We start from the raw sequence: 56,909 nt of genomic DNA, 5'->3' as shown, positions 1-56,909 counted from the left end.
AAGTCGCTGTGGCTGATGCGGACACCGGTGTCGATGATGTAGGCCGTCACGCCGGTCCCGGCCGAATCCGGGTAGGTGTAGCTGCTGTTGAGCGGGAGCGTCTTCTGGTCGATGCGGTCCAGGCCCCAGGAGGGCGGGTTGGGCTGGGTCGCCTCGATGTGGAAGGTGCGGTTCTGGACGACGGAGGCGACGGCCGGGTCGGCGGCGAGACGTTTCGCCTCGGTCTCGGAGGCCTCGATCGCGTAGCCGTTCAGGGCCTTGGTATAGGTGCGCTCGATGTCGGCGCCGTACTCCTGGGCGAGAGCCTTGCCCTGGGCGGAGCCTGCCTTGGTGTCCGCCTTCAGCGTCACGATGAAGCTGTCGGCGACGGCGTTCGCGGCGCCTTCGTACTGGATACGGCCTTCGGGAGCGGCCGTGGCGGGGAGGGCGGAGACGAGGCCGGCGGCGAGTGCCGCGGTGGCTGCCACGCTGATCGCGGCAAGTCTTCGCCGGGTCTGACGCATCACTGCCATCTGAGGGATCCTCCTCAATCGGTGGTGCGTTGGTGGGGGGTGGTGCGGGTGTGCACGACGCCGGGGCGGCGACTCCCTGCGGGCATGATCATGTCAATTCCCTGTGCCGCACCTGTGCGTCAGCCGAAAGATTGAGGCTTCCACAGGAATTGCACAAGCCCCCGTGCACGGACGTAACAGACGTGCCATGCACGAAGCGTGACTTTCCTCGCCACCCGCGTCCCGCCCACCGGCACCGGCTACGCAGCCTCCGGCGAGAAAACCGGCTGGCCCCTGTACACCCCGTGCTACCACGGCACCTTCGTCTCCCGGCCTCTGGTCGCGCCCACGCGGCGGTAGCCGCATGTCGATGACAGCCCCGCGCCCCTCCAGGGCGCTGCCGAACCGCAGCCGACCTCACTCGACCTGCGTAGCGCCCCGACGGCCCGGCCATGACGGACTCCGTGCACGCGATCGGCGCCGCCACGATCGGTGAGCCGGGCTGTGCGGCGTACACCTTCCTGCGGCGGGCCTACCAGCCCTTCGCCCGCGGCCCGTTCGCGCTCTTCTCTGAGTCCCGCGGCGAGAAGGCCGGCGCCTCCGACCCCCTCGCCGGCTCCCCCGCGCAGGACTTCCTCACCGGCAAGGGCGGCTTCCTACAGATCTTCACGCACGGCATGACGGGCCTGCGGCTCCGCGAGGACCCGGGTGCGGTTCGTGCGGGTTGCGGTGCGGGGCGCCGTCGGGCTCGGGGTGCGCTCCTGAGGGTCTGCTGGTCCGTCAGTCGTCGAACGCCGTCGCCCGGGTCTGCTTCTCCCAGGCCGCGATGTCGCCGCGGACCTGGTCGAGATGGCCGAGGACCGCGCTGACGCCGTCGTCGCCGAGGGGCAGCCGCAGCGGGGTGTCGTCGGCGTCCAGGGCGGCCCGGATGAGGGCCGCCGCCTTCGCCGGGTCGCCGGCCTGGGTGCCGTCGCCGCCGGAGACGAAGCCGCGGGTCTCGTCCACCTTGGAGTAGACACCGGTGTTCGAGCTGACCCCGGCCCGGCTCGGGTCGAACAGCGCGGTGCGGAAGGAGCCCGGCTCGACGATCAGCACCTTGATGCCGTACTCCGCGACCTCGTCCGCGAGCCCCTCGGACAGCCCTTCCAGCGCGAACTTCGTGCCGCTGTACGCCGAGAAGCCCGCGAAGGACATCTGCCCGCCCATGCTGCTCAGCTGCACGATCGCCCCGGAACGCCGCTCGCGCATGCCCGGCAGCACCGCACGCGTCAGAGCGGCGGGCCCGAAGACATGCACCTCGAACAGGGCACGCAGCTCGTCCTCGGTGGTCTCCTCGAAGGCACCGACATGCGTCCGGCCCGCGCTGTTCACCAGGACGTCGATCCGGCCGTGCCGCGCCAGCACGTCCTGTACGGCGGCTTCGGCGGCCCCCGTGTCGGCGACATCGAGCCGCAGCGCCTCCACCTGATCGGGATGCGCGGCGACCAGGTCGTCCAGCCCCTCCGGCCGCCGGGCCGCGCCCACCACCACGTCCCCCGCGGCCACCGCCGCCTCGGCGAGCGCCCGCCCGAAACCGCTGGTAGCGCCGGTCACAAGCCAAACCCTGTTCATGACCACTCCTGAATTCGTTGTCGTGACTCCAGCCTGTGCGCTCCCCCGGTGGCGCGTCCAAGACCCTTCGTGATAACCGATGGTTATGGCGACTTCCGATGTCCATGGACGCGATCTGCGCTACTTCGTGACGGTGGCCGAGGAACTGCACTTCACCCGCGCCGCCGAGCGGCTGTACGTCTCCCAGCCCGCGCTCAGCAAGCAGATCCGGGCGCTGGAACGGCAGTTGGGGGTGGAGCTGTTCGCCCGGGACCGGCAGGGCGTGACGCTGACCGAGGCGGGCGAGGCGCTGCTGGCGCCCGCCCGGCGGGTGCTCGCCGCCTGGGAGGAGGCCGCGGCGGCGGTCGAGGAGGCCAGGGCGGCCCAGCGCAGCACGCTGACCGTCGGGATGAGCACCAGCCCGGGCCGCGGCGGCCTGCTGCCCGCGATCCGCTCCCGCTTCACGGCCGCCCACCCGGAGACGGCCCTGAGGGTGCGGCAGGTCAGCTGGGAGGACCCGACGGCGGGCCTCGCGGACGGCTCCGTGGACGTGGCCTTCGTCTGGCTCCCGCTGCCCGGCCAGGACCGCTACGCCTGGACGGTGCTCGCCGAGGAACCCCGTCTGGTCGCCCTCCCCGACACCCACCCGCTCGCCGCCCGCACCGACCTCGCCTTCACCGACCTCCTCGACGAGCCCTTCCTCGCCCTCCCGCGCAGCGCCGGCGTCCTCCGCGACCACTGGCTCGCCCTCGACGCCCGCACCGGCCGCCCGCCCCGCATCGGCGCGGAGATCGCCGGTACGGAGGAGACGTACGAGGCCCTGGTCGCGGGCCTCGGCATCTGCCTGGTCGCGGAGGGCAACGCCCCGCTGATCACCCTGGGCGGCGTGACGACCCGGCCGGTGCGGGGCCTGTCCCCCAGCCGCTACGCGCTGGCCTGGCGCCGGGAGGACGCGGAGCGGCCGCTGGTGCGGGGGTATGCGCGGGCCTGCCGGGAGGTGGCGGGGTGACGGCCGCTCACGAGGACTCGGCGGGCTCCTCGTGACCGCCGGTTCCCAGTCGCGCCTGCTCCTCCTCCACGATGCGGCGGGCCAGCGCGACATCCGAGACGTCGACAGCGTCGGGCGTCGACTCGGCGACCGCGCTGCGGCGTGCGTAGGCGTCGAAGAGACGTGACTTGTTCTCCAGCATCCGCACCATGCGCTCGTCCACCCCACCGGCGGCGAGCAGCCGGTGCACGCGCACCGGACGGACCTGGCCCATACGGTGCGTTCGGGCCACCGCCTGATGCTCGATGGTCGGCTTGATCTGCGGTTCGCACAGGACCACGACGGAGGCGGCCTGCATGTTGAGTCCCACCCCGCCGGCCTCGATCTGCGCCAGCAGCACCCCATGGCCGGGTGCGGCGGCGAACTCGTCGACGAGCTGCTGGCGGCGTACGGGCGGCACACTTCCCGAGAGCGGGCCGAACACCGATCCGTCCGCCATGCTGTCGTCGAGGGCGTCCTTCACCACCCCGAGAACATCCCGGAACTGGGAGAACACCACCATCTTGAGTCCGTTCTCGGCGGCCTCCGCGACGATCTCGCGCAGCCGGTTCAGCTTCGCCGAGTTGTCCGGGCGCGCGTACGCCGCCCTGCGCATCGCCATGAAGTTGCCGGCCCGTACGGCCTCGCGGTAGGCGTCCTCGTCCGACGGGCTGAGCTCCTCCCACTCGTCCGTGTGCTGAAGCGCGGGCAGTTCGGTCAGGACATCCTGCTGGTTCCGGCGCAGATAGGCCGGGGCGACCGCCTTCCGGAACGCCTTGGAGCCGGCCACGCCGTCACGGTCGCCGACGGCGTCCGCAAGACCGGGCTGGAGCACGGCCACCAGGTTGCGGAACTCCGAGACGCGGTTCTCCATCGGCGTACCGGTCAGGAAGACGACGCGGTCGCAGTGGACCGCCCATTCGGTCACCGTCATGGAGCGGCGGGCCTGCGGATTCTTGACGTAGTGGGCCTCGTCGACGACGAGCATGCCCAACTCCCCGCCTCCGGGCACCGGGAAGCCGCGCAGCGCGTCGAAGGTGGTGACGCCGACGCCGCCCCGGCCCTTCCAGTCGGCGAACGCCTCGTGCCGGTCGGGCCCGTGCAGCGGCATCGCACGCAGGGTGCTGCGCTTGTCGATCTCGCGGGTCCAGTTGATGAGCACGCTGGCCGGACACACCACCATGAAGTGGCTCTGCCCTTCGGCCGCCAGGTGAGCCAGCGCGGCAATGGCCTGGATGGTCTTGCCGAGACCCATCTCGTCGCCGAGGATCACCCGGCGCTGCGCGAGGGTGAAGCGGGCGCCGAACGCCTGGTAGCCGCGCAGGGAGACCCTGCGGTGGGTGTCGTCGAGCGTCTGGGCCCTGACCCGCTCGGCCACGTCGTCGGGCAGAAAGCCCTCGGCCGCGGCGGGGTCGGGCCGGCGGCCGGAGATCTCGGCCAGCAGGCTGTAGTACTCGGCGGAGCGGAGCTCGAAGTCGACCAGGGCCGCGATCTCGGACGCGGGACCGCGCAGCAGGTCCACCGAGGCCTGGGCGAGGAGTTCCGGCACCCCGTTCTGCTCGGCCTCCGCGGTCAGCCTGCGGATCTCCGCGACGGCCGTCAGCGCGCGCTCCCGTCGGGACTTTCCCGCGACGAGCATGCGCAGCCGCCCGGAGGCGGGCCTGGCCTCGGTGACGAGTGGCCCGAGCCGTTCCACCAGGGCCGCCGCCGCGTCCACGGCCCGCCGCGCGTCCGGGCCCGCCTCGACCAGCACGTGCAGGGCTGCCACGAGTGCCGTGGTCCGCGGTTCCGGCCGGTCGACGTCGATGTGGACGGCGACGGTGTCCCGGACGGCCTCGGCGATCTGCCGGGCCGCGGCAACGGTCTGGGCCGCGGTCTGCTGTCCGACCCCCGGTATCTGGCGCAGCCGGTACGGCCCCGCGTCAAGAACCTCCCGGACCGTCCGGAAGCCGCCCTTCTCGACCTCGCCGAGCCGCAGTCTTCCCTCGGTGACATCCCTCAGCCGCGCCACTGGGATGGCGTCCAGCTCGCGCTGCGCCAGGTCCTCGCAGATCGGCTCCAGCGCCGCCCGTACGGCGTCGACGGCGCGCGCATGATCGGCGACCACCGCTCGCGCTGCCTCGCACAGCCGCCCGCCCCGGACAACCGCCTCCCGTTCAGCCCGCCCCATCCGACCCGGCCCCTCTCCTCCCAGTCCCCGCATCCTGCCATCAGCGGGCCTGCCGGAGTCAGCCGCGCGAGGTGGTTTCCCTGACCCAGGGAAGCGCGAACCGCTCCAGCAACACCAGAGCGAAGTAGAGCAGGATGCTCATCAGCCCGATCAGGATGATCGCCGCCCAGGCGGTGGCGGTGTCGCCGACCCCACCGGCCTGCACGATCAGATAGCCGAGGCCGGACTCACCGGCCTGGAACTCACCGATGACCGCGCCGATCGCGGCGAGCGGCATGGCCACCTTCAGCCCGACGAAGATCTGCGGCAGCGCGGCGGGCAGCCGTACCTTCCGGAACGCCTGCCAGCGCGAGGCGTCCAGCGAGCGCGCCAACTCGGCCAGGTCCGCCGGGGTCGACGTGAGGCCGGTCGCGGTGGACAGCACGATCGGGAAGAAGCAGAGCAGGAAGACCATGGTCAGGACCGGCTTCTGTCCCCAGCCGAGCGCCCCCACCAGCAGCGGCCCGAGCGCGATCTTCGGAACCGCGTTGACGGCGACCAGCAGCGGCGTGAACATGCGCTCCAGTACCCGTGAGCCGGCCAGGGACAGTCCGATCAGAACTCCGCAGGCGCTGGAGAGGACGAACCCGACAACCGTCTCCACCGTGGTGTCGCCGGTGTGCTCCAGGAACCGGGCGGGGGCCGCGGTGAACGCCGAGAGCACGGCACCGGGCGGCGGCAGGATCGCCGGGTGGATCACCTCCAGCACCGACGTGAGCAGCCACCACAGGCCGAGCGCGACCAGCAGCCCGGCCAAGGGAAGCAATACGGCTTCGATGCCCGTCCTGCCGGTGCGATCAGGCTTTCGGTACGAGGTCGAAGTCGATGATCTGCTCAGGGGTCATTCCTTCCGGCAGCGCTCCCGCGTCCTGGAGGAGCGCGATGCTCTTCGCGACCCGTGCGGAGTCCAGCGTCCCGATCGCCGTGCCGGAACCCGCCGGCCTGACGTATGCGGCCATCAACTCCAACTCTGCTGCCGCGGCGGCCGGATTCGTGGCGTCCACGTTCCGCTTGAGGATCTCGGCGGCCTCCTTGGAGTTGGCCAGGCTGTACTCCAGGCCCTTGAGCAGCGCGGTCGAGAACCGCTGCACCATCTCCGGATCCTGCTCGGCGATCTTCGTCGACGTGATGAGCACGTTTCCGTAGAGATCGGGGATCACGTCGCTGTACGGGAGCAGGACGGCCTTCTTCTTGGTCACCGCCTCGATGGTCGGCTTGCCCACCACGAACTGTCCGATGCCGTCCACCGAGCCGCTGGCGAGCGTGCCCATCAGGGTCTGTGCATCGCCGTTGACCCAGGTCACCTTGGACGAGTCGACTCCGGCCAGCCGGGCGTACGTGGGGAAGAGGTTGCGCACGACAGAGCCGGGTGTGTCGGCGAGCCGTTTGCCTTCGAGGTCCTTCGGTTCGGCGATGCCGTTGCCCTCGGTGGTGGCGATCGCGGCCATGGTGCGCTGCTGGATGGCGGCCACCGCGACAAAGTCCTTCGCCTGGCCGCTGCTCATCTGGAGCAGACCGCCCGTCAGGTCGATCGGGCCGAACTGCGCCTGACCACTCACGATGGCCGGAATCACACCGCCGGTGCCCTGGCCCGGCCTGATCTCCACGTCGAAGCCTGCCTCTTCGAAGTACCCCTTGTCCTTCGCGACCCAGGCGTACGCGTCCCGGCCGAAGTTGCCGAACGAGGTCAGATAGGTCACCTTCTTCAGCGCCTTGGCATCCTTACCGGCATCGTTGTCGGAGTCCGACCCGCCACACCCCGACACCAGTGCCAGCGCCGTGGCCAGGGCCACCGCAGCAGCCGTACGCGCGAACCCGTTCATGCGCACAGTGAGGTCCTTTCCGACCGCCGGAGGGCATGACACTTCGTGCGGGCAACAGCGTACGAGAGCACGGCAGTTGGCACGAGAGCCCCGACAGCCCGACAGGTACCGCTGAACACCTGCCCCAGGTAGCCTGACCGGGCGTCACGAACCGGTCGGCAATGTGCGATCGCCAGTGGATGGGGAGACCGCCGGATGATCAGACTCACCGGTGTGTCCCGGAGCTTCAGCAGCCGGTCCGGTTCGACGGTGGCACTCCAGGGCATCGACCTGCACATCGCCGAGGGCGAGTTCGTGGCCGTGGTGGGCCGGTCCGGGTGCGGCAAGTCCACACTGCTCCGGCTGCTCGCCGGGCTGCTGCCGGTCACCGAAGGCGAGATCACCATCGGCGGCGAGCGGGTCTCCGGAGCCCGGCGGGATGTCGCCATGCTGTTCCAGCGGCCGGCCCTGCTGCCCTGGCGGTCCGTCCTCGACAACGTCCTGCTGCCCGTGGAGATCTTCGGCTGGCGCAAGGCCGAGTACCGCGACCGGGCGCACCGGCTGCTGGAGACGGCCGGGCTGGGCGGCTTCGAGAAGCACCGGCCGCACGAGCTCTCCGGCGGGATGCAGCAACGGGTCTCGCTGTGCCGGTCGTTGATGGGCGAGCCGCGGGTACTGCTCATGGACGAGCCGTTCTCCGCACTCGACGCGCTGACCCGCGCGGAACTCGCGGTGGAGCTGCAACGCGTCCACATCGAGAACTCCGCCACCGTCGTCTTTGTCACCCACTCGATAGACGAGGCCGTGCTGCTCGCCGACCGGGTGGTGGTGCTCACCCCGCGCCCGGGCCGGATCCGCAAGGTCGTCGACATCGGCATCCCCCGGCCGAGGACGCTGGGCCGTACCGCGTATCTCGACGAAGCGGCCCGGTGCAGCGCCGATCTGCACGAGCTGCTGATGGAGCAGGACCTGCCGACGTCGGCCGAGACGGAGGGGCGATGACCCTGCGGATCTGCGTCTTCACCGAGCCGCACCGCGGCGCCGACTACGACGACCAGCTGCGCTTCGTACAACGCGTCGAGGCCTGCGGGTTCGAGGGCTTCTTCCGGGCCGACCACTACCAGGCGATGGGCGCCGATCCCGGGCTGCCCGGCCCCACCGACGCATGGCTCACGCTGGGCGCGCTCGCCCGGGAGACCTCCCGCATCCGGCTGGGCACCCTGGTCACGCCGGCCACCTTCCGGCTGCCCGGCCCGCTGGCCCTGATGGTGGCGCAGGCCGACCGGATGAGCGGCGGGCGGATCGAACTCGGCCTCGGCGCCGGGTGGTACGAACGGGAGCACATCTCGTACGGCATCCCGTACCCGGCCGCCCCGGAGCGCTTCGACCGGCTGGAGGAACAGCTGGCCGTGATCACCGGACTGTGGCGGACACCGGTCGGCGAGAGCTTCAGCCACCGCGGGAATCACTACCAACTGGTCGACGCGCCCGCGCTGCCGAAGCCCGTGCAGGTGCCGGCTCCGCCGATCATCGTCGGGGGCCGCGGCCCCAAGCGCACGCCGGAGCTGGCCGCCCGGTACGCCGACGAGTTCAACATGCCCTTCAAGTCGGTGGCCGAGACGGCACGGGCGTACCGGCGGGTGGCGGAGGCCTGCGACCGGACCGGCCGGGCCGGCGCCGGTCGGCCACCGCTGGTGCTCTCGGCCGGTGTCGTGGTCGCGATCGGCCGTACCGACGCCGAGGCGCAGCGGCGGGCCGCCCCGCTGCACGTCAAGAGCGCGCTGCCACCGGAGGATCCGCTGATCGGATCTCCGGCCCAACTCGTGGAGCGGCTCGGCGAATTCGCCGCGATCGGCGCAAGCCGGATCCATCTGCGACTGATCGACTTCACCGACCTCGACCACCTGGAACTCATCGCCGGCGAGGTGCTCCCGCAACTGGGCCACGTGCCCCCTGGGTGAGGCAGTCGGCGTCGGCGGGGCCTCTGGGGCAGCCGGTCAGAGTCTCAGTAGCGCGGCATGGCCGGGATCGCCTTCTCCGCGAGGTCGATGAGCGCCTCCACCTTCGTCACGTCGGCCGAAACCTCCGCCGGCGTCACGGTGGGGGCCTCCGACGACCGGTACTCGACTTCGTTGCGCCGGGCTCGCATGCGATTGAAGGGACGCAGTACGGACCCGAGCGGCGGGTCCAGCTGCGCTCGCACGGCCTCATAGATGACGGTGTGGCCACCACGGCTGGTCGCGCGCAGTCCCTGGTTCTGGAGTACCGCGGCCAGCGCTCTGCGCGCTGCGTCATAGGCAAGGGTGTACGCACCCTCCGCGTCCGTGGCCGCCAACTGCCGCGCGGAGCCCACATGCGTGCGCGCCCGGACCAGTTCCGCTTCGGCGGCCTGCCGAGAAGCGGGCACGCGTTCAAGCCGACCGCCGGCGATGAGCGCGTCAATCGTCGACCGCCCTTGATTCCAGGACGTCATTGCGCCTCCAAGCCAAGGTTCAACCGGACCAGCGGACGTTCGCGAACGCTGGTGAGGAACGGATCGTCCGGCGGAGCCTCCCACGCCTCCGCGGAGACCCGGTGAACGTTGACCTCACGACGCAGACGCCGGGACGCCTCCTCGGCAAGATCGAAGAGCGCGTCGGCATCGGGGTCACCCACAACGAGGACATCCACATCGGCAGGCGGCGACCCCGGCTCACCGTTGTACCGAGCGGCCCAAGAGCCGTAGATATAGGCGCGCTCCACACCTTCGAGTCCCGCCAACGCATCGGTGAGCACTGGCACAGGGCCGAAGGAGACAGACATGAGCTCGCTCAGGGGACGGTACAGCGGAGTATCCGTGCGAGCCCTGACGAGGCGACTGCGCCCCACTCGCCGATCGGTCAGGATGCCACCGTCGGCCAACCGGTCCACCTCCCGCAGGACAGCGGTAGGCGTCACTCCGACGTCGGCGGCCAGCTCGGAGATGCTGTATTCGCGCTCCGGATGCAGGAGCACGAGCGCCAGGAGCTCGCCTTGCATACGGGACCGGAGGATCGGGAGCAGACTCGGCGAAACTTTCATTGGACGCAGAATATCAAGCGCCCAATGAAAGTAACAGTCTGTGTTCACTCCGAGTGTGCTGGGCAACCACGATCATCAACTCGGTGGCGCCGGGATCACAGGAAGCGGCGTATGGGCAGGACAGCGGTCTCTCGGGCCCGTTGCAGTACGGAGCGCCGTTTCCAGCGCCCCTGCCGGATCAAGACGCTGTCTGCGATGTCCTCGTCGAAGTGGGTGTCGAGCGTGGCCGTGACGTCCTGGTCCAGTACGGCCAGCATGATTTCCTCGTCGTGGTCGAGGGAGCGGCGGTTGAAGTTGGTCGACCCGACCAGGGCGGCGACGCGGTCGACTGTGATGACCTTGGCGTGCATCATCGTCGGCCGGTACTCGTGGATCTTTATGCCGCAGGCGGTGAGGTCTTCGTAGTGGTGCCGGCCGGACAGCAGGCTGACCCGCTTGTCGGTGTGGGGTCCGGGCAGCAGGATCTCCAACTCGACGCCCCGCCGGGCGGCGGCGCACAGCAGTTCGATGAAGTAGGCGTCGGGTGAGAAGTAGGCGGTGGCCAGCCGGAAGCGTTCCTCGGCCGACTCCAGCAACACCCGGATCAGAGTCTGCATGTCCTGCCAGCCGACGCTGGCCGAGCCCCGGACCACCTGCACCACCGCGTCACCCTGGGGGCGGTGGCTCATGAACCGGTCGCGGTCGTCGAAGAGTTCGTCGTGGCATTCGGCCCAGTTCTGGGCGAACGCGGCGGCGATGCCGTCCACGGCCGGTCCCCGGACCTGGACATGGGTGTCGCGCCATTCGTGCTGGTCGCGGGCGTCACCGGACCATTCCTCGGCGATGCCCACGCCGCCGGTGAAGGCTGTCTCCTCGTCCACGACGAGGACCTTGCGGTGGCAGCGGTGATTCTGTTTGAAGGGGGAGAGGGCCAACGGCTTGCGAAACCAGACCACTTGCACTCCGGCCTGCTCCATCTCGCCCAGCAGGCTCTTCTCGATCAGCCGGCTGCCGAACCCGTCCAGCAACAGCCGCACCCGTACCCCCGCCCGGGCCCGTCCGGCCAGCGTGTGCGCGAACTGCCGGGCTATGTCTCCTTTCCAGTACACGAAGGTCATCATGTCGACGGTGTGCTCGGCCGCACCGATGCTCGTCAGCATCGCCGGGAAGATCTGATCCCCGTTGCGCAGGACGGTGAGCGCGTTGCCCTCGGTCGCCGCGATGCCGATCAGCCGCTCCAGGCGTCGCCGTATCCGGGCGGCACCATCCTGTAACGCGGGTTCCGACGTTGCGTCGGAAGACGTCGGTTCCTGCTGGTCATGGGTAGGGATCATCGCGCCACCTGGCCGGCACCCACAGGGAGACGACGGGAGCCGCGCTGTCCGGTCCGGCACGGGGCGCGGCAAGCAGACTCTACTCCCGCCCCGGCCCTCCGAGCGGGGAGCGGCCGTGACAACCTCCAGCGGGTCCATGGTTGCTGGTCGCCGTCGCCGTCGGGCTGATCCTTTTCGGCACCTTCCCCTTCGCGCCGGCGCGTTGGCGCCGCCTGTGAGGCCGCGCAGAAGCGGCGATGCAGATCAGCTTGTACGCCGCTTTTCATCGTGTTCGCGCGGAACAACGCCCCGGCCGCACGGCACGCGCGCCCGGGGTGTCCAGATCATCGATGTGGCGTAAGTCAACCGCTAGACATTGAAGTGGAACCTTCAATGCAGAGCTTCCACCTGCGGAAACGTTCCTTCGGGTGAACGTATCCAGCACCCGTCCAGCACCGTCGGGACTGATCCAGCTCATCCAGCACGTCAAGCCGCGGAGACAGCTCCTCGAAGTCGCGCCGCACCAGCCCGGCCAGCATCTTCCGCCCCAGGCGCGGGACAAGATGGTTATGGATGGATCCTTCGTAGTTGCGGCGCGTCGACTCACCGATGACCCGCCGCTCCAGCCAGTCCCGAGCCCAGACCCGCAACGGCACAAGCCCACGCGCAGGAACGAAGTGAATGCCGGCCTTCCGTTCTCGACCTTGTCGGCGAAAGTGTCCGCACCATCCGAGCCCACCCGACGGGGAATCGACCTCTCCCGCTGCCGCCCGCGCCTACCGCCCGGTTCCCGGTACCGCACCATCCACCCATGCCGACACCTCGGACGGTCACAGGGAAAGTTCCGGTCTCGGACATCCCTCTTGCACCTCTGAAAACGCTCGCCACCCAAGCCCCGATCCTTCGCGTGGCCCGTGCTCGAAACCGTGCACCGCCACCTCACGGCCGAGCAAGACATTCATCACCAATCCGCCCTTTCCGTCGAATGTGGACCCAGTCTCACTCGTAGCCCCGCGGGCCATCGAGTCGGCGAGGCCTTCCTCGCTGGATGCGCCCACGCCCTCCACGCCCGTCGGCACGCGATCCGTGCATCAGCATCGAAGGCCATACCGCGCTATGGTTGATGTATGGCTACCAAGAAGGTGACTATCACTCTCGACGAAACCCTGGTCGAAGCCCTGGCCGGAGCCGCCGAGGAAGAAGGCATCCCACTCTCCCGCCTCGTCGCCGGAGCAGCCGAACGCGAGCTGCGCCTGCGGGCAGGCCGCGCCGTCATCCAGGAGTGGCAGGCCGAACACGGCGCCTTCACCCCGGAAGAGCTCGCCGCCGCCCGCGCAGACCTGGCCGCCGCCGACGCCGAGTACCTCAGCAGCTCGGGAGCCTCGGCCGCGTGAACATCCCCTACGTGTACGACGCCGGGGTGCTCATCGCCATCGACAACGACGACCGGCGCATGTGGGCCCGCCACAGCCTGGCCCTCGAAGACGGCCGCGACATCCACATCCCGTCCGTCGTCGTCAGCCAGGCATGGCGGGACTCCCGCCGCCAGGTCAGGCTCGGCAAGTTCCTCGCCGGGTGCCGCGTCGTACCCGTCGGCCTCGAAACCGCCAAAACCGCAGGCATCCTCTGCGGCAAGGCCGGCACCTCCGACATCGTCGACGCCACCGTCGTGACCATGGCAGCCAGCCTCGGCGCCATCATCTGGACCTCGGACCCGGACGACATCCGCGCCCTCATCGACGCCCAGGACATCAAACCCGCCCCCGTCATCCGCACCGTCTGACCACAGATGATCTCCGACGACCAGCCTCTCGGGCCCAGATATCGCGGGGATGGAGATAGGCACGGCTACCTGATCGCGTAGGAGTGGACGGGCAGGGTCAGGACCTCCCGGCAGCGGGCCCACGTGCTGGACGACAGGCATAATTCCCGAGGGTTCCCGTAGAAGTCCATCGGATCTTGACGGAGTGATGGCCCAGCCAGCGCGTGACATGAAGGTGAGGTCAGTTTCCTCCGACGTGAGCCGCCCCGTTTTCCACGTCATCAAGGTGAACGATAATATCTGCAATGGACAGTGAGTTCATCAAGGCCTTCGTAGGCACCTGGATACTGCTCCCCATGCGTGTAGTCAGGCAGGGAAAAGATCCCGCTCTCACCATTTGGTAAGCAGTGGATTTGGCGATTCCCAACGCTTCGGCAGCAGCCGGAAGGGCAACGAATTTGGGGTAGAAATCGGAGATGTAGTAATAGTAATTGCAGCCCGTAACCCACGTACGGGCCAGCATCGTTTCTGTCGCAAGCGTGCCTCTCAGGCCCGGGCGACGGCCCGCCCGAAGGTCCTCATGATAGCGGTTAACTACTTCAATTAGGCCGTACATCTGCCATAGCGCCCCAGTGCGCTCGCCCCTAATTTGCTCGACGACAGCGGGATCCCTCGGGTCGGTGTCGTGAATAATCGAAGATGCCTTCAGCGCAGAATCCATAGCGGCTTCTTCGAATATCAACAGGCCTTCTACGTCACTGGTCGAACTTTCGTTTTCATGGATATTCGCACGCCGGTAGGCGGCCTTGATAGCCGCCTTGACCATCAATGCTGGGACCTCCCGAGGGGGAACACCTTTCACTGTCTCTTCCCAAACACCTAGGGCGGCTTCGAACATGTCCGATCGAACGTCCCCTAAATCACAATAGAATTCTCGGGAGATCGACCAAGAGCGTGTGCGAAGGAAAGGGATGAGGCAGTCCACAACGATCATCCGCCACTTGTTTTCGCCGCGCATGTCGGACATACGCCCCATGGCGACCGTTGATTCCCATAGCTGAGACGGTTTCCGCGCCGCTCGTGCGGCTACAGCCCGGGAGCGGAACTTCGCATAGTCCGGGTGCCGCTTGATCTGACATTCTCGCGCGTCGTCCACGTGGACACAGACCGGCCCTTCACCGCAGGCATCACGGACATACGCTGCTACGCAGTCGAAGACGTCAAGCACCATCTGTCCTCCGAAGTTCAATCTCTGAGGTTCAGCAGGGTATGACGTGCCGAGCAGTCGTTCGACCTGAGAACAAATGAATGCTAGATCTGCTCACCATTGCCGCTTGCGAGTGATGATTACAGCAGGAGCTGACGAAATTCCTTTCGAATTGGATAGAGCTTCATGGCTCACCACCGACTCACAGCTGTAGAGCCGAGGAGCACACGCAACCAAAGCAGAGGGACCGCGACCATGAGAGCGTCCGGGGTTGCTCCAGGGGCTGCAGGCATGGAGCGTGACGTGGTCGAGGCCTGGTCGCAGCGGCGGACCGTCCGGCCATCGCCTCTTCGTGCACAACGCCAACCGCCACAACGTGGAGACCGTCACCGGGGTCGACATGATCTACGTGAACGAGTTCACCGGGAGTGTCACCACAGTCAAGTACAAGCGGATCCGCAAGGAGGCGGGCCTCTGGACATACCGGTACGACGCGACCGCAGAGCGCGAACTGGAGCGCATGGCGATGGTGGACAACGAGTGCGAACAACTCGACGACGGATTGGATCCTCGGCTCGTCACCGCGCCGAGCATGGTCAAGCTGTGCCGGAACGTGCCCTTCGTCATGAGCTCCACCGCGCTCATCCCCGGCATGACAGCATCCGCACCAAAGCACCGTCCAACCTTCGATGGAGCCCCAAAAGGGGCCCGTCTTGGATTGACGGACCCCTATTGACCTGCGGCTTTACAGACGTGCAATGGAAACTTCAATTAAACATTGAAGCGGAACTCGACGACGTCCCCGTCCTGCATCACGTAGTCCTTGCCCTCCATGCGGGCCTTGCCCTTTGCTCGGGACTCGGCGACCGAGCCGGTCTCGACGAGGTCGGCGAAGGAGATGACCTCGGCCTTGATGAAGCCCTTCTGGAAGTCGGTGTGGATGACACCGGCGGCCTCGGGGGCGGTGGCGCCCTTCTTGATGGTCCAGGCGCGGGATTCCTTGGGGCCGGCCGTCAAGTAGGTCTGTAGGCCGAGGGTGTTGAAGCCGACGCGGGCGAGGGTGGCGAGGCCGGGCTCGTCGGCGCCGACGGACTGGAGGAGTTCCAGGGCGTCTTCCTCGTCGAGTTCGGCGAGGTCCGCCTCCAGCTTGGCGTTGAGGAAGATCGCCTCGGCGGGGGCGACCAGGGCGCGCTGCTCGTTCTTGAAGTCCTCGTCCGTCAGCTCGTCCTCGTCGACGTTGAAGACGTAGAGGAAGGGCTTGGTGGTCAGAAGGTGGAGGTCGTGGAGGAGCTCCTCGTTGCCGGAGCCCTGCACGATGCCCGCCGAGAACAGGGTGTCGCCCTTGTCCAGGATCTCCTTGGCGGCCTCGACCGCGGCGACCTTCGGCGCGATGTCCTTCTTGATCCGCGACTCCTTCTGAAGCCGCGGCAGGACCTTCTCGATGGTCTGGAGGTCGGCGAGGATCAGCTCGGTGTTGATCGTCTCGATGTCGTCCTTGGGCGAGACCTTGCCGTCGACATGCACGACGTTCTCGTCCTGGAAGGCGCGGATGACCTGGCAGATCGCGTCGGACTCGCGGATGTTCGCGAGGAACTTGTTGCCCAGGCCCTCGCCCTCGCTCGCGCCGCGCACGATGCCCGCGATGTCGACGAAGTCGACGGTCGCCGGGAGGACCCGCTGGGAGGAGAAGATCTCGGCCAGCTTGGCCAGGCGCGTGTCGGGGACGCCGACGACACCCACGTTCGGCTCGATCGTGGCGAACGGGTAGTTGGCCGCCAGCACGTCGTTCTTGGTCAGGGCGTTGAACAGGGTCGACTTACCGACATTCGGCAGACCGACGATTCCGATCGTGAGCGACACGTTGCGACTTCCCGTAGTGAGAGGACGTGAGAGGACTGGAGACCTGGGGGCCGATCCACCAGTCTACGGGCTGCCGCACCCGCCATCCGCGCCGTATCGAACGCTTGGCCAACGTCTGCCCAACGGCGTGTCTGACGGCCTATTCGACACATAAGCCGACCTAAGTTGGTCCGGTGGAGCAACACAGGACGCGGTCCCCCCGGTACGGAACGCCACGGGGCGCCCCCCGCCTGCCCCCGCAGGGCCGGGGCACAGGCGCGGATGGCCGGCCACAGCGTCGTCCGCCGGCGATGGCCGTACGGCGGCCGGCTCCGCCGGTGGTTCTGGCCGTACGGCGGATCGCCCGGGCCGTACGCCGGATGCCGAACCCTCGGCTCACCGGGCTCGGCGGCGGAGTGTTCTGCGGGGCGCTGATGCTCGCGTTGGGCTGTCTCGACTGGGTGCTGTTCGGGTCGTCGCTGACGGTGTACAGCGTGCTGTTCCTGCCGGTGTGCGCGCTGACGGCGGTGTGGATCCGTAAGGCGGACCTGGTGACGGCGCCTGTTGTGGTGCCGATCGCCTTCGCCGCGGGTCTGCTGCCCGTGGCCAACGGGAGCAACGGGGCCGACGGGCTGCTGATGGGGCTTGTCACCGCGCTCGCGACGCAGGCGGGGTGGTTGTACGGGGGGACTCTGCTCGCCGGTTTGATCGTGACGGTGCGGAGGATCCGCATGATGCGCCGCCGCCGACAGGCCTAGCCCCCCTCTCTCTCGCCCTAGCCTTCCTTCGCCGCCCGCATCGCCGCCCCCACGATTCCGGCGTTGTTCTGGAGCTGCGCCGGGACGATCTCGGCCTTGATGTCCTCGATGAAGTGCAGGAACTTCTCCGCCTTGCGGCTGACTCCACCGCCGATGATGAACAGCTCGGGCGAGAACAGCATCTCGACGTGGGCGAGGTAGGTCTGGACGCGGTGGGCCCAGTGCTCCCACGACAGGTCGTGGTCCTCCTTGGCCTTGCTGGAGGCGCGCTTCTCTGCGTCGTGGCCGTGCAGTTCGAGATGGCCCAGCTCGGTGTTGGGGACGAGAACGCCTTCGGCGAAGAGGGCGCTGCCGATGCCGGTGCCGAAGGTCAGCATGATCACCGTGCCCCGGCGGTCGCGGCCCGCGCCGAACTGCATCTCGGCGACGCCCGCCGCGTCCGCGTCGTTGATCACGGTCACCGGGAGGCCGCCGAGCCGCTCGCCGAGCAAGGCACGCGCGTCGGTGTCGATCCAGGTCTTGTCCACGTTCGCCGCGGTGCGGATCGTCGCGCCGCCCGTGACCACACCCGGGAAGGTGATGCCGACCGGGCCCGTCCAGCCGAAGTGGTCGACGACCTCCTTCACGCCGTCGGCCACGGTGTCGGGCGTCGCCGGGTGCGGAGTGAGTACTTTGAGGCGCTCCTGAGCCAGGTCGCCCCTGTCCAAGTCCACAGGGGCGCCCTTGATCCCGGATCCACCGATGTCCACGCCGAAGATCTGCATGGCTCCACGCTACGACGGTGGACTGACAGTCACTCCCCGGAGGTGCCCGACTCGGTGCCGGACCCGGTGCCGGTCTGCGCACCCGCCCCACCGCGCTCCGAGACCAGCGTCGCCGCCTCCTCGCGCAGGTCACGGCGGAGTTCCTTGGGGAGGGAGAAGGTGATGGACTCCTCGGCCGTCTTCACCGTCTCCACGTCCCCGTAGCCACGCTCGGCCAGCCACTCCAATACGCCCTCCACCAGCACGTCCGGGACCGAGGCACCGGAGGTCAGGCCGACGGTGGTGACACCCTCCAGCCAGGCTTCGTCGATCTCGGCGGCGAAGTCCACCAGGTGTGCGGCGGAGGCGCCCGCGTCCAGGGCGACCTCGACCATGCGGATCGAGTTCGAGGAGTTCTTCGAGCCCACCACGATGACCAGCTGAGCGTCCTCGGCGAGCTTCTTCACCGCGATCTGGCGGTTCTGCGTGGCGTAGCAGATGTCGTCGCTGGGCGGGGAGATGAGCTGCGGGAACTTCTCCTTCAGCGCCTCGACGGTCTCCATCGTCTCGTCGACGGAGAGGGTGGTCTGGGAGAGCCACACGACCTTCGACTCGTCGCGCACCTCGACCTTGGCGACGTCCTCGGGGCCGTCGACCAGCGTGATGTGCTCGGGGGCCTCGCCGGAGGTGCCGATGACCTCTTCGTGGCCCTCGTGCCCGATCAGGAGGATGTCGTAGTCCTCCTTGGCGAAGCGGACGGCTTCCTTGTGGACCTTGGTGACGAGCGGGCAGGTCGCGTCGATGGTGGCGAGCCGGCCGCGCTCCGCCTCCTCATGGACGACGGGGGCGACGCCGTGCGCGGAGAACATGACGATGTTCCCGGGCGGGACCTCCTCCGTCCGTTCGACGAAGATGGCGCCCTTCTTCTCCAGGGTCTGCACGACGTACTTGTTGTGGACGATCTCGTGCCGGACATAGACGGGAGCCCCGTACTGCTCCAGGGCTTTCTCGACGGCGATCACGGCGCGGTCCACACCCGCGCAGTAGCCCCGGGGGGCGGCAAGCAGGACACGGCGGCCAGGCGAAGCAGTCATGCGTCCCATCGTAAGGCCGCTCCCGACGGGTCAAAGATCGCCTCCTTGGGGAGACTGATCGTGGACTGGGAGGGGTGGGGAAACACACGACTGGCGAGGTGTGATGTCCGAGACCGGCACGGCAGCCCGAAACGTCGATCACGAGCATGAGCTGCGGCGCAGCCTCGGATTCCGGGATCTCGTCGTCTACGGACTGCTTTTCATCGCACCCATGGCGCCCGTCGGCGTGTTCGGCACGCTGGACGCCAAGTCGCACGGTGCGGTCGCGCTCGTCTACATCGTCGCCACGATCGCGATGGCGTTCACCGCGTTCAGCTACGCGCAGATGGTGCGGGTCGTCCCTCAGGCGGGCTCGGTGTTCGCGTACGCGCGCGTGGCGCTCGGGCGGGAGGTCGGGTTCATCGCCGGCTGGATGGCGATGCTGGACTATCTGCTGATCCCGGCGGTGGCCTATCTGTTCTCCGGCATCGCGATGAACGCGCTGGTGCCGGAGGTCTCGCGGTGGGTGTGGACGGCGCTGGCGGTCGTCGTCACGACGCTGCTGAACCTGTGGGGCGTACGGGCCGCCGCTCGCGTGGGCTTCCTGGTGCTGGCGATGGAGATCGTGGTGCTGCTCGTCTTCGTCGTGTCGGCCGTCGTCGTCCTCGCGCGGGACGGGGCGGAGCGGGGGTGGCTGTCGCCGCTGTCCGGGGACGGCACGCAGGGCGCGTTCGCGCTGTCGGCGGTGATCGGCGCGGTGTCGGTCGCGGTGCTGTCGTATCTCGGCTTCGACGCGATCGTCTCGTTCGCCGAGGAAGTTACGGGAGGGTCGGAGAAGGTGGCGCGGGCGGTGCTGTTCTGTCTGTCGCTGGCCGGTGTGCTGTTCGTCGCTCAGGCGTATCTGGTGGCGTTGCTGGAGCCTGTGTCGTCGGCGGAGCTGGCGGCGGATCCGGGGAAGCAGGGGTCCGCCTTCTACGACGCCGTGGATGTGTCGGTGGGGACGTGGCTGCGCGACCTCGTCGCCGTGAGCAAGGCGATCGGTGCCGCGTTCGCCGCGCTGGCCGGGCAGGCGGCCGCGGGGCGGCTGTTGTTCGCGATGGGGCGGGACCGGCGGCTGCCGCGGGCGCTGTCGAAGACGGACTCCGGGGTGCCGCGGGTGGCGTTGCTGTGCGCGGCGGTGATCACGCTGGTGGCCGCGGTGTGGGCCGCCCGACGGGATGACGGGATGGATCACCTGGTGTCGGTCGTCGACATCGGGGCGCTCACCGCGTTCACGTTGCTGCACGCGAGCGTGGTGGGGTGGTTCGCGGTGCGGCGGCGTGGCGGGCCGGTCGTCTGGTGGCGGCATGTGCTGGTGCCGGTGGTGGGGGCGGCGATCACGGTTGCGGTGATCGTGGAGGCTTCGGGGGCGGCGCAGGTGGTGGGGGCCGTGTGGTTTGTCGTGGGGGTGCTGGTGTTGGTGGGGCAGCGGGGGAGTCGGGACGAGGTTTCCGGCTAGCTGCCCGGCGCGGGTGCGGGCCTCGCGGTGTTTCGCCCCCGCCGCCCCTACCCTTCCCGTCCCTGGGGGCTGCGCCCCCAGACCCCCGCTGTCGGCCTGAACGGCCTCGTCCTCAAACGCCGGACGGGCTGAAATGGCGCTGGCGCCGGGATGTCAGCGGTGGCCGTTAGTCTCGCCGTATGGCCTTGAACACGTCCGCGGAAACGCCGCTGCCCGTCGGTGAGGTGTCGCGGCTCATCGGGGGTTGGATCGACCGGCTCGGTGCCGTATGGGTCGAGGGGCAGATCACCCAGCTCTCGCGGCGGCCCGGGGCCGGGGTGGTGTTTCTGACCCTGCGGGATCCGTCGTACGACATCTCCGTCAGCGTCACCTGCTATCGGCAGGTGTTCGATGCCGTCGCGGACGTGGTGAGTGAGGGCGCCCGGGTCGTCGTACTCGCGAAACCGGAGTGGTACGCCCCGCGGGGGCAGCTGTCGTTGCGGGCCGCCGAGATAAGGCCCGTGGGGGTCGGGGAGTTGCTGGCCCGGCTCGAGCAGTTGAAGAAGGCGCTGGCCGCGGAGGGGTTGTTCGCGGCCGAGCGGAAGAAGCCGCTGCCCTTTCTGCCGCAGCTCATCGGGCTTGTGTGCGGGCGGGCCTCCGCCGCCGAGCGGGACGTCCTGGAGAACGCCCGGCACCGCTGGCCGGCCGTCCGCTTCGAGGTGCGCAATGTCCCGGTGCAGGGCGTGCACGCCGTACCGCAGGTCGTACAGGCGGTGAAGGACCTGGACGCGATCGATGACGTGGACGTGATCATCGTCGCGCGGGGCGGCGGCAGCGTGGAGGACCTCCTGCCCTTCTCCGACGAGCAGCTCGTACGGGCGGTAGCGGCCTGTCGTACGCCCGTGGTGTCCGCCATCGGGCACGAGCCGGACACTCCGCTGCTCGACTACGTCGCCGATCTGCGCGCCTCCACTCCCACCGACGCCGCCAAGAAGGTCGTACCTGACGTGGGCGAGGAGTACGAGCGGGTGCGGATGCTGCGCGACCGGGCCCGGCGGTGTGTCGAGGCGTTCATCGACCGTGAGGAGCGGGGGCTCGCGCATGCGCTGGCCCGGCCGTCGATAGAGGATCCGCACCGGATGATCGACGAGCGGGCCGACCATGTGGCGTCCCTGCTCGACCGCGGCCGGCGCACCCTCGGCCACCTCCTCGACCGGGCCGACTCGGAGCTGACGCACACGCACGCGCGCGTGGTGGCCCTGTCCCCCGCGGCGACCCTGAAGCGGGGGTACGCGGTGCTTCAGAAGGCCGACGGGCATGTGGTCCGGGATCCCGGTGAGGTGACGGCGGACGAGACGCTGCGGGCGCGGGTCGCCGAGGGTGAGTTCGCTGTCCGAGTCGACCAATAGGGTGGGCGGATGACCAGCAAGGTGGAGGAGAGCGTGGCCGCGGGCGAGGCGCTGGGGTACGAGCAGGCTCGGGACGAGCTGATCGAGGTCGTACGGCGGCTGGAGGCGGGCGGTACGACGCTGGAGGAGTCCCTCGCGCTCTGGGAGCGGGGCGAGGAGCTGGCGAAGGTCTGCCGGCGCTGGCTGGACGGGGCACGGGCTCGGCTGGACGCGGCGCTGGCCGAGGAGGAGGCGGCGGAGGCCCCGGCCGACGGGGCGGCCCGGGGCTCCGAGTAACCCTCGGCGTCACCGCCGGGGGCCCTCCGTACCTTCACCGCGTCCGAAGCACGTTCACTGCGTCTTCAGCGCCTGCGCCAGCTCCGTCAGCAGCTTGAACGAGCCCGTGCCGGCCACCACGGTCGTCGACCCGTCGGCCTCGTGAACGAGCGCGTCGTACCGGCCGCCGGTGTACCGCGTCCAGGTCCGGCCGCCGATCTCCTGCTTCGTGTTCGCTTCCTCCGAGCCCTCGGTGGTCTCGTCGATGAACGTCGACGGCTTCTGAGTCGACTGCTCGATCTGCACGTACTCACCGTCGGGAGTGTGGAAGCCGAGATGCCAGGAGTCGAAGTCGTCGCCCTGGAAGCGGACGGAAGTCGCCTTCCAGGTCGTCGGCAGGCCCTCCGGCGCGGCCACCGGGTAGGCCGCCGCACGGCGGGCCGTGAGCAGCTCGACGCGGTAGTCCACCCGCTTGATGTCGGGCTCCGAGTCATCGTGCGGGATGAAGAGGTAGATGACCCCCGCCATGATCCCGATCAGGCCCAGGGAGAGAACCATGTCCCGGACCGTCTTCTGCTTGCCGTTCGAACCTGCCACGCGCCCATCGTCGCAGGTGCCCTGGTCCGCTCATCCGTGGGCCCCCCTGCTCATTCTGTCGACCTGACGATAGAGTCGTCGCCATCACCCTCATCCGGCCGTCGCCGTATCAGAAAGGTGCGTTCCGATGACCGAGAATCATCATCTGCCGTCCGAGCTCGAAGTTCCCTCCGAAGCCCCCGACCGCAACCTCGCCCTGGAACTGGTCAGGGTCACCGAAGCCGCGGCGATGGCCGCGGGCCGCTGGGTCGGGCGCGGCGACAAGATCGGCGCCGACGGTGCGGCCGTACGCGCCATGCGGACCCTCGTCTCCACCGTCTCGATGAACGGCGTCGTCGTCATCGGTGAGGGCGAGAAGGACGAAGCCCCGATGCTCTTCAACGGGGAGCGGGTCGGTGACGGTACCGGCCCCGAGTGCGACATCGCCGTCGACCCGATCGACGGCACCACCCTGACCGCCAAGGGCATGCCGAACGCGATCGCGGTGCTCGCGGCCGCCGACCGCGGGTCGATGTTCGACCCGTCCGCCGTCTTCTACATGGACAAACTGGTCACCGGCCCCGAGGCCGCCGACTTCGTGGACATCGACGCGCCCGTGGCGGTGAACATCCGCCGGGTCGCCAAGGCAAAGCGGTCCACGCCGGAGGACGTGACCGTGGTCATCCTGGACCGGCCCCGGCACGAGGGCATCATCCAGGAGATCCGGGAGGCCGGCGCGCGGATCAAGCTGATCTCCGACGGCGATGTGGCGGGCTCGATCTACGCGCTGCGCGAGGGCACCGGCGTCGACATGCTGCTCGGCATCGGCGGTACCCCCGAGGGCATCATCTCGGCCTGCGCCGTGAGGTGCCTCGGCGGCACGATCCAGGGCAAGCTGTGGCCCAAGGACGACGAGGAGCGGCAGCGGGCGATCGACGCGGGGCACGACCTGGACCGCGTACTGCTGACCGAAGACCTGGTCTCCGGTGAGAACGTCTTCTTCGTGGCGACCGGCATCACCGATGGTGAGCTGCTGCGAGGGGTGCGGTATCGGTCGGAGAACGCCACGACCGACTCGATCGTGATGCGGTCGAAGTCGGGGACGGTGCGGAGGATCGACTCCGAGCATCGGTTGAGCAAGCTGCGTGCGTATAGCGCGATCGACTTCGATCGCGCCAAATAGCTCGGGGGCTGTGGAGCGTTGGCGGGTGCGGGTCGGCTGTGGCTTGTCGCGCCCACGCGGCGGAGCCGCAAATTGAACACAGCCCCGCGCCCCTATAGGTCGGTCAGCTCAACCGGCATTGAAAGGGCGCCCCCGGTGCGGTGGGGGCGCCCCTTCTTTTGCTGCTCAGCCCGCTTGTGCTATCTGGCCCGCCGCCCTTGCCGTCTTCTTCAACTCAATGTCGCGGCGGCGCCTCCTGGCGAGGACCACGCGGCGTTCGGCGGCGGTGAGGCCGCCCCAGACGCCGTACGGCTCTGGTTGCAGGAGCGCGTGCTCGCGGCACTCGACCATGACCGGGCAGCGCGCACAGACGCGCTTGGCCGCCTCCTCCCGGGAGAGGCGGGCAGCGGTGGGCTCCTTGGAGGGGGCGAAGAACAGGCCGGCCTCGTCGCGCCGGCACACCGCCTCGGTGTGCCAAGGGGCGTCTTGGTCCCTGTCTCGCACTGGCTCCCGCTGGGCCGGAACGGCAGCGACCTGCAGGGACGAATGCGGCGGTTGCAGCACGGTCTACTCCTGACGACGGCTTCGCGAGCGAGAGACGATGCAGCAAGGGATACCCGCTGTGCGCACGCCTATGCACTGTGTTCCGAACCGCTGGAATACGGCGCTTCGTGCGCGATGCCGTGCAGGGACCGATTCCCTCCAACTCCCTCCGAGGAGGGACCGGTTCACAACCGTCAACGATCCAAATGCTTCCGCAAACTCTTGTCGACCTTGCGCTGCACCCGGTCCAGAATGTCCGCAACCACCTTGCCCCGCTTGGGCTTTGCCTCGATGTTGCCGAAGACGGCCCAGCCGTCGACGTACACGACCGGAGCCTCGGGTTCGACCGAATCGAGCGTGTCCACCTCGAAGTTGCCGAAGACGCCGCCGCCGGTGCCGCGCAGCGACACGTTCTCCGGGACGCGGACCTCGACGTTGCCGAAGACCGAGACGGCCTTGATCACGATCTGCCGGTACTCGAAGAGCGCCTCGCTGAGGTCTATCTCGACGCTGCCGAACACCGCGTACGCGTGGATACGGCGGCCCGCGCGCCAGCGGCCCTTGCGGACGGCGGCGCTGAAGACGGCCACCACATTGTCGTCGGGATCGGCGGGTATCGCGTCGGTGGGGCGGCTCGGAGCCGGGGTGTGGGCCGGGGCGGTGCGCCGCTCGTGCGCGGCCGGCAGGTCCCGGATGAAGACCTCCAGCTCGCCCACCGTCTTGGCGCTCAGCACCCCCTCGACCCGCTCGGCATGCTCGTCCGCGGTGAGGCGGCCCTCGGCGAGGGCCTCGCGCAGGATGTCGGCGATGCGGTCGCGGTCGGCGTCCGAGGCGCGGAGCTCGGCCACCGCGGGCGCGGGTTCGGTGTGCTTCTGAAGGTCCACGACAGCAGACTACCGAAACGCGATAGATCGCGACTAGGCCTGTGGACAACCAACTGAGCCTTACCTCACAAGCTTCCGTCCTTGGACAGGTTCTAGGCTGGTGAGGCCCGCCAATGGAGGTGGGCAGCCGTCTGCCGAGTGAGGAATGGGCTGAGATGCCTGAGTTCGCGTACACCGATCTGCTCCCCATGGGAGAGGACACCACCCCGTACCGGCTGGTGACCTCCGAGGGTGTCTCCACCTTCGAGGCCGACGGGCGGACGTTCCTCAAGGTCGAGCCGGAGGCGCTGCGCAAGCTCGCCGAGGAGGCCATCCACGACATCCAGCACTATCTGCGCCCTGCGCATCTCTCCCAGCTGCGGCGGATCATCGACGATCCCGAGGCTTCGAGCAACGACAAGTTCGTCGCCCTGGACCTGCTGAAGAACGCGAACATCGCGGCGGCGGGCGTGCTGCCGATGTGCCAGGACACCGGCACGGCGATCGTGATGGGCAAGCGCGGCCAGAACGTGCTGACCGAGGGCGGCGACGAGGAAGCCCTCTCCCGCGGTATCTACGACGCGTATCTGAACCTCAACCTGCGCTACTCCCAGATGGCCCCGCTGACCATGTGGGACGAGAAGAACACCGGCTCCAACCTCCCGGCGCAGATCGAGCTGTACGCCACCGACGGCGGCGCCTACAAGTTCCTGTTCATGGCGAAGGGCGGCGGCTCCGCCAACAAGTCGTTCCTCTACCAGGAGACGAAGGCCGTTCTGAACGAGGCCTCCATGATGAAGTTCCTGGAGGAGAAGATCCGTTCGCTGGGCACGGCCGCCTGTCCGCCGTACCATCTGGCGATCGTGGTGGGCGGCACCAGCGCCGAGTACGCGCTGAAGACCGCGAAGTACGCCTCCGCGCACTACCTGGACGAGATTCCGGCCGAGGGCTCGCCGCTCGGGCACGGCTTCCGGGACAAGGAGCTGGAGGAGCAGGTCTTCGAGCTGACGCAGAAGATCGGGATCGGGGCGCAGTTCGGCGGCAAGTACTTCTGCCATGACGTGCGCGTGGTGCGGCTGCCGCGGCACGGCGCCTCCTGCCCGGTCGCCATCGCCGTGTCCTGTTCCGCCGACCGGCAGGCCGTCGCGAAGATCACGGCCGAGGGTGTCTTCCTGGAGCGGCTGGAGACGGACCCGGCGCGGTTCCTGCCGGAGACGACGGACGAGCACCTCGACGAGGCCGGTGACGTCGTGCGCGTCGACCTCAACCAGCCGATGGACGACATCCTCGCCGAGCTGACCAAGTACCCCGTCAAGACCCGGCTTTCGCTCACCGGCCCGCTGGTCGTGGCCCGTGACATCGCGCACGCCAAGATCAAGGAACGCCTTGACGCGGGCGAGGAGATGCCGCAGTACCTGAAGGACCACCCGGTGTACTACGCGGGCCCGGCCAAGACGCCGGAGGGTTACGCGTCGGGTTCCTTCGGTCCTACGACCGCCGGGCGGATGGACTCCTACGTCGAGCAGTTCCAGGCGGCCGGTGGCTCCAAGGTGATGCTCGCCAAGGGCAACCGCAGCAAACAGGTCACCGACGCCTGTGACTCCCACGGCGGCTTCTACCTCGGCTCCATCGGCGGGCCTGCCGCCCGGCTCGCTCAGGACTGCATCAAGAAGGTCGAGGTCGTCGAGTACGAGGAGCTCGGCATGGAGGCGGTCTGGAAGATCGAGGTCGAGGACTTCCCGGCGTTCATCGTCGTCGACGACAAGGGCAACGACTTCTTCCAGGATCCGGCGCCGGCGCCGACGTTCACGTCGATTCCGGTACGGGGGCCTGGGCTGGCGTAGCGCCCTCCGGTGCGGCGGGGAAGGGTCTCGCCCCCGCCGCCCCTACCCGTCCCGTCCTGAAGGGGCTCCGCCCCTTCCACCCCGCCAGGGGGCTCCGCCCCCTGGACCCCCGATCGGCCTGAACGGCCTCGTCCTCAAACGCCGGACGGGCTGAATGGTACGGACCGGCCCCAGAAGCGCAGCCCCCTCCGAGGCGGGTGGAGGATCGGGATAGCGAGTTCGGGCTCAAACACCGGACCGACCGAATCATGCGGACCGGCCCCGGAAGCGCAGCCCCCTCCGGGTGGGTGGGGGATCGGGATGGTGGGTTTCGGGCTCGAACGTCGGGCAGGCTGAACCCGGGGCGCCGTTCGGCGCACGCCCCGGAACACAGCGGCGCCCCCGATCGCTATAGCCGGTATGAGCGAATACCGCATCGAGCACGACTCCATGGGCGAGGTACGCGTCCCGGCCGACGCCAAGTGGCGGGCCCAGACCCAGCGTGCCGTCGAGAACTTCCCCATCTCCGGGCAACGCATCGAGCGGGCCCACATCGAGGCCCTGGCCCGCATCAAGGGCGCCGCCGCCAAGGTGAACGCGCGGCTCGGAGTGCTCGACAAGGACATCGCCGAGGCCGTTCAGGAGGCGGCCGCCGAGGTGGCGGAGGGGCGGTGGGACGAGCACTTTCCGATCGACGTGTTCCAGACCGGCTCCGGGACCTCGTCCAACATGAACACCAACGAGGTCATCGCCACCCTGGCGACCGAGCGGCTCGGCAAGGACGTGCATCCCAACGATCACGTGAACGCCTCCCAGTCCTCCAACGACGTCTTCCCGTCCTCCATCCACATCGCCGCCACCGCCGCCGTCACCCGTGACCTGATCCCCGCTCTCGAACACCTCGCGGCCTCCCTCACCCGCAAGTCGGAGGAGTTCGCCGACGTGGTGAAGTCCGGGCGGACGCACCTCATGGACGCCACGCCCGTGACGCTGGGGCAGGAATTCGGCGGATACGCGGCGCAGATCACGTACGGCGTCGAGCGGCTGTACGCCTCCCTCCCCCGCCTCGCCGAACTGCCCCTCGGCGGCACCGCCGTCGGCACCGGCATCAACACCCCGCCCGGCTTCTCCGCCGCCGTCATCGAGGAAGTGGCGAGGGCGACCGGGCTTCCGCTCACCGAGGCCCGCGACCACTTCGAGGCGCAGGGGGCGCGGGACGGGATCGTGGAGACGAGCGGGCAGCTGCGGACCATCGCCGTCGGACTGACCAAGATCGCGAACGATCTGCGGTGGATGGCCTCGGGACCGCGGACCGGGCTTGCCGAGATCTCCCTCCCCGACCTTCAGCCCGGGTCCTCGATCATGCCCGGCAAGGTCAATCCGGTCATTCCGGAAGCCGTCCTCATGGTCAGCGCCCAGGTCATCGGCAATGACGCCACGGTCGCCACCGCCGGGGCCGCGGGGAACTTCGAGCTGAACGTCATGCTGCCGGTCATCGCCAGGAACGTGCTCGAGTCGGTCCGGCTGCTCGCCAACGTCTCCCGGCTGCTCGCCGACCGGACCGTGGACGGGATCGTCGCGCATCGGGAGCGGGCGCTCGAGTACGCCGAGTCGTCACCCTCCGTGGTCACTCCGCTGAACAAGTACATCGGGTACGAGGAGGCCGCCAAGGTCGCCAAGAAGGCGCTCGCGGAGCGGAAGACGATCCGTCAAGTCATGCTGGAGAACGGGTATGTGGAGCGCGGCGTCCTGACCGTCGAGCAGCTCGACGAAGCCCTGGATGTGCTGCGGATGACGCATCCGTAACCAAAGGTTCCGCCCGCGTGAACCGTGACGGACGCCGCAGCGTCGTATGCCTGTGACAACTAATATCTGTGCATGGCAGACGACGGAGCGGTGAGACGAGTGGAAGCGGACGGCACGACGGCCTTCTGGGCGCCCGGGAGCCGGATCCTGTGGCGCTATCGCGAGAATGCCGGGCACCGTTTCCACATCGCCCGCCCCGTCACCGTCGTCCGGGACGACGAGGACGTCCTCGCCGTCTGGCTGGCGCCCGGCACCGAGTGCGTCAAGCCGGTGCTCGCCGACGGGACGCCCGTGCACGGGGAGCCGCTTCAGTCGCGCTACACCAAGCCGCGGACCGTGCAGCGCGACCGCTGGTTCGGCACCGGTGTGCTGAAGCTGGCGCGGCCGGGCGAGCCCTGGTCGGTGTGGCTGTTCTGGGAGCCGGGCTGGCTGTTCAAGAACTGGTATGTCAACCTCGAAGATCCACTGGTGCGTTGGGACGGCGGGGTGGACTCCGAGGACCACTTCCTGGACATCTCCGTGCACCCGGACCGGAGTTGGTACTGGCGCGACGAGGACGAGTTCGCGCAGGCCCAGCGGGATGGTCTGATGGACGCCGAACTCGCCGAGCGGGTGCGGGCGGCGGGCCGTTCGGCGGTGGAAGTGATCCGCGCCTGGGGGCCGCCGTTCTCGGACGGCTGGCAGCACTGGCGCCCGGATCCGTCCTGGGCTGTACCGTCACTGCCGGAGGACTGGGATCGTACGCCCGCGCACATGTCCACATGAGACCCTTGATGCGCCCCCGGTGCACAACCGTAGGATCGTCCTCCGCAAGTATTTACAGCAGTAACTCCCGGCACATGAACCGGGCCTGACCATACGTCACCGAGGGGCGGCAGGACGTGAGCGAGGGATACGAGGGCAACACCGGTACGGACCGCGGTCCGTTTGCCGGTGGCACAGGAACAGCCTCTGACCACGCGGGAATTCCGTTCCTGGGGCACGTATTCCGGGTATCGGCATTTCAGCGGGACGAACCGCGCGCACGGCGCGACTGGGCCATGGCCCCGGACGGACGGATTCGACACGCGTGACGGAGCAGCCGACCTCCTTCGAGCGCCCTGAGACCGGCGCCGCCCCCGCGGACCCCCGCGGGGCGCTCCTGCGTACCACCGGCACGGCGCCGCGCGCCCCCGGCGCCTTACCGGCACAGGCCCGCACCGGCGAGACGCCGCCCGCGGGAACACCTGCCGGTGACACGGAGCACTCCCAGCCCGCCGCCGTCGAGCCGGACACTCACCGTCCGCGGCCCGTTCCCGAGGGGGTCCCTGTTCAGCAGGGCACCGAAGACGACAAGTCCCGCCAGGACCGCCGTACCGGCCAGGGCGTGGCACCCGGCCGGCCCACGCCCATGCGGCGGGACGGGGACCGGCTGCGCTTCGTCGGCGCCGCGACCCGGCGGATCGCCCGCGGCATCGACCTCGACGAGATCGTGATGGGGCTGTGCCGGGCGACCGTGCCGACGTTCTCGGACGCGATCCTGGTCTATCTGCGCGACCCGCTGCCGGTCGGCGACGAGCGGCCCACCGGCCCGGTGGTGCTGCGGCTGCGCCGTACCGACCGGATCCCGGAGGAGCGGGACACCGAGAGCGGCTTCGCGCCCGCGCCCCAGCCCGACCTGGTGGATCTGACGCCGGTCACCGCGGACCTGTGCGAGGTGCGGCCCGGCGGCGCGCTGAACGAGGTGCTGCGCGGCGTGCGCCCGGTCTTCGCCGACGCCCCCGCGGCCCGCGCCGCGCTGCCGGAGCTCCTCGGCGACGACGTGACCGTACCCGGCGGGCAGCGCGCCATCCTCGCCCCGCTGCGCGGCCGGCGCCGGGTCATCGGCGCCGCGCTCTTCCTGCGCAGCCCGGAACGCATGGCCTTCGAGCCGGACGACCTCCTCGTCGCCGCCCAGCTCGCCACGCACAGCGCGCTCGGCATCGACAAGGCGGTGCTGTACGGCCGTGAGGCGTACATCGCCGACGAGCTCCAGCGCACCATGCTGCCCGAAAACCTGCCCAAGGCCACCGGTGTGCGGCTGGCGTCCCGCTATCTGCCCGCCGCCGAGACCGCGCGCGTCGGCGGCGACTGGTACGACGCCATCCCGCTGCCCGGCAGCCGGGTCGCCCTCGTCGTCGGCGACGTCATGGGGCACTCCATGACATCCGCCGCGATCATGGGCCAGCTGCGGACCACGGCCCAGACCCTCGCCGGGCTCGACCTGCCGCCGCAGGAGGTCCTGCACCACCTCGACGAACAGGCCCAGCGCCTCGGCACCGACCGCATGGCGACCTGCCTGTACGCCGTCTACGACCCGGTATCGCACCGGATCACCATCGCCAACGCCGGCCATCCGCCGCCGGTCCTGCTGCACCTCGGCGGCCGGGCCGAGGTGCTGCGGGTGCCGCCGGGCGCGCCCATCGGTGTCGGCGGCGTCGACTTCGAAGCCGTGGAACTGGACGCGCCCGCCGGGGGCACGCTGCTCCTCTACACCGACGGGCTCGTGGAGTCCCGGCTGCGGGACGTGTGGACCGGGATAGAGCAGCTGCGCGAGAAGCTCGCCGCTACCGCGCAGCTGACCGGGCCCGACCATCCGCCGCCGCTTGAGGCGCTGTGCGACGAGGTGCTCGACATGCTCGGTCCCGGTGACCGGGACGACGACATCGCGCTGCTCGCCGCCCGCTTCGACGGGATCGCGCCGAACGACGTGGCGTACTGGTTCCTGGAGCCGGAGGAGATGGCGCCCGGCAAGGCCCGGCGACTGGCCCGCCGTGCGCTGGCCCGCTGGGACATGGAGGAGCTGACCGACTCGGTGGAACTCCTGGTCAGCGAGGTCGTGACGAACGCCGTGCGCTATGCGACCCGGCCGATCACGCTTCGTCTGCTCCGTACCGACGTGCTGCGCTGCGAGGTCGGCGACGACGTGCCGCAGCTGCCTCGGCTGCGGCAGGCGCGGGCCACGGACGAGGGCGGGCGCGGACTGTATCTGGTGAACCGGCTGGCCCGGCGGTGGGGGGCGACACGGCTGAGCACGGGGAAGGTGGTCTGGTTCGAGTTGAACCGCGGCTGACGGGTACCCGTCCCGCCTCACCCCGGACCAGCCCATTCAGAACCGAACCGAAATTGGACCCAGTCCAAATGTTGCCGACATCCCGTCGGCGGAGTTGACTCTGGGGTGAGCGAAGCGACCTGAACCACCCTCGTTCATGACGGGAGGACGCTCGTGACACTCCTACCTCAGGAACACCAGCAGGCCCGATACACCACGAACAACGCCGGAATTCCGGTGGAGAGCGACGAACACTCGCTCACCGTGGGTCCCGACGGCCCGATCCTGCTACAGGACCATTACCTCATCGAGAAGATGGCCCAGTTCAACCGGGAGCGGGTCCCCGAGCGCGTGGTGCACGCCAAAGGCAGTGGCGCGTACGGATTCTTCGAAGTCACCAACGACGTCAGCCAGTTCACCAGCGCCGACCTCTTCCAGCCGGGCAAACGCACCGACATGCTGGCCCGCTTCTCCACCGTCGCCGGCGAGCAGGGCTCACCCGACACCTGGCGCGACCCCCGCGGCTTCGCGCTCAAGTTCTACACCGAGCACGGCAACTACGACCTGGTGGGCAACAACACCCCGGTCTTCTTCGTCCGTGACACGATCAAGTTCCAGGACTTCATCCGCTCCCAGAAGCGCCACCCGGCCACCGGGCTGCGGAACAACGACATGCAGTGGGACTTCTGGACGCTCTCGCCGGAGTCGGCACACCAGGTGACCTGGCTGATGGGCGACCGCGGCATCCCGAAGACGTACCGCCACATGAACGGCTACAGCTCCCACACCTACATGTGGATCAACGGCGCGGGTGAGAAGTTCTGGGTGAAGTACCACTTCAAGACCGACCAGGGCATCGACTTCCTCACCCAGGCCGAGGCCGACGAACTGGCCGGCTCCGACGGGGACAAGCACCGCCGGGACCTGTACGAGTCGATCGAGTCCGGGAACGCGCCGAGCTGGAGCCTGAAGGTCCAGATCATGCCGTTCGAGGACGCGATGGACTACCGCTTCAACCCCTTCGACCTGACGAAGGTCTGGCCGCACGGCGACTACCCGCTGATCGACGTCGGACGGATGGTCCTCGACAAGAACCCCGAGGACTACTTCATCCACATCGAGCAGGCCGCCTTCGAGCCGTCGAACATGGTGCCGGGCATCGGCCCCTCGCCGGACAAGATGCTTCTCGGCCGACTCTTCTCCTACCCGGACACCCACCGGTACCGGATCGGCCCGAACTACGCCCAGCTGCCGCCCAACCGGCCGCACGTCCAGGCGAACTCGTACGCCAAGGACGGCCCCATGCGGTACGAGCCGTCGAACGCGGCGCGGCCGTACGCACCCAACTCCTACGGCGGCCCCGCGGCCGACTACGGACGCTTCGGCGACCCGGCGAGCTGGCAGGCCACCGGTGAGCTGGTGCGCGAGGCGACCAGGCTGCACCGCGAGGACGACGACTGGGGCCAGGCAGGCACGATGGTCCGCCAGGTCCTCGACGACGCCGCCCGCGACCGGCTGGTCTCCAACGTCAGCGGGCACCTGCAACAGGGCGTCTCCCGCCCGGTCCTGGACCGCGCCCTCCAGTACTGGCGCAACATCGACAAGGGGATCGGCGACCGGATCGCCCACGAGGTCAACGGAAAGTGACGTACGGAAAAGGGCGCCCGGTGCCTGCCGGGCGCCCATCCCTACTGCCCCAGATCCGGTTCGAACGGGTCCTCCGGGGTGGTGCCCTCCGCCGGCGGTGATGTCGTCGGGTTCTGGCTCGGCGTCTGCGTCGGCGTCTGGGTCGGTGTCTGCGAGGGCGTCTCGGTCGGCTTCTGCGACGTCGGTGCCTGGCTGGTCGGCTCCTCGGTCGTCGGCTCCTCGGTTGGCTCCTCGGTCGTCGGTTCCTCCGTGACCGTCGGCGTCCAACTCGGCTCGACGCCCGCGCCCTGCGTGGTGTCCAGGTCGAACTCGGCGTCCGTCTTCGTCACGCCGAACATGTACGCCGCCCAGATCTGCGCGGGAATGCCGCCGCCGTTGACCCTGCCCTTGCCCGGCAGGGTGCCCGTCGCGCCCTTCATATCGACCTGGTCGCCCTCCCTGATCTTGCCGCTCGCCTTGGCGGCCTCGCCGAACAGGCCGACCGAGGTCACCAGGTCCGGCGTGTAGCCGGTGAACCAGGCCGACCTGCCGAAGTCGGAGGTACCGGTCTTGCCGGCCACCTCCTGGCCGTCGCGGGCCGGGTTGTTGCGCACGGACGTCCGGGCCGTACCGTCATCGACCACGCCGGTCAGCACCGAAGTCACCGTGTCGGCGGCCTCGGGGCTGATCACCTGCTCGCCGATCGCATCCGGCATCTTGATCGTCTGGTTGTTCTGCTCGGCCGACGCGACGAGGGTCGGGGTGACCTTCTTGCCGTGGTTGTCGAGGGTGGCGTAGACGCCGGCCATCTCCAGCGGGCTGGCGCCCATGGTGCCGAGCGTCTGCGCGGCCACCGCCTCCTCGCCCTCGACGTCGATGCCGAGCCGGCCGGCGGTCTTCATCACCTCGTCCATGCCGACGTCCATGCCCATCTGCGCGAACACCGAGTTGATGGACTTGTTCATCGCCGTCTGGACGCTGACGTCGCCGTAGTCCACGTCGTCCTCGTTCGGCGGGGCGAAGCCGACCTTCTTGCCGTTGTCCACGACCTGCCGCTTGCTCGTGCCGTCGTAGACCGTTCGTGCGCCGATCGTCGCGCCGTCCTGCGTCTTGGCCTTCTCTTCCAGAGCGGCGGCAAGGATCACCGGCTTGAACGTCGACGCGGGCTGGTAGTCCGTTCTCGTCGCGTTGGAGCGGTAGTGCTTGAAGTAGTCCTCGCCGCCGTAGAGGGCGACGATCTTGCCGGTCTTGGGGTCGACGGAGACGGCGCCGGCCTGGATGTCCGCGTCGACGTCCCGCTTTTCGGGATCCAGCTTGCTGGTCAGCTGCGTCTTGGCGGCCTTCTCCAGCTGCGCCTGCTTCTTCTTGTCGATGTTCAGGGTGATGTTCCAGCCCTGGTCCACCACTTGAGCCTCGGCCTCGGACCGCGTGAGACCCTTCTGCTCCATCAACTGATCTTCGAGCTGCGTATCCGCGAGCGCGACCAGGTAGCCCTTCTGGCCCCCCAGACCGGCGGCGGCCTTGGGCTCCTTGGGCACCGGGAACTTCAGGGTCTGGCGCTCGGCGGAGTCCAGCCAGCCCATCTCGACCATGTTGTCCAGGACGTAGTTCCAGCGGGCCTTCACCAGCTTCTTGCCGGTTTCGGAGGCGACCGCCCAGTCGTAGCTGCTCGGTGCCTGGAGAAGGGCGGCGAGGTAGGCGCCCTGCGCGACCGAGAGCTTCTCGGCGTCAACGCGGTAGTAGGCCTGCGCGGCGGCCTGGATGCCGTAGGCGTTGCGGCCGAAGTAGCTGGTGTTGAGGTAGCCCGCGAGGATGTCGTCCTTGGACGTCTGGCGGTCCACCTTCAGCGAGATGACGATCTCCTTCAGCTTGCGGGAGACCGTCTGTTCCTGGCTGAGGTAGTAGTTCTTGACGTACTGCTGGGTGATCGTCGAACCACCCTGGGCGCCCTTGCCGGAGAGCGTGTTGAACACACCGCGGGCCGTGCCCTTGAGGTCGATGCCGGCGTCCTTGTAGAAGGTCTTGTTCTCGGCGGCGACGAAGGTGTTCCGGACGTCCTTGTCCACCCTGGACAGGTCCACGATCTCCCGGTTGACCGTGCCCTTCCGGGCAAGGACCGTGCCGTCGCTGTACTTGTAGACGTTGCTCTGGAGCTTCGCTGCCTGCGCCGCCGCGTTGCCGTCGGGGACGTCGACGACCAGGTAGAGCACGATGAAGCCGCCGATGCCGAGCAGGCACACGCCGAGAAACGTGCCGAGGATCTTCTTCCACGTGAACAGCCGGCGTATGAAGCTCTTGCCGTCGTTCTTCCCAGCCGCTCGTCTCGAGCGGCTCTTGGGCGCTGCGCGGTGGCCACCGCGCTGTCGCGCTCGTCTCTCTTCCGCCCGTCCCATGGGTCCGTCTGCTCCGCTTCCGTCGTCGGCTGTCTCACAGGTTGCTCGCTCAGGTCAGCTCAGAAAGCTAACACCGCTCTATATGACAAAGGGCTTGCGATCCGGTCTTTTACGGACGTGACAATCAGCACCTGCCCGCAACTGAACCGACGACTGAGAGGGGGTTAGGGTTGCTGCGATCGGGTAATGTGATATCAGTTAGATAGAACGGAGCTAGGCGGCGACCAGCTCCACCGAGAACGGGGGAAACACCCATGACCACGCACGACACCGCGCCCGACCTCCCCGACATGCCCGAACCGCGTGTACGCGAGTTCACAGCGCACAGCATCGGCGGCGGGCTCGCGCTGCTGCTCGGCCTGATCGGGCTGCTGGGCGGGATCGGGATGATCGTGTCCGCCACGGCCGTCTCCGGGGGCGGCGCCAAGGCCGCGCTGATCGTCGGCGGCATCGTCGTCGCCATCGCCGCGTTCCTCGCCATGTGCGGGCTGAACATGGTGGCACCGGGCGAGGCGCGGGTCGTCCAGCTCTTCGGGCGGTACCGGGGGACGATCCGGCAGGACGGGCTGCGCTGGGTGAACCCGCTGACCTCACGCACCAAGATCTCGACCCGGGTGCGCAACCACGAGACCGCGGTCCTGAAGGTCAACGACGCCTACGGCAACCCGATCGAGCTCGCCGCGGTCGTTGTGTGGAAGGTCCAGGACACCGCCCAGGCCACCTTCGAGGTCGACGACTACTTCGAGTTCGTCTCCACCCAGACCGAGGCGGCCGTCCGGCACATCGCCATCGAGTACCCGTACGACGCCCATGACGAGGGTGGGCTCTCGTTGCGCGGCAACGCCGAGGAGATCACCGAGAAGCTCGCCGTCGAACTGCACGCGCGCGTGGAGGCGGCCGGCGTCCAGATCATCGAGTCCCGCTTCACGCACCTCGCGTACGCGCCCGAGATCGCCTCGGCGATGCTCCAGCGGCAGCAGGCGGGCGCGGTCGTCGCCGCGCGGCGGCAGATCGTGGACGGGGCGGTCGGGATGGTCGAGGCGGCGCTCGCCCGGATCACCGAACAGGACATCGTGGAGCTGGACTCCGAGCGGAAGGCGGCGATGGTGTCCAACCTGATGGTGGTGCTGTGCGGGGACCGCTCCGTGCAGCCGGTCCTCAACACCGGGACCCTTTACCAGTGACGGACTCTTCCGAGGCTTCCTCACAGAAGCGGCAGCCGCAGCAGCGCAAGCAGGTGCTGCTGCGGCTGGACCCGTCGGTGTACGAGGCGCTGGCGCGATGGGCCGGGGACGAACTGCGGTCGGCCAACGCACAGATCGAGTTCCTGCTGCGCAAGGCGCTGGCGGAGGCCGGGCGACTGCCGGGCGAGGCGCGCCCGATCCCACGTCGCGGTCGCCCACCCACGCAGCAGTAGCAGAATCGTGACAATCGCCCCCCACCTGCACCGTCGTACGCCCCGTGCCGCTCTACACACTCGACGTATACACATGGGGTATACCCCCTGCGTACAGTCCTCCCCATGTCCATCGGTCACACCCTCCTGGGGCTCCTGGAGTCAGGCCCGCGTCACGGCTACGACCTGAAGCGGGCCTTCGACGAGAAGTTCGGTCACGACCGGCCGCTGCACTACGGCCAGGTCTACTCGACGATGTCCCGACTGCTGAAGAACGGGCTCGTAGAAGTCGACGGCATCGAGCCCGGCGGCGGTCCTGAGCGCAAGCGGTACGCGATCACCGAAGCCGGCATCACCGACGTACAGCGCTGGCTGGCGACGCCGGAGAAGCCGGAGCCGTATCTCCAGTCGACCCTCTACACCAAGGTCGTTCTCGCGCTGCTGACGCACCGGAACGCCGCCGACATCCTCGACACGCAGCGCTCCGAGCATCTGCGGATGATGCGGATACTCACCGACCGCAAGCGCAAGGGCGATCTCGCGGACCAGCTGATCTGCGACCACGCCCTGTTCCATCTCGAAGCCGATCTGCGCTGGCTGGAACTGACCGCCGCGCGGCTCGACAAGCTCGCTGAGGCGGTGACCCGATGACCCCCGCAGGCTCCCTGCTCGTCGCGACCGATCTGCGCAAGGCGTACGGTCCGACCACCGCCCTCGACGGCGCCGAGTTCTCCATCCACCCCGGCGAGGTCGTCGCCGTGATGGGCCCCTCGGGCTCCGGAAAGTCGACCCTGCTGCACTGCCTCGCGGGCATCGTGCCGCCGGACTCCGGGTCCATCGTCTACGGCGGCCGTGAGATGGCCAGGATGAGCGATGCCGAGCGCAGTGCGCTGCGGCGGAGCGAGTTCGGGTTCGTGTTCCAGTTCGGCCAGTTGGTGCCGGAGTTGACCTGCGTCGAGAACGTAGCCCTGCCGCTGCGGCTCAACGGGACGAGCCGCAAGGAGGCCGAGCGGACCGCCCTGTCCTGGATGGAGCGGCTGGAGGTCGACGATCTGCGCAAGAAGCGGCCCGGCGAGGTGTCCGGCGGTCAGGGGCAGCGGGTCGCCGTGGCCCGGGCGCTGGTCACCAGCCCCCGCATGCTGTTCGCCGACGAGCCGACCGGCGCGCTCGACTCGCTCAACGGCGAGCGGGTGATGGAGCTGCTCACGGACGCCGCCCGGTCCACCAACGCCGCCGTCGTGCTGGTCACGCACGAGGCGCGGGTGGCCGCGTACTCGGACCGCGAGATCGTCGTACGGGACGGCAAGTCCCGGGACATGGAGCGCGTCGTATGAGGATGCGGCAGTGGGCGAGGGACCTGGGTCTGGGCGTCAGGTTCGCGTTCGCCGGGGGACGCGAGGGCTGGGTCCGGGTCCTGCTGACGGGTGTCGGCGTCGGACTCGGGGTGGCGCTGCTGCTGTTGACCACGGCGCTCCCGAGCGCGCTGGACGCCCGGCACGGCCGGGAGGCGGCCCGGTCGGACATCAACTACGGCGCGAAGGAAATACCGAAGGCGGACAACACCCTGCTGCTCGCGAGCAGTGGTACGACCTTCCGCGACAAGAGCATCCGCGGACGGGACATGCAGCCCGAGGGTCCGAAGGCGCCGCTGCCGCCGGGCGTGGAGAGGTTCCCGGCGGTCGGCGAGATGGTGGTCTCCCCCGCGCTGAAGAAGCTGCTCGGCTCCGACGAGGGGAAGCTGCTGCGGGAGCGGCTGCCGCAGAAGATCGCCGGGACCATCGGGGAGAGCGGGCTGATCGGCCCGACCGAACTCGCCTTCTACCGAGGCAGCGACGGTCTCTCTCCGCGGTCCGACGGCAGCAGCGTGGCCCCTGGCGATCAAGTGGTACGGATCGCGAAGTTCGGGGACCAGACCTCAAGCTCTGACCCGCTGGATCCCGTTCTGCTCCTGCTGATCCTCGTCGTCTTCGTCGTGCTGCTGATGCCGGTCGCCGTGTTCATCGCCGCGGCCGTACGGTTCGGCGGCGAGCGGCGCGACCGGCGGCTCGCGGCACTGCGGCTGGTCGGCTCCGACAGCGGGATGACCCGGCGGGTGGCCGCGGGTGAGGCGCTCGCGGGCGCCGCGCTCGGGCTGGTCTTCGGTACGGGCTTCTTCCTGGTCGGCCGTGAGATCGCGGGCAGCCTGGAGGTGTTCGAGGTCAGCGTCTTCCCGAGCTACCTCGATCCCTCGCCCGCGCTGGCTGTGCTGGTCGCGCTCGTGGTGATGGCGGCCGCGGTGCTGGTCACGCTGTTCGCGCTGCGCGGGGTGGTGATCGAGCCGCTCGGTGTCGTCCGTACGGCGAAGCCCGCGCGGCGTCGGCTGTGGTGGCGGCTGCTGCTGCCGCTGGCCGGGCTCGGGATGCTCTACCCGATGGTCGGCCAGGGCCGGGACGGCGGGGACTTCAACCAGTACCTGGTGATCGGCGGCGTCCTGCTGCTGCTCGTCGGCGTGACCGCGCTGCTGCCGTGGATCGTGGAGGCGGTCGTCGGCAAGCTCGGCTCGGGCGGCATCGCCTGGCAACTGGCCGTGCGCAGGCTTCAGTTGAGCAGCGGCACGGCGGCCCGCATGGTCAACGGCATCGCGGTCGCGGTGGCGGGGGCGATCGCGCTCCAGATGCTGTTCGCCGGGGTCGAGGGCGACTACACCAAGCCGACGGGCAAGGACGTGGACCGGGTGCAGATGCAGGTGTCCGTGCCGGACGGAACGCCCCTCGCACAGTCCGCGGCGAAGTTCCGGGACACCGAGGGGGTGCGCCGGGTCTACGCGTACTCCGAGGGCTACGTCGGCGAGAGGCGCATGGACGCCGAGCTCAGCGCCCAGGTCACCGTCGGCGACTGTGCCTCGCTGCGTGAGGTGACGGGCCTGACCTCGTGCCGCGACGGGGACGTGTTCGCCGTACAGGGCGCCGAGAGCGACACGAAGACGGAAGCGCTGGCGAAGCCCGGCACCACGGTGTACTTCGACTCGGGGTACACGGACGGCCCCAAGACCACGCCGGTCGCCTGGACCGTGCCGTCGACCGTGAAGAAGGCAACGGCCCGCGAGGACATGACCGGCTTTGAGCGGGGCGGCTTCATGGTCACGCCGAAGGCGCTGCCCGCGGCGATCGCGCCGGAACTGACCGGCCAGATCTACCTCAACCTGGACGAGTCCGTACCAGACGTACAGGACCTGGTACGCAACACGGCGGCCACGATCGACCCGATCAACGAGCCGATGATGTGGGCCTCCAGCAACCGCTCCGAGCGCTACGACTCCATCCGCACCGGCCTGTTCGTCGGCGCCGCCTGTGTGCTGGCGCTGATCGGTGCGAGCCTGCTGGTCTCGCAGCTGGAGCAGTTGCGCGAGCGCAAGAAGCTGCTGTCGTCGCTGGTCGCCTTCGGCACCCGGCGGCGCACGCTGAGCCTGTCGGTGCTGTGGCAGACGGCGATCCCGGTCGCGCTCGGCCTGCTGCTGGCCTCGGTGGTCGGTCTCACCCTGGGCGCGGTGCTGCTCAAGATGTCGGACACCGCGATCACCGTGGACTGGGCGAGCGTGCTGACGATGACCGGCACCGGCGCGGCGGTCGTCCTCGCCGTGACGCTCCTCAGCCTGCCGCCACTGCTCCGGCTGATGCGGCCGGACGGGCTGCGTACGGAGTAGCTGAGCGCTGGCTGGAAGTACCGCGCTGGTGCCGTCGGTCGTCTGCGGCGCCGTCGTGGCTGGTCGCGCAGTTCCCCGCGCCCCTTCGGGGCGCTGCCGACTTCACCCTACCTACTCAGTCACCGTTCTCCACCACCCGTACGGGAAGCGGCCGCAGCGCCTCACGGAGCGCTGCGGCCAATTCCTCGTACTCCGCTCCTCGCGCCGCCCCCGCCCGCATCGCGAGGGCGATCCGGCGGGTGGGCGCGGGTTCGGCGAAGTAGCCGGTGAGGAGTTGGTTGCTGCGGGTCGTCTCGACCTTGACGGCGGTGCGCGGCAGCAGGGTCACGCCGAGCCCGCCGGCGACGAGCTGGACGAGGGTGGACAGTCCGGCGGCGGTCGTGGTGACGGGTGCATCCGCACGGCCCGCCTCCCGGCAGATGTCGAGTGCCTGGTCGCGCAGACAGTGACCCTCGTCGAGCAGCAGGAGATTGAGTTCGCGCAGCACCTCGCGCGGGATGCCCTCCCGGCCGCCGAGCGCGTGATCGAGGGGCGTGACGAGCACGAAGTCCTCGTCGAACAGCGGGAGTTCGGCGACTCCCGGCACGCCGAGGGGCACGGCGAGCAGCAGCAGGTCGAGCCGTCCGCTGGTGAGGCCGTCGACCAGGTTGGCGGTCTGCTCCTCGTGCACCTGGAGGTCGAGGTCCGGGTACCGGTCGTGGATGAGTCGCAGCACGGTCGGCAGGACGTACGGCGCGACGGTCGGGATGACCCCGAGGCGCAGCACCCCGGTGAACGGGGCCCGGACCGCCTCAGCCTCCTCCAGCAGCGCCGACACTTCCCCCAGCACCGCCTTGGCGCGCACGGCGAGACGCTCGCCGGCGGGCGAGAGCAGCACCTTGCGGGTCGTCCGCTCCAGCAGCGTCACGCCGAGGGTCTCCTCCAGCGCGGAGACGGCACCGGACAGGGCGGGCTGGCTCATGCCGATCGCGGCGGCGGCATCCCGGAAGTGGAGATGGTCGGCGACGGCGGCGAAGGCACGCAGCTGGGCGAGGCTGGGCTGCCTCCTTTTACTTACGGTCACTGATAGCTCCCTCCGATCAACTCGACCAAGTGTAGCTATTTCCATAATCAATGCAGCATGTGCAAGCATCGATCATGTCCAACCCGAGGGAAACGCCCACACAATGGGCGTTTCCTCGCTGCAAGGAGAGTTAGTGCTCACTGTCGGTGACAAGTTCCCCGAGTTCGAACTGGCCGCCTGCGTCTCGCTGGAGAAGGGCAAGGAGTTCGAGACGATCAACCACAAGACCTACGAGGGCAAGTGGAAGATCGTGTTCGCCTGGCCGAAGGACTTCACCTTCGTCTGCCCGACCGAGATCGCGGCCTTCGGCAAGCTGAACGAGGAGTTCGCCGACCGCGACGCACAGATCCTCGGCTTCTCCGGTGACTCGGAGTTCGTGCACCACGCCTGGCGCAAGGACCACGACGACCTGCGCGACCTGCCGTTCCCGATGATGGCCGACTCCAGGCACGAGCTGATGCGCGACCTCGGCATCGAGGGCGAGGACGGCTTCGCCAAGCGCGCGGTCTTCGTCGTCGACCAGAACAACGAGATCCAGTTCACCATGGTGACCGCCGGCTCCGTCGGGCGTAACCCCAAGGAGGTCCTGCGGGTCCTGGACGCCCTCCAGACCGACGAGCTGTGCCCGTGCAACTGGAGCAAGGGCGACGAGACGCTGGACCCGGTCGCCCTGCTGGCCGGAGAGTGACGGACATGTCCCTCGACACCCTCAAGTCCGCCGTACCGGACTACGCCAAGGACCTGAAGCTCAACCTGGGCTCGGTCATCGGCAATTCGGACCTCCCGGCCCAGCAGCTGTGGGGCACGGTCCTGGCCACGGCCATCGCGTCGCGCTCCCCCATCGTCCTGCGCGAGCTGGCACCCGAGGCGAGGGCGAACCTCACGCCGGAGGCGTACACGGCGGCCAGGTCCGCCGCCGCGGTCATGGCGATGAACAACGTCTTCTACCGCACCCGCCACCTGCTCTCCGACCACGAGTACGGCACCCTGCGCGCCGGCCTCCGTATGAACGTCATCGGCAACCCCGGTGTCGACAAGGTCGACTTCGAGCTGTGGTCCTTCGCCGTCTCGGCCATCAACGGCTGCGGCATGTGCCTGGACTCCCACGAGCAGGTCCTGCGCAAGGCGGGCGTGGACCGCGAGGTCATCCAGGAGGCCTTCAAGATCGCCTCGGTGATCCAGGCGGTCGGTGTGACGCTGGACGCGGAAGCGGTGCTCTCCGAGTAACGACGCAGATTCTCGCCCCCGCTTTGTCCTCAAACGCCGGACGGGCTGAATTTTCAGCCCGTCCGGCGTTTGAGGACGAGGCCATTCAGGCCGAAGCGGGGGTCTGGGGGCGGCAGCCCCCAGGGACGGGGCTACGACGGGGCCGCGTCCGACGGCGGCGTGGGCTGCACCGGCGCCACATCCATCGCGGTGGCCCCCCTCGGCCGCGGGGACTGCCGCAGCGCCGCCTCCTGGGAGTACGACTTCAGATAGCTGACCACCGTGTTCGTCACCGCCACCAGCGGCACCGCGACGATCGCACCGCCGATGCCCGCGACCAGGCCACCCGCCGCCACCGACAGCACCACGGCCAGCGGATGGACGCGGACCGCCCGCCCGAGGATGAACGGCTGGAGGATGTGGCCCTCGATCTGCTGGACCGCGAGCACGACCGCCAGTGTCATCACCGCGGTGAAGACGCCCTGGGTCACCAGCGCCACCACGACCGCCAGGGCGCCCGAGGCCACCGCGCCCACCAGCGGGATGAAGGAGAACAGGAAGATGAAGACGGCCAGTGGGACGGCCATCGGCACGTCCAGGAAGTAGATGCCGATACCGATGAAGACGGCGTCGATCAGGGCCACCAGCACCGTGCCGCGCACATAGGCCGTGAGCGTCCGCCATGCGCGCGGGCCGGCACCGGCCACGCCCGGACGGGCGGCCGCCGGCACGAGCTTCAGCGACCACTGCCAGATGCGCTTGCCGTCATAGAGGAGGAACAGCGTCGAGAAGACCGCCAGCAGGATGCCGGTGAGCGCCTCGACGATCACCGTCACGCCTTCGAGGCCCGCGGACGTGATCTCGTCGGTGTTGGCGCCGATCGCCTCCCGCAGATTCTCGGCGATGTCGTTGATCTGCTTGTCGGTGACGTGGAACGGGCTGTTGAGCAGCCAGTTGCGCAACTCGTCGATGCCGTCCTGGACCTGGTCGGAGAGGTTGTCGATGTTCTCCATGACCTGCCAGGTCACAAACCAGCCGATCAGCCCCATCACCACGAAGCCGAGGATCGCGGCGAGCGCGGTGGCGATGCCGCGCGGCACGCCGTATCGCCGCAGCCGCGTCACCGCGGGCTCCAGCAGCGCGGTGATCAGCAGCGCGGCCACGAACGACAGCACCACGAGCTGGACGGCGCTGATGACCCGCATCAGCACCCACAGCGTGCCCGCGAGGACCAGCAGCCGCCAGCCGGCCTCCGCGGCGACCCGGACCCCCCACGGCACGGCGAGCGCCGGGTCGGGACGGTCGGAGCGGGGCGCGATCTCAGGGGCGTAGTCGGGCGGCGGCGGGATCCGGTCCGGAGTTTCGTCCGGGGCCTTGGCAGCCACCGACGCGGTCACCGGCTCGGCGTCCGCCCGCTCCACCTCGGCGCGGCGCTCGTCCAGCCGCTCTCCCATTTCGGTCAGTCCGGCGCCCAGCCGACTGAGCCACCCTGGCACTCGCGACATGATCCGTCCCTTGCCCCCGTCTGTCCCCACCACTCCCCCCGGAGTCGTCCGGTCCGACCGTACATGCCGTACGTGGCGAGAGCCGAAAGCCCCTCACCGAAGGACGGTGAGGGGCTCGGAAAGGTTGAGCGAACGGCGGCTCAGTACCAGTTGTTGGCCTGCCAGAAGGACCAGGCGTCGCACGGGCTGCCGTAGCGGTCGTTCATGTAGCTGAGGCCCCACTTGATCTGCGTGGCCGGGTTGGTCTGCCAGTCGGAGCCGGCGGACGACATCTTGGAGCCGGGCAGCGCCTGGAAGAGGCCGTAGGCACCGGAGGAGGCGTTGACGGCCTGGTAGTTCCAGCTGGACTCGTGGTCCACGATGTTGCTGAAGCACTGGTACTGGTCGCTCGCCACCATCGACTGCGCCATCGACTGGATCTCTCCGATGGAGTACGAGCTCTGGGGGGTGAAGTCGGAGGCGTCACGCGTGGCACTGCGGCTGGCCGCTTCTTCTGCCTCTGCGCGCTCCTTGGCCTCCTGCGCCGCCTGTTCGGCGGCTTCCTTCTTCGCGACCGCGGACTCGGCGGCGGCCTTGCGGGCTGCCTCCTCGGCGTCCTTCTTGGCGGTCGTGTCCGCGGCGATGGCCTGGGTCTCGGCCTGCTGAGTGAGGGATGTGGTCTGGACCTGGGCCTGCTGGCCCGCGGGTATGTCCGCGAGCAGCGTCAGGTCGGCTGCCGCCGCTTCGGCGTCGTTGTTCTGCGCGGTGCTGCCCGAGGCAACGCCGACGACACTTCCGACAGCGGTGACCGCGGTGGCCGAGGCCACTGCGAATCCCCGGACCGAAATCCGGCTCACACGGTTTCCTTCCAGCATCGCCCGCTTCGGTGACCCTGGCGGACGCAATCGTGCCCCTGAACGCTGGCCTCCCAACTGCGGGGTCACGGGAGGCACGGGCCCGGTGGGCAACTCCCGCGAGGGGAGCGCCGCATGGTGCTCGGGCGGCATACGACGGAGCTATGGAGTTGGCGGTGATGCCTGGGTGGTGCCGTACCGCTGGGGGTACAGGTGAGTCGTATGCGGGGCCTGACAGGAATGAGACTCTGCCGCACCCGGACGCCGGGTGGCAATTCTGAGTTGCGTGTGAAAGCTCACATCCCGTTTGACCCAAGGGATTTTGAGAAAGCACGACGCGCGAAGGCGCCGCCCAACTAGGCTCTGAGCCTTTGCTGGACGGCGCCAACTACCAAGTAACCGGCCCTAATTGGGCATCGGTTGCCAGATCCCTCAGATCGTCCCGTCTTCGAGCATTTCGGTCACAAGCGCTGCGATCTGGGACCTCTCGGACCGCGTGAGCGTGACATGCGCGAAGAGCGGATGCCCCTTCAGCTTCTCGACGACGGCGACGACACCGTCGTACCGACCGACTCGCAGATTGTCCCGCTGAGCCACGTCATGGGTCAGAACGACCCGTGAATTGGCGCCGATTCGGGACAGAACGGTCAGCAGTACGTTCCGCTCCAGGGACTGCGCCTCGTCCACGATGACGAACGCGTCGTGCAGCGAGCGTCCGCGGATGTGGGTGAGGGGCAGGACCTCGAGCATCCCGCGCGCGGTGACCTCTTCGATGACCTCGCGGCTGGTGACCGCGGACAGGGTGTCGAAGACCGCCTGGGCCCAGGGGCTCATCTTCTCGGCCTCGGAGCCCGGCAGATAGCCGAGCTCCTGCCCGCCCACCGCGTACAGCGGACGGAAGACCATGATCTTCTGGTGCTGACGGCGCTCCAGAACCGCTTCCAGGCCCGCGCAGAGTGCCAGCGCCGACTTGCCGGTGCCGGCCCGGCCGCCCATCGAGAGGATCCCGATGTCCGGGTCGAGGAGCAGATCCAGCGCGATGCGCTGCTCCGCGCTCCTGCCCTTGATGCCGAACGCCTCGCGATCCCCGCGTACGAGCCGGATATTGCCCTCGGGCGTCATCCGTCCCAGCGCCTTGCCGCGCTCGGACTGGATGGTGAGCCCGGTGTGCACGGGAAGGCCGGACGCCTCGGGGACGTAGACCGTCCCCTCCTCGAAGAGGATGTCCACCTGCTCGCCCGGCAGGACCAGTTCGGACATTCCGGTCCAACCGGAGGAGTCCGTGATGGCGAGCTCGGCGCGGTACTCCTCGGCGAGAAGACCGACCGAGGACGCCTTGATCCTGAGCGGAAGGTCCTTCGACACAACGGTGACGTCGAACCCCTCGGCCTGCAGATTGCGGGCGACCGCGAGGATGCGGGAGTCGTTGTCCCCCAGGCGGTAGCCGGTCGGCAGAACGCTGGGGTCCGAGTGGTTGAGCTCGACACGGACGTGCCCGCCGAGATCCCCGATCGGGATGGGGGCGTCGAGGCGACCGTGCCGGACCCGGAAGTCGTCCAGCAGGCGCAGGGCCTGCCGGGCGAAGTACCCGAGTTCGGGATGGTGCCGTTTGGCCTCCAACTCCGTCACCACGACGATCGGAAGCACAACCTCGTGCTCGTCGAAGCGGCTCAGGGCGTTCGGGTCGGCCAGCAGGACGCTGGTGTCGAGAACATAAGTGCGCCGGTCGGGCTTGTGGCGCTTTGTGCTGGTCACCACGGAAGGACGTACCCCCTCGGAAGAGGTCGGGGAGCGACGGAGAGGAGCTGGACCGGTCGACGGCCGCGATGCACGGGCCGAGAACCGGCCCTCCGCTGCTTCGTCCGTGCGGTGAACGCACGATCGGGCTGGTGCAAAGGGCCTCCCGGGCGGACGGCCCCGTGCCGTCCGCTGAGATCCGACACCCGTGGTTCGGGTGTCGACCTGTCTGGCTTATGCCCTCGAACGTGCGATGCCATGCCACGCCGAATGACGGCGCCCTGGTGAACTCTTTGTTACTTCCGCCCCAGAGACGGTGACTTTCCTCGCCCGGGGTACGCCGGATCAGCCTCCGTAACGGCGGTGGCGCGCAGCGTAGTCACGCATGGCGCGCAGGAAGTCGACCTTGCGGAAGGCCGGCCAGAAGACCTCACAGAAGTAGTACTCGGAGTGGGCCGTCTGCCAGAGCATGAATCCGGACAGCCGCTGCTCGCCACTGGTGCGGATGACGATGTCCGGGTCGGGCTGGGCACCGGTGTAGAGGTGCCGGCCGATGGTCTCGACGTCGACGGCGTCGGCGAGCTCCTCCAGCGAGGTGCCCTTGTCGGAGGCGTCGAGGAGCATCGAGCGCACGGCGTCGGCGATCTCCTGGCGACCGCCGTAACCGATGGCGACGTTGACGACTATGCCTTCGATGCCCGCCGTGGTCTCCTCGGCTTCCTTGAGGGTGGTCTGCATCTGCTGCGGCAGCAGATCAGGCGTGCCGACGTGGTGGACACGCCAGCGCCCGTCGGCGGCGAGGGTGCGGACGACGTCCTCGATGATGCCGAGGAGCGGAACGAGTTCCTCCTGCGGCCGGTCGAAGTTGTCCGTCGACAGCAGCCAGAGGGTGACGACCTCGACGTCCGTCTCGCTGCACCAGCCGAGGAACTCCTCGATCTTCTCGGCGCCTGCCCGGTGACCGTGCACGGTGGTGGAACCCGCCGCCTTCGCCCAGCGTCGGTTGCCATCCATGATGACGCCGATGTGCTTGGGCACCTGAGCGTGGTCCAGGTGGCCTTCCACCCGGCGTGCGTACAGCCTGACGAGCAGGCTGCGCAGCTTGTCGCGCAGGTTCACGTGATTGTCAGCCCCTCCGTGCGGATGCGGTCCCCGCGGGTTGAGGGTACCGCCGTGGGGGTTGGGGCCCTATTCCGGGTGCGGGTTGGCTGTGGTTGCAGCGGACGCACCATTGAAGATCCCGTCCGGACACAAAAAACGGGCCGGTCCGTGGGGGGGATACGGACCGGCCCGAGGGGGGGTTTCCACCATAACCCTTCGTAAGTGATGCTGCGTGCATCGGCGTGCCACAACTACTCTCCGGAGTTGCCCGGCGACGACGCGGTGGCCGCAAATGGCCTCGTTCTGGGCGGGCTCATGGCCGGATCACAGCGGATTCTCAGGGTGATCGGGCGGGATATGGGGAGATGTGGAGGTTTTGCCGGGCCTGGGTGGTGGCTCGGCGGGTTGCCCATGGGTCCCCCGGGCGGGTGACCCCGTCAGCGAACGTCCACTTGACGGCGAAGAGGCTCTCGGCCGGGCTTTGCCGAGGGGGCGCATACGACGTCAACGGGTGTACGCGGCACCGCGCAGCCCCCTCCGCTGCGCGGCACCACCCCGCGTAGCTTTGCTGACGCGAATTACCTTGGTCTGAACTTACGTGAAGCCCAGGCCGGGCGCGAGCCACCTGCGATAACAATGTGGAAACTGCGCACGGCCCGTGAATACGAAGGGTGAATCTTTACCAAGGCGCCAATAGCCCGATTTGCACACACTTGGACTCGATGGCTCCCTCGGCCCAGCGGCCTTGCAGAGGACGGCTTCCGGCCTACTTCCGTCCTAGCGTCGTCGCATGACCCTGAGGATCAGTTGGCACGAGGCGAGCGCACGCCGGCTGGAACGGCAATTCCTGGCCAACCCTGCGAAAGCGGGTCGGGACGTGGCCTCCGTGGTCTCCGCCATGCTCGGCGCGCATGCGCAGGTGCTGTCCGCGGCGGAGGTGTCGGTGGGGGTGCGGACGGTCGGTGTGACACGGGCCGACGTACGTGCCGCGCTCTGGGGAGACCGCTCGCTGGTGAAGACACACGGCCCGCGCGGCACGGTGCATCTGCTCCCGGCCCATGAACTCCCGCTCTGGTGCGCCGCGCTGACGGCGATCCCGACGGGCCCGAGCCCCTTCGCGCCCGGTGCCCGTATGACGGAGGAGCAGGCGGCGCAGGTCGTGGCGGCGATCGGCGAGGCCCTGGACGGCGTATGCCTGACGGTGGACGAGCTGAGCGAGGAGGTCGTGGCGCGCACGGGTCCCTGGGCCGGGGACCGGGTGATGCCCGCGTTCCAGGACATGTGGCCGCGCTGGCGCCAGGTGATGCTCCCCCATAGCCTTAAGGGCATGGGGGGACCCCCACGGCCGGCCAGTCGGGTGCCCTGTGCTTCGGACCGAACCGCGGCCGCAAGGTGACGTACACCCGCCCGCCGGCCTTCGACCCACTGCCGCCGGGCCGGGCGCCGGCGATGCTCGTACAGCGCTATCTGCGCGCGTACGGTCCGGCGACACCGCAGAACTTCGCGAAATGGCTTGCGGCCGCACCGGCTTGGGCGGGTGCGGTGTTCGGCGGGCTCGCCGAGGCCGGGGAGATCGAGAAGGTGGACTTCGAGGGCGCGCCGGCGTGGGTGGCGGCGGGCGACACGGACTTCCCGGACGGCGGCGGGGCGAAGGGCGTACGTCTGCTGCCGTACTTCGACGCGTACGGCATCGCGGCGCAGCCGCGCGAGCGCCTGTTCCCGGGGGCGGCGTACGAGAGGGCGCTGGCCGGTGGCCAGGCGGGCAACTACCCGGTGCTGCTGGTCGACGGCGTGGTGGCGGGCGTGTGGCATCAGCGGCGCCAGGGCCGCCGTACGACTGTCACGGTGGAGTTGCTGGGGCGCCTGACGGCGCGGCAGGAGCGGGAGTTGGGGCTTCAGGTGGAGCGCGTGGGGGAAGTCCTGGAGGCGCGGCCGGAGTTGGTGGTCGGGAAGGTGACGGCGGGCCCGCACGCGTAGGGGACTATCCCGGTTTCCTCAGCTCCAGGAGATGGCGAGCGCTGTGGGCCACGAAGGGGCCTTCGGACTCGATCCGCGCGTGCAGGGCGCGGAGTCGGGGTTCGTACGCCTCGACGGTGAAGCCGGGGACCATCCAGATCACCTTGCGCAGGAAATGGACGACGGCGCCGATGTCGTAGAACTCCATACGGAGCCGTTCCGCGCGTACGCCGACGACTTCGAGCCCGGCGGCCCGGGCGTCGGCACACTCGTGGTCGGGGTGGCGGGCGTTGCTCTGTTCGTCGGGCAACGGCCCGAGGAAGTACTCGACGAGTTCGAAGACGCTGCGGGGCCCGACGTGCTGAGCGAAGTAGGTGGCGCCCGGGCGGAGGACGCGGGTGATCTCCGGCCAGTTGGGGCGTACGGGGTGCCGGCTGACGACGAGGTCGAAGGCCGCGTCCGCGAAGGGGAGCGCGGCGTCCTCGGGCGCGGCGACGACGGCGACGCCGCGGGGGCGGAGGAGGGCGGTGGCCCTGGCGACGTTGGGGGGCCAGCCTTCGGTGGCGATGGTGAGGCGGGGTGCGGCGGAGCCGGCGCGGAGGGCGAAGTCGAGGACCTCTCCCCCGCCGGTCTGGATGTCGAGGACAGCGGTCGTGCCGGGGAGTCGTACGGCCATGGACTCCGCGTAGCCCCATGAGGGCCGCGCCTCCGTGGCCCGCCCTTCGAACCAGGAGAAGTCCCAGCCGTCGGTGGGGTGGGAGACGGCTTCTGCCACGAGGTCTTCGTAGGTGCGGGGGTGGTGGGGATCGTCGGCCGGGGGGGACGCTCACGGGACCAGCGGCCTTACCTCTTCCGCCGCGAACCGCACGAACGCCTCGGGGTCGGGCTCGTCGCCGGTCGGCTGGAGGATGACCGTGTCGGCGCCGGCGTCGGCGAGTCGCTGGACGGCCTTGGCGACGGCCCCGGCGTCTCCGGCGACGCCCAGGTCCGGCACGGATGCGACGCCTTCGGCGGCGAGCTCGGCACGGAGCCGGGCGGCGGCGCCGGGCCCGGTGGCGGCAAGGAGATAGACGACGATCTTGTGCGGCTCGGTACGTCCGGCCGACTCCCGTCCCTCGTCGATGAGTTGCCGGGCCCGCCGGACACCCTCGGGCGGGGTGCTCGCGGTGAGGATGGTCCCGTCGGCGGCTTCACCGGCCAGCCGCAGCGAGCGGGGCCCGGTGACTCCGGCGAGGACGGGCGGCGCGGGATGGGCAGGCGGCCAGTCGAGCGCGACGTCGTCGAGCCTGACGTACCGCCCGTCGGTCGTGAGCCGCTCGCCGCGCAGCAGGGCGCGCAGGGCGAGGAGATGCTCACGCAGGAGGGTCACGGGTGACTCGACCCGGGCCCCCACCTGCCCCATCCAGTCCTGCACACCGTGCCCGACGCCGACGATGGCGCGCCCGGGGAACATCTGGTGCAGCGAGGCGACTTCCATCGCGGTGACGGCCACGTTCCTGAGGGGCACCGGGAGCAGCCCGACCCCGACGCTCACCCGCTCGGTCCAGGCGAGTGCGGCGGCCGCGGTCGAAATCCCGCCCTCCCGGAAGCAGTCCTCCCACAGCCAGAGCTCTTCGAGTCCCGTCTCGTCCGCGAGCCGGGCGATCTCGCGCAGCCTCTCGGGCGGCAGCTGAGGGCGGAACACGGCACCGAGTCCAGTCGTCATACGGCCTTACTACCCGGGCTGAGACACCACGGACAACATCTTTTCCGCGAGTCCCGCGAGTCCACCACCTTGTGTCACCCTGCTGGAATGCGACGGCGGTGGCGGGACGGACGGGGGAAGCTGGTCGTGCACGGGCGTGGCCCCGGAGATGTCGTCTCCGTTCCCCTGGAGATCGCCACGTCGTACCGCGCGCGGACCAAAGGGCTGTTGGGGCGGGACGCCGTCGACGGGGCGATGCTGCTCTCCCCCGCCAACAGCGTGCACACCTTCCGGATGCGGATCCCCATCGACGTCGCCTACCTCGACCGCGGCCTCATGGTCATCGCCGTGACGACCATGAGGCCCGGGCGGCTCGGGTTGCCCCGGCTTCGTGCTCGGCATGTGGTGGAGGCGGAGGCGGGGGTCATGGCGGGGTGGGGGTTGCGGGTCGGGGTTCGGGTGGGGGTCGAGGGTACGGAGTAGTCCCTACGTTCCCGCCGCCGCCCCGGCGTGCTCGCGCTGCCGCACCGTCATCAGCAGGGTCCGCGGCCGTACCGTCGCGCGGGCGACGGGTCGTACCGTCTGGCCCGGGGACAGTTCGAGGCGGACCTGGCGGGTGATCGTCGCGATCGCGGTGACCAGTTCGGTGAGGGCGAAACGGTCGCCGATGCATTTGTGTTTGCCCGCGCCGAAGGGGAGGAACGCGCCGGTCGGAGGGGGCTGGGCGGAGTCAAGCCAACGGTCGGGGTCGAAGGTGAGCGGGTCGGGGAAGAGCGCCGGATCACGGTGCAGGGCGTGCTGGCAGTAGGCCAGTTCGGTGTCGGCCGGGATGACCCAGTCGCCCAGGCGCAGGGGTTCCAGGGTGCGGCGGGTGACCAGCCAGCCGGTGTGGTGCAGCCGCGTGGCCTCCTGGATGACGCGGTTCAGGTAGGGCAGCCGGGGCAGGTCGTCGAAGGTGACGGGGCGGTCGCCCAGGACGTCGGTGAGTTCCGACTGGAGGCGCTGGTCGATCTCCGGGTGGCGGGCGAGTTCGTACAGGATCCAGGAGAGTACGGACGCGGTGGTCTCCGTACCGGCCACCGCCAGGGTGAGGATCTCCGAGCAGATCTGGTACGAGGTCAGCGGGCGGCCGGTGTTCTCGTCCGTGGCCCGGAGCAGGAGGGAGAGCATGTCTCCCGTGTCGCGCTCGGAGGCGCGCAGTTCGGCCACCGCGGCGTCGATCGTGGCGCGTACCGCGTCCCGGGCGGCGGTGAAGCGGCGGTTGGCGGGGAGGGGGAGTTTCTCGGCCCAGTCGGGGAGCATGATGCGGGAGCCCACGCCGTTCATGACGACGCTGAGGTCGCGGCGCAGCCGCTGGAAGGCCTGTTCGTCGATGCTGCCGGAGAAGACGGTCGAGGCGAGCATGTCGAGGGAGAGCTTGACCATCACCTCACGGACGTCCAGGACCTGTCCTGGACACCAGCCGGCCATCGCTTCGGTGACCTGCTCGCGCATCAGATCGACGTACCGGGTGATCTCGGTCTGGCGGAACGCGGGCTGGAGTTGGCGGCGTTTTCGGACGTGTTCGGTGCCCGCGGCGGTGACGACGCTGTCGCCGAGGAGCTGGCCCATCTTCTCGAAGAAGCGGCCCTTGTCGAGGGTGGGCGCGGCGTCGACCAGCATCGTGCGGATCAGGGCCGGGTCGTTGACGACGATGGTGGGCTGCTGGGGCTGGAGGCGGATCTCGACGAGCGGACCGTAGGCGCGGAGCGAGGCGATGAAGGCGAGGTTGTCGCGCAGGATCGGTATCGCGTGGCCCAGCAGCGGGAGCGAGCCCGGCGCCTTGGGCATGGGGGGAGACGCGGTGGTCACGGAGCGGTTTCCCTTCGCAGAGTCTCGAGGAGACAGCGCCGTGATCTCTTCCCGGTTCCGGTGGCCGGGCAATCTCGTTGTGGTACAGCCCACTTGATCCATGGGAACGACCGGATGTCCGCGGGAGGTCGACCTGGCGGCTGGACGGTCGGCTGGTGCACACCGCTACAGCGGCAGCCCGTGCAGAAGGTCCGTCACGCGGGCGGGGTCCCCGGGGCCCAGGTGGCCGGAGTCAGGGAAGTTGTGGACCCGGAAGCGGTTGCCCGGGGTGAGTTCGTCGGCTTCGGCGATCATGCGGTCCTGGAGTTCCGTGGCGACGGTCCTGTCCTTGCCGAACCGCAGATACGTACGCGGAATCCGCCCCCACGTGTCGGCACGCCCCACGGCCCGGCCCGCGTACGCCGTCATCGACTCGTCCGTCTGCATGCCTTCCAGCACCCGCAGGAACTCGCTGTCCGTGTACTCCGCGCAGATCATCTCCTTGAAGACCGCGAGGTCACGGCGGTTGGAGGTACGCCAGTTGAGGCGCAGCACGCCGAGCTTCTCCGGGTCGCCGATGATCTGCCCGATCGGGCTGATGGCACGCTGCCCCTCCGGGGAGCCCGAACAGTCATTCAGCGACGGCATGCTGCGGCTCGGGCAGAAGGCGGCCATGTAGCAGATGTGGGCCAGAAGTTCGGGTACGGCGTTCGCCACCCGGCTGACCGAGACCCCGCCCATGCTGTGCCCGACCAGTACCACGGGTCCGCCGAGCCGCGCGGCGCGTCGTACCGCGCCGGTGACCCGCCGCTCGAAGTCGTCCAGGGTGAGCGCGGCGACCGGCGACGGCTCGCCGGCGAGAGCGCGCAGGTCCTGCGTCTGATACGCCGCCGGCACGAACCTCTCCGTACCGTGCAGAGGTTGGTCCACGGCGACGACCCGGTGCCCTCTGAGCGCCAACTCCCTGCCGATGGCGGTCCAGAAGGCACCGGCACTGTGGGTGCCGTGCACAAGGACGTACGTACGGATGCCGTGGTGGGTTCGTGCCGTTGCCCCGTCTGCGTCGGCGGCCCGCGCGGTTCCGGCACCGACGCCTACGGCGAGGGCGGCTCCGCCGACGCCCGCCGCGATGCGTCGCAGGGCTTGGCGTCGCGTGTTCCTGTTGTCGTTGTCAGCCATGGTTACGAGGCTATGAACGCCTTTTGCGACCGACCATGGCTCTGCACACCCGGCGGACGGTGTACCTGCCGACACCGGGCCTGTCACTCCTGCCGTCCGAACGAGGCGAGCAGTTCCTGCAAGTCCCGTACCAGCATCAGGTCGTATCGGCCCGTGGCTGCAAGGGTGTCGAAGATCCGCCGTGCGATTGCCTCCTGACGCTTCACGTCCGAGTCGAAGTCCCGGACGGTCAGGAGCGAGTCGTAGCGCTCGAACGGCATGCCGTGGTCTTCCTCGTACTCATGCGTGAGTTCCACCTCGGCGGCAGCATGCCCCAGGTTCGCCGCATAGTCGATGAACTCTTCGTCCACCGGCTCCAGTTCGCCACGGCACGCTTCTGCAATGTCGCCGAGAAGCCTGTCTCGGGGAAACCCCGGACGGATGAAGACGTAGTGGTACTCACTCATGGAACTCCTTAAGGCCAATGAATGCTGTATCCATCACCAATAATCCGAATCGAATTCATTCGGCCGGGTGGATTGTTCCTAAGGAACTTCCCCAGCCCTTCGCGTGCTCCATCCTCCCCGAGTCCGCTCCCTCGCGCGTCAACGACTGCATCGCGCGCCTGCTTCTTCGCCGTATTGAGAGTGTTCTTGACCGAATTCGGCGCGGCCCCCGAGTCCAAGGTCTTGAACTCCGTCGGCACCCCGTCGACGATGGCGTCGGCCGTTTTCTGCCCAGGCACTTCGGACTCCTTGAGCGCCTTGACATCCTTCCCTTCCCTCTGCAGCGTCTCAGCGATTCTGCGCTCCTTTGGCCTGAATTGCTTCTCGCTCTCGTCTATGGAGCCGTCCCTGCGTTTTCCGCCCTCACCCTCACCGGATCTGCCTGCCCGCGACTGCTGTGCGCCTCCCGTCTCGCCTCCCGGCGTCACGGCCATGAGTACGACTCCGGCGGTACCCAGGACGGCAGCGTTGAGTGCAGCTTCGAGGGTCACAACACCCACCGCACCGCCTCCCACCAACGCCAGTCCGCCCCCCGGCGGAAAGAGGGCCAGCAGGGACAGGAGGAGGAGGGCGAAGCCCAGGTAGGTGAGGAAGTTGTCGAGGGCTTCGAGGAGGTGGGTGGTGGGGATGGCCGGGGCGCTGGGGTCGGACGATTCGGCCGTGCGCCAGAGCAGGAGTGTGCCGACCGTCAGAGCGGTCAGTGACGAGGCCAATCGGAGGCGGTGAGTGGCGAGTTGTTCGCCGATCGGGTGCAGAGTCGTCTGACGCCACGTGCGCAACAGGTACGTCGACTGCCAGCCGATCCAGGCCAGCGCCGCCACCGCGAAGACCAGCAGGATCGTCGGGCCGATGCCGGTGGTGAAGTCCTCCTGGAGGCCGGCCGTTCGCTTGAAAGAGCCGACGCCGAGGAAGAGGACGGACGGGAGTACAAGGACGCAGGGGATGAGGATCTGGAGGAGGAGGCGGAGGCGGCTGTGGTGGCCCCGTCCCTCGGCTGCGCGGAACGCTTTGAGCTGGGCTCGTATGTCCGGCGTCCGCCACACCCGTTCGTTGTCCGTTGCGTCGATTCGAGTGGCTATGGCGGCGACCGCTCTGCGTAAGGGCTCCAACGCCTGGGGCGGCGTCCCGGGGGTGGCATAGCAGAGGGCGCGACGCAGGCGAATGAAGCGGAGGGCTATCAGCGGGGTCCAGGGAATACGCCAGGCCGCGTAGCGGATCAGTGCGGCGGCGGTGTCGCCGTCCCGTCTCTCCGTCGACAGCAGCGTGTCGGGGAGTCTGCGTTTGGCGCGGTGCAGAACCGTCGTGTCGAGCGCCATTGCCAGAAGCAGGGCCGCAACCGGTGCGGCCCATATGTTGGCGTCCAGGGTTTGCAGCCAGTCTCGGGTACTGGTACTGC

General features: G+C 68.9%; 52 protein-coding genes and 3 pseudogenes (2 of these 55 only partly in view). 28 read left to right on the top strand and 27 right to left on the bottom strand.

The genetic code is table 11. From position 1 onward, the window contains the following. Positions 1–512, bottom strand: partial view of a S8 family peptidase gene (locus KCH87_RS10150; RefSeq protein ID WP_210585631.1) — the start only. It extends 1,051 nt beyond the left edge of the window; the window shows 512 of its 1,563 coding nt (coding positions 1–512); its start codon is at positions 510–512; the stop codon falls past the left edge of the window. A 198-nt stretch (positions 513–710) separates the two neighbouring features. Between KCH87_RS10150 and KCH87_RS10145 the strand changes: the two genes are divergently transcribed. Both KCH87_RS10145 and KCH87_RS48950 read left to right on the top strand, forming a co-directional pair. Beyond that, a complete protein-coding gene (locus KCH87_RS10145) occupies positions 711–851 on the top strand; it encodes a hypothetical protein (RefSeq protein WP_210585630.1) in 141 nt (46 codons plus the stop codon). A gap of 77 nt (positions 852–928) precedes the next feature. Beyond that, positions 929–1,195 (top strand): annotated as a pseudogene (locus KCH87_RS48950) (haloacid dehalogenase); the annotation flags it as partial. 76 nt (positions 1,196–1,271) lie between these two features. Here the strand turns inward: KCH87_RS48950 and KCH87_RS10140 are convergent. Continuing rightward, complete coding sequence (locus tag KCH87_RS10140; protein ID WP_210585629.1) at positions 1,272–2,102, bottom strand: SDR family NAD(P)-dependent oxidoreductase; 831 nt, start codon at positions 2,100–2,102, stop codon at positions 1,272–1,274. Between the two features lie 85 nt (positions 2,103–2,187). On the opposite strand from KCH87_RS10140, the gene KCH87_RS10135 reads away from it, so the two are divergent. Further along, positions 2,188–3,090, top strand: a complete 903-nt coding sequence (locus tag KCH87_RS10135; RefSeq protein ID WP_374198987.1) for a LysR family transcriptional regulator — start codon at positions 2,188–2,190, stop codon at positions 3,088–3,090. A gap of 7 nt (positions 3,091–3,097) precedes the next feature. On the opposite strand, the gene KCH87_RS10130 is transcribed toward KCH87_RS10135, so the two are convergent. The 3 genes from KCH87_RS10130 to KCH87_RS10120 are packed head-to-tail and all read right to left on the bottom strand — an operon-like array spanning position 3,098 to position 7,140. Then, on the bottom strand, positions 3,098–5,278 hold the full coding sequence (locus tag KCH87_RS10130; RefSeq protein WP_210585627.1) for a DEAD/DEAH box helicase: 2,181 nt from the start codon (positions 5,276–5,278) through the stop codon (positions 3,098–3,100). A 58-nt stretch (positions 5,279–5,336) separates the two neighbouring features. Then, complete coding sequence (locus KCH87_RS10125; protein WP_247196004.1) at positions 5,337–6,083, bottom strand: ABC transporter permease; 747 nt, start codon at positions 6,081–6,083, stop codon at positions 5,337–5,339. Between the two features lie 31 nt (positions 6,084–6,114). After that, a complete protein-coding gene (locus KCH87_RS10120) occupies positions 6,115–7,140 on the bottom strand; it encodes an ABC transporter substrate-binding protein (RefSeq protein WP_210585626.1) in 1,026 nt (341 codons plus the stop codon). Positions 7,141–7,335: 195 nt separating this feature from the next. On the opposite strand from KCH87_RS10120, the gene KCH87_RS10115 reads away from it, so the two are divergent. Next, positions 7,336–8,121 (top strand): ABC transporter ATP-binding protein, encoded by a 786-nt coding sequence (locus KCH87_RS10115; RefSeq protein WP_210585625.1) that lies wholly within the window; start codon positions 7,336–7,338, stop codon positions 8,119–8,121. After that, the gene (locus KCH87_RS10110) at positions 8,118–9,080 is read left to right on the top strand and encodes an LLM class F420-dependent oxidoreductase (protein WP_210585624.1); all 963 of its coding nucleotides are present in this window, start codon (positions 8,118–8,120) and stop codon (positions 9,078–9,080) included. The genes KCH87_RS10115 and KCH87_RS10110 overlap by 4 nt, the downstream gene beginning before the upstream one ends. A gap of 44 nt (positions 9,081–9,124) precedes the next feature. Here the strand turns inward: KCH87_RS10110 and KCH87_RS10105 are convergent, their stop codons facing one another. The 3 genes from KCH87_RS10105 to KCH87_RS10095 form a co-directional block, all read right to left on the bottom strand. After that, positions 9,125–9,526, bottom strand: coding sequence for a hypothetical protein (locus KCH87_RS10105; protein WP_308298801.1), 402 nt, complete (start codon positions 9,524–9,526; stop codon positions 9,125–9,127). Positions 9,527–9,588: 62 nt separating this feature from the next. Next, complete coding sequence (locus KCH87_RS10100; RefSeq protein WP_247196003.1) at positions 9,589–10,137, bottom strand: ArsR family transcriptional regulator; 549 nt, start codon at positions 10,135–10,137, stop codon at positions 9,589–9,591. A 137-nt stretch (positions 10,138–10,274) separates the two neighbouring features. Beyond that, positions 10,275–11,492 carry a phosphatidylserine/phosphatidylglycerophosphate/cardiolipin synthase family protein gene (locus tag KCH87_RS10095; RefSeq protein WP_210585621.1) on the bottom strand — a complete coding sequence of 406 codons (1,218 nt, stop codon included), beginning with the start codon at positions 11,490–11,492 and terminating at the stop codon, positions 10,275–10,277. 134 nt (positions 11,493–11,626) lie between these two features. Between KCH87_RS10095 and KCH87_RS50400 the strand changes: the two are divergent. The 3 genes and pseudogenes from KCH87_RS50400 to KCH87_RS10085 form a co-directional block, all read left to right on the top strand. Continuing rightward, positions 11,627–11,710 (top strand): annotated as a pseudogene (locus KCH87_RS50400) (hypothetical protein); the annotation flags it as partial. 888 nt (positions 11,711–12,598) lie between these two features. Then, a complete protein-coding gene (locus tag KCH87_RS10090; RefSeq protein WP_043443528.1) occupies positions 12,599–12,865 on the top strand; it encodes a hypothetical protein in 267 nt (88 codons plus the stop codon). After that, positions 12,862–13,254: a PIN domain-containing protein gene (locus tag KCH87_RS10085; protein WP_210585620.1), complete on the top strand. Its 393-nt coding sequence runs from the start codon at positions 12,862–12,864 to the stop codon at positions 13,252–13,254. Before KCH87_RS10090 ends, KCH87_RS10085 begins: the two co-directional genes overlap by 4 nt. Positions 13,255–13,474: 220 nt before the next feature. Here KCH87_RS10085 and KCH87_RS10080 read toward each other — a convergent pair whose 3' ends face one another. Further along, on the bottom strand, positions 13,475–14,260 hold the full coding sequence (locus KCH87_RS10080; protein ID WP_210585619.1) for an AlpA family transcriptional regulator: 786 nt from the start codon (positions 14,258–14,260) through the stop codon (positions 13,475–13,477). Between the two features lie 556 nt (positions 14,261–14,816). Here KCH87_RS10080 and KCH87_RS10075 point away from each other — a divergent pair. Beyond that, complete coding sequence (locus KCH87_RS10075) at positions 14,817–15,176, top strand: hypothetical protein (RefSeq protein WP_210585618.1); 360 nt, start codon at positions 14,817–14,819, stop codon at positions 15,174–15,176. Between the two features lie 35 nt (positions 15,177–15,211). On the opposite strand, the gene ychF is transcribed toward KCH87_RS10075, so the two are convergent. Further along, the gene (gene ychF, locus KCH87_RS10070) at positions 15,212–16,300 is read right to left on the bottom strand and encodes a redox-regulated ATPase YchF (protein ID WP_210585617.1); all 1,089 of its coding nucleotides are present in this window, start codon (positions 16,298–16,300) and stop codon (positions 15,212–15,214) included. A 290-nt stretch (positions 16,301–16,590) separates the two neighbouring features. Here ychF and KCH87_RS10065 point away from each other — a divergent pair, with 290 nt between their 5' ends. Continuing rightward, positions 16,591–17,037: a DUF6542 domain-containing protein gene (locus KCH87_RS10065; protein ID WP_308298800.1), complete on the top strand. Its 447-nt coding sequence runs from the start codon at positions 16,591–16,593 to the stop codon at positions 17,035–17,037. A gap of 17 nt (positions 17,038–17,054) precedes the next feature. On the opposite strand, the gene ppgK is transcribed toward KCH87_RS10065, so the two are convergent. Together ppgK and KCH87_RS10055 are read right to left on the bottom strand one after the other, a co-directional pair. Next, positions 17,055–17,801 (bottom strand): polyphosphate--glucose phosphotransferase, encoded by a 747-nt coding sequence (gene ppgK / locus KCH87_RS10060; RefSeq protein ID WP_210585615.1) that lies wholly within the window; start codon positions 17,799–17,801, stop codon positions 17,055–17,057. 29 nt (positions 17,802–17,830) lie between these two features. Further along, positions 17,831–18,883: a 4-hydroxy-3-methylbut-2-enyl diphosphate reductase gene (locus KCH87_RS10055; RefSeq protein ID WP_210585614.1), complete on the bottom strand. Its 1,053-nt coding sequence runs from the start codon at positions 18,881–18,883 to the stop codon at positions 17,831–17,833. 94 nt (positions 18,884–18,977) lie between these two features. On the opposite strand from KCH87_RS10055, the gene KCH87_RS10050 reads away from it, so the two are divergent. The 3 genes from KCH87_RS10050 to KCH87_RS10040 all read left to right on the top strand — a co-directional run bounded on the left by KCH87_RS10050 (position 18,978) and on the right by KCH87_RS10040 (position 22,015). Continuing rightward, a complete protein-coding gene (locus KCH87_RS10050; RefSeq protein ID WP_210585613.1) occupies positions 18,978–20,351 on the top strand; it encodes an APC family permease in 1,374 nt (457 codons plus the stop codon). Between the two features lie 179 nt (positions 20,352–20,530). Next, on the top strand, positions 20,531–21,739 hold the full coding sequence (xseA, locus tag KCH87_RS10045; RefSeq protein ID WP_210585612.1) for an exodeoxyribonuclease VII large subunit: 1,209 nt from the start codon (positions 20,531–20,533) through the stop codon (positions 21,737–21,739). A gap of 9 nt (positions 21,740–21,748) precedes the next feature. After that, complete coding sequence (locus KCH87_RS10040) at positions 21,749–22,015, top strand: exodeoxyribonuclease VII small subunit (RefSeq protein ID WP_210585611.1); 267 nt, start codon at positions 21,749–21,751, stop codon at positions 22,013–22,015. Between the two features lie 54 nt (positions 22,016–22,069). Here the strand turns inward: KCH87_RS10040 and KCH87_RS10035 are convergent, their stop codons facing one another. Continuing rightward, complete coding sequence (locus KCH87_RS10035; RefSeq protein WP_210585610.1) at positions 22,070–22,591, bottom strand: DUF4245 domain-containing protein; 522 nt, start codon at positions 22,589–22,591, stop codon at positions 22,070–22,072. A 127-nt stretch (positions 22,592–22,718) separates the two neighbouring features. Between KCH87_RS10035 and glpX the strand changes: the two genes are divergently transcribed. Then, positions 22,719–23,753, top strand: a complete 1,035-nt coding sequence (gene glpX, locus KCH87_RS10030) for a class II fructose-bisphosphatase (protein ID WP_210585609.1) — start codon at positions 22,719–22,721, stop codon at positions 23,751–23,753. Positions 23,754–23,918: 165 nt separating this feature from the next. On the opposite strand, the gene KCH87_RS10025 is transcribed toward glpX, so the two are convergent. Further along, positions 23,919–24,296 carry a WhiB family transcriptional regulator gene (locus KCH87_RS10025; protein ID WP_210585608.1) on the bottom strand — a complete coding sequence of 126 codons (378 nt, stop codon included), beginning with the start codon at positions 24,294–24,296 and terminating at the stop codon, positions 23,919–23,921. 173 nt (positions 24,297–24,469) lie between these two features. Further along, positions 24,470–25,159: a DUF1707 domain-containing protein gene (locus tag KCH87_RS10020; RefSeq protein WP_210585607.1), complete on the bottom strand. Its 690-nt coding sequence runs from the start codon at positions 25,157–25,159 to the stop codon at positions 24,470–24,472. Between the two features lie 155 nt (positions 25,160–25,314). Between KCH87_RS10020 and KCH87_RS10015 the strand changes: the two genes are divergently transcribed. The 5 genes from KCH87_RS10015 (at position 25,315) to KCH87_RS09995 (ending at position 33,484) form a co-directional block, all read left to right on the top strand. Then, positions 25,315–26,982: a fumarate hydratase gene (locus KCH87_RS10015; RefSeq protein WP_210585606.1), complete on the top strand. Its 1,668-nt coding sequence runs from the start codon at positions 25,315–25,317 to the stop codon at positions 26,980–26,982. A gap of 399 nt (positions 26,983–27,381) precedes the next feature. Continuing rightward, positions 27,382–28,767 carry a class II fumarate hydratase gene (locus KCH87_RS10010; protein ID WP_210585605.1) on the top strand — a complete coding sequence of 462 codons (1,386 nt, stop codon included), beginning with the start codon at positions 27,382–27,384 and terminating at the stop codon, positions 28,765–28,767. Between the two features lie 72 nt (positions 28,768–28,839). Next, on the top strand, positions 28,840–29,532 hold the full coding sequence (locus KCH87_RS10005) for a DUF402 domain-containing protein (RefSeq protein ID WP_210585604.1): 693 nt from the start codon (positions 28,840–28,842) through the stop codon (positions 29,530–29,532). 304 nt (positions 29,533–29,836) lie between these two features. Beyond that, the gene (locus tag KCH87_RS10000) at positions 29,837–31,858 is read left to right on the top strand and encodes a SpoIIE family protein phosphatase (protein ID WP_210585603.1); all 2,022 of its coding nucleotides are present in this window, start codon (positions 29,837–29,839) and stop codon (positions 31,856–31,858) included. Positions 31,859–32,011: 153 nt separating this feature from the next. Beyond that, positions 32,012–33,484, top strand: a complete 1,473-nt coding sequence (locus KCH87_RS09995; protein WP_210585602.1) for a catalase — start codon at positions 32,012–32,014, stop codon at positions 33,482–33,484. Between the two features lie 41 nt (positions 33,485–33,525). Here KCH87_RS09995 and KCH87_RS09990 read toward each other — a convergent pair whose 3' ends face one another. Beyond that, positions 33,526–35,856 carry a transglycosylase domain-containing protein gene (locus KCH87_RS09990; protein WP_210585601.1) on the bottom strand — a complete coding sequence of 777 codons (2,331 nt, stop codon included), beginning with the start codon at positions 35,854–35,856 and terminating at the stop codon, positions 33,526–33,528. A gap of 254 nt (positions 35,857–36,110) precedes the next feature. Between KCH87_RS09990 and KCH87_RS09985 the strand changes: the two genes are divergently transcribed. The 5 genes from KCH87_RS09985 (at position 36,111) to KCH87_RS09965 (ending at position 40,934) form a co-directional block, all read left to right on the top strand. After that, a complete protein-coding gene (locus KCH87_RS09985) occupies positions 36,111–37,040 on the top strand; it encodes an SPFH domain-containing protein (protein ID WP_210585600.1) in 930 nt (309 codons plus the stop codon). Beyond that, a complete protein-coding gene (locus tag KCH87_RS09980) occupies positions 37,037–37,273 on the top strand; it encodes a hypothetical protein (protein ID WP_247196101.1) in 237 nt (78 codons plus the stop codon). The genes KCH87_RS09985 and KCH87_RS09980 overlap by 4 nt, the downstream gene beginning before the upstream one ends. Positions 37,274–37,378: 105 nt before the next feature. Continuing rightward, entirely contained in the window at positions 37,379–37,903 is a 525-nt protein-coding gene (locus KCH87_RS09975) for a PadR family transcriptional regulator (protein ID WP_210585598.1), read from the top strand. Then, positions 37,900–38,586: an ABC transporter ATP-binding protein gene (locus tag KCH87_RS09970; RefSeq protein WP_210585597.1), complete on the top strand. Its 687-nt coding sequence runs from the start codon at positions 37,900–37,902 to the stop codon at positions 38,584–38,586. Before KCH87_RS09975 ends, KCH87_RS09970 begins: the two co-directional genes overlap by 4 nt. After that, positions 38,583–40,934 (top strand): ABC transporter permease, encoded by a 2,352-nt coding sequence (locus KCH87_RS09965; RefSeq protein WP_210585596.1) that lies wholly within the window; start codon positions 38,583–38,585, stop codon positions 40,932–40,934. Before KCH87_RS09970 ends, KCH87_RS09965 begins: the two co-directional genes overlap by 4 nt. 115 nt (positions 40,935–41,049) lie before the next feature. Here the strand turns inward: KCH87_RS09965 and KCH87_RS09960 are convergent, their stop codons facing one another. Further along, positions 41,050–41,997 (bottom strand): LysR substrate-binding domain-containing protein, encoded by a 948-nt coding sequence (locus KCH87_RS09960; protein ID WP_374198986.1) that lies wholly within the window; start codon positions 41,995–41,997, stop codon positions 41,050–41,052. A gap of 133 nt (positions 41,998–42,130) precedes the next feature. Between KCH87_RS09960 and KCH87_RS09955 the strand changes: the two genes are divergently transcribed. After that, the gene (locus KCH87_RS09955; RefSeq protein ID WP_210585595.1) at positions 42,131–42,685 is read left to right on the top strand and encodes a peroxiredoxin; all 555 of its coding nucleotides are present in this window, start codon (positions 42,131–42,133) and stop codon (positions 42,683–42,685) included. Positions 42,686–42,690: 5 nt separating this feature from the next. Continuing rightward, positions 42,691–43,224, top strand: coding sequence for an alkyl hydroperoxide reductase (locus KCH87_RS09950; RefSeq protein WP_210585594.1), 534 nt, complete (start codon positions 42,691–42,693; stop codon positions 43,222–43,224). A gap of 131 nt (positions 43,225–43,355) precedes the next feature. Here the strand turns inward: KCH87_RS09950 and KCH87_RS09945 are convergent, their stop codons facing one another. From KCH87_RS09945 to KCH87_RS09930, 4 genes are all read right to left on the bottom strand, one after another. Continuing rightward, positions 43,356–44,708: an AI-2E family transporter gene (locus KCH87_RS09945; RefSeq protein WP_210585593.1), complete on the bottom strand. Its 1,353-nt coding sequence runs from the start codon at positions 44,706–44,708 to the stop codon at positions 43,356–43,358. 140 nt (positions 44,709–44,848) lie between these two features. Then, entirely contained in the window at positions 44,849–45,544 is a 696-nt protein-coding gene (locus tag KCH87_RS09940; protein ID WP_308298799.1) for a transglycosylase SLT domain-containing protein, read from the bottom strand. Between the two features lie 429 nt (positions 45,545–45,973). Beyond that, positions 45,974–47,299 carry a PhoH family protein gene (locus tag KCH87_RS09935; RefSeq protein WP_210585591.1) on the bottom strand — a complete coding sequence of 442 codons (1,326 nt, stop codon included), beginning with the start codon at positions 47,297–47,299 and terminating at the stop codon, positions 45,974–45,976. 324 nt (positions 47,300–47,623) lie between these two features. Then, a complete protein-coding gene (locus KCH87_RS09930; protein WP_210585590.1) occupies positions 47,624–48,397 on the bottom strand; it encodes an isoprenyl transferase in 774 nt (257 codons plus the stop codon). 772 nt (positions 48,398–49,169) lie between these two features. Between KCH87_RS09930 and KCH87_RS09925 the strand changes: the two are divergent. Beyond that, positions 49,170–50,356, top strand: a pseudogene (locus KCH87_RS09925) (winged helix DNA-binding domain-containing protein). Positions 50,357–50,360: 4 nt separating this feature from the next. On the opposite strand, the gene KCH87_RS09920 reads toward KCH87_RS09925, so the two are convergent. After that, complete coding sequence (locus KCH87_RS09920) at positions 50,361–51,110, bottom strand: class I SAM-dependent methyltransferase (RefSeq protein ID WP_210585589.1); 750 nt, start codon at positions 51,108–51,110, stop codon at positions 50,361–50,363. Between the two features lie 51 nt (positions 51,111–51,161). Continuing rightward, on the bottom strand, positions 51,162–52,040 hold the full coding sequence (locus KCH87_RS09915) for an LLM class flavin-dependent oxidoreductase (RefSeq protein WP_210585588.1): 879 nt from the start codon (positions 52,038–52,040) through the stop codon (positions 51,162–51,164). An 87-nt stretch (positions 52,041–52,127) separates the two neighbouring features. Here KCH87_RS09915 and KCH87_RS09910 point away from each other — a divergent pair, with 87 nt between their 5' ends. Further along, positions 52,128–52,502, top strand: a complete 375-nt coding sequence (locus tag KCH87_RS09910; protein WP_210585587.1) for a DUF192 domain-containing protein — start codon at positions 52,128–52,130, stop codon at positions 52,500–52,502. Positions 52,503–52,505: 3 nt separating this feature from the next. On the opposite strand, the gene KCH87_RS09905 is transcribed toward KCH87_RS09910, so the two are convergent. The 4 genes from KCH87_RS09905 to KCH87_RS09890 form a co-directional block, all read right to left on the bottom strand. Further along, positions 52,506–53,870 (bottom strand): cytochrome P450, encoded by a 1,365-nt coding sequence (locus KCH87_RS09905; RefSeq protein ID WP_308298798.1) that lies wholly within the window; start codon positions 53,868–53,870, stop codon positions 52,506–52,508. A 165-nt stretch (positions 53,871–54,035) separates the two neighbouring features. Next, the gene (locus KCH87_RS09900; protein WP_210585585.1) at positions 54,036–55,028 is read right to left on the bottom strand and encodes an alpha/beta hydrolase; all 993 of its coding nucleotides are present in this window, start codon (positions 55,026–55,028) and stop codon (positions 54,036–54,038) included. 83 nt (positions 55,029–55,111) lie between these two features. Then, entirely contained in the window at positions 55,112–55,474 is a 363-nt protein-coding gene (locus KCH87_RS09895) for a hypothetical protein (protein ID WP_210585584.1), read from the bottom strand. Between the two features lie 8 nt (positions 55,475–55,482). After that, positions 55,483–56,909: the 3' portion of a PrsW family glutamic-type intramembrane protease gene (locus KCH87_RS09890; protein ID WP_210585583.1), read on the bottom strand. It continues 697 nt past the right edge of the window; only the last 1,427 of its 2,124 coding nucleotides appear in the window; its start codon lies off the right edge, out of view — the gene reads right to left on this strand; the stop codon is at positions 55,483–55,485.

It is taken from the genome of Streptomyces sp. GESEQ-35 (assembly GCF_017948485.1).
Taxonomy (GTDB): domain Bacteria; phylum Actinomycetota; class Actinomycetes; order Streptomycetales; family Streptomycetaceae; genus Streptomyces.
Note: the sequence above shows the minus strand (reverse complement) of the source record. Positions and strands in the feature narration are given on the sequence as shown.

Excerpts from the sequence above, each read along its gene's own strand:
- KCH87_RS10095 (WP_210585621.1), bottom strand. The coding sequence starts at position 11,492 with ATGATCCCTACCCATGACCAGCAGGAACCGACGTCTTCCGACGCAACG.
- KCH87_RS09950 (WP_210585594.1), top strand. The coding sequence starts at position 42,691 with ATGTCCCTCGACACCCTCAAGTCCGCCGTACCGGACTACGCCAAGGAC.
- KCH87_RS09990 (WP_210585601.1), bottom strand. The coding sequence starts at position 35,856 with ATGGGACGGGCGGAAGAGAGACGAGCGCGACAGCGCGGTGGCCACCGC.
- KCH87_RS10090 (WP_043443528.1), top strand. The coding sequence starts at position 12,599 with ATGGCTACCAAGAAGGTGACTATCACTCTCGACGAAACCCTGGTCGAA.
- KCH87_RS09915 (WP_210585588.1), bottom strand. The coding sequence starts at position 52,040 with ATGACGACTGGACTCGGTGCCGTGTTCCGCCCTCAGCTGCCGCCCGAG.
- KCH87_RS09945 (WP_210585593.1), bottom strand. The coding sequence starts at position 44,708 with ATGTCGCGAGTGCCAGGGTGGCTCAGTCGGCTGGGCGCCGGACTGACC.
- KCH87_RS09970 (WP_210585597.1), top strand. The coding sequence starts at position 37,900 with ATGACCCCCGCAGGCTCCCTGCTCGTCGCGACCGATCTGCGCAAGGCG.
- KCH87_RS10115 (WP_210585625.1), top strand. The coding sequence starts at position 7,336 with ATGATCAGACTCACCGGTGTGTCCCGGAGCTTCAGCAGCCGGTCCGGT.
- KCH87_RS10080 (WP_210585619.1), bottom strand. The coding sequence starts at position 14,260 with ATGTCCGACATGCGCGGCGAAAACAAGTGGCGGATGATCGTTGTGGAC.
- KCH87_RS10040 (WP_210585611.1), top strand. The coding sequence starts at position 21,749 with ATGACCAGCAAGGTGGAGGAGAGCGTGGCCGCGGGCGAGGCGCTGGGG.
- KCH87_RS10050 (WP_210585613.1), top strand. The coding sequence starts at position 18,978 with ATGTCCGAGACCGGCACGGCAGCCCGAAACGTCGATCACGAGCATGAG.
- KCH87_RS10130 (WP_210585627.1), bottom strand. The coding sequence starts at position 5,278 with ATGGGGCGGGCTGAACGGGAGGCGGTTGTCCGGGGCGGGCGGCTGTGC.
- KCH87_RS09975 (WP_210585598.1), top strand. The coding sequence starts at position 37,379 with ATGTCCATCGGTCACACCCTCCTGGGGCTCCTGGAGTCAGGCCCGCGT.
- KCH87_RS10110 (WP_210585624.1), top strand. The coding sequence starts at position 8,118 with ATGACCCTGCGGATCTGCGTCTTCACCGAGCCGCACCGCGGCGCCGAC.
- KCH87_RS09985 (WP_210585600.1), top strand. The coding sequence starts at position 36,111 with ATGACCACGCACGACACCGCGCCCGACCTCCCCGACATGCCCGAACCG.
- KCH87_RS10005 (WP_210585604.1), top strand. The coding sequence starts at position 28,840 with ATGGCAGACGACGGAGCGGTGAGACGAGTGGAAGCGGACGGCACGACG.
- KCH87_RS10065 (WP_308298800.1), top strand. The coding sequence starts at position 16,591 with ATGGCCGTACGGCGGCCGGCTCCGCCGGTGGTTCTGGCCGTACGGCGG.
- KCH87_RS10010 (WP_210585605.1), top strand. The coding sequence starts at position 27,382 with ATGAGCGAATACCGCATCGAGCACGACTCCATGGGCGAGGTACGCGTC.
- KCH87_RS10135 (WP_374198987.1), top strand. The coding sequence starts at position 2,188 with ATGGCGACTTCCGATGTCCATGGACGCGATCTGCGCTACTTCGTGACG.
- KCH87_RS10140 (WP_210585629.1), bottom strand. The coding sequence starts at position 2,102 with ATGAACAGGGTTTGGCTTGTGACCGGCGCTACCAGCGGTTTCGGGCGG.
- KCH87_RS10055 (WP_210585614.1), bottom strand. The coding sequence starts at position 18,883 with ATGGGACGCATGACTGCTTCGCCTGGCCGCCGTGTCCTGCTTGCCGCC.
- KCH87_RS09895 (WP_210585584.1), bottom strand. The coding sequence starts at position 55,474 with ATGAGTGAGTACCACTACGTCTTCATCCGTCCGGGGTTTCCCCGAGAC.
- KCH87_RS09910 (WP_210585587.1), top strand. The coding sequence starts at position 52,128 with ATGCGACGGCGGTGGCGGGACGGACGGGGGAAGCTGGTCGTGCACGGG.
- KCH87_RS10120 (WP_210585626.1), bottom strand. The coding sequence starts at position 7,140 with ATGAACGGGTTCGCGCGTACGGCTGCTGCGGTGGCCCTGGCCACGGCG.
- ppgK (WP_210585615.1), bottom strand. The coding sequence starts at position 17,801 with ATGCAGATCTTCGGCGTGGACATCGGTGGATCCGGGATCAAGGGCGCC.
- glpX (WP_210585609.1), top strand. The coding sequence starts at position 22,719 with ATGACCGAGAATCATCATCTGCCGTCCGAGCTCGAAGTTCCCTCCGAA.
- xseA (WP_210585612.1), top strand. The coding sequence starts at position 20,531 with ATGGCCTTGAACACGTCCGCGGAAACGCCGCTGCCCGTCGGTGAGGTG.
- KCH87_RS10015 (WP_210585606.1), top strand. The coding sequence starts at position 25,315 with ATGCCTGAGTTCGCGTACACCGATCTGCTCCCCATGGGAGAGGACACC.
- KCH87_RS09965 (WP_210585596.1), top strand. The coding sequence starts at position 38,583 with ATGAGGATGCGGCAGTGGGCGAGGGACCTGGGTCTGGGCGTCAGGTTC.
- KCH87_RS10100 (WP_247196003.1), bottom strand. The coding sequence starts at position 10,137 with ATGCAAGGCGAGCTCCTGGCGCTCGTGCTCCTGCATCCGGAGCGCGAA.
- KCH87_RS09900 (WP_210585585.1), bottom strand. The coding sequence starts at position 55,028 with ATGGCTGACAACGACAACAGGAACACGCGACGCCAAGCCCTGCGACGC.